This is a genomic window from Planktothrix paucivesiculata PCC 9631 (assembly GCF_900009265.2).
GTDB classification, from domain to species: Bacteria; Cyanobacteriota; Cyanobacteriia; order Cyanobacteriales; family Microcoleaceae; genus Planktothrix; species Planktothrix paucivesiculata.
The window spans coordinates 167,242-224,912 of sequence record NZ_LR734982.1 but is presented as its reverse complement, the minus strand read 5'-3'; the positions used below and the strand labels follow the sequence as shown (position 1 = coordinate 224,912).

General features: G+C 39.7%; 49 protein-coding genes (1 of these 49 running past the window's edge). 27 read left to right on the top strand and 22 right to left on the bottom strand.

Features of this window, described 5'->3' with window-relative positions:
* Positions 1-2,091 carry the 5' portion of an EAL domain-containing protein gene (locus PL9631_RS01025; protein WP_083616180.1) on the bottom strand. Its footprint begins 63 nt before the window's first position, so the window shows 2,091 of its 2,154 coding nt (coding positions 1-2,091); its start codon is at positions 2,089-2,091; the stop codon falls past the left edge of the window.
* 265 nt (positions 2,092-2,356) lie between these two features.
* Here PL9631_RS01025 and PL9631_RS26905 point away from each other — a divergent pair, with 265 nt between their 5' ends.
* Positions 2,357-2,488, top strand: a complete 132-nt coding sequence (locus PL9631_RS26905; protein WP_269321672.1) for a hypothetical protein — start codon at positions 2,357-2,359, stop codon at positions 2,486-2,488.
* A gap of 393 nt (positions 2,489-2,881) precedes the next feature.
* Positions 2,882-6,751 (top strand): PAS domain-containing hybrid sensor histidine kinase/response regulator, encoded by a 3,870-nt coding sequence (locus PL9631_RS01015; RefSeq protein WP_083616179.1) that lies wholly within the window; start codon positions 2,882-2,884, stop codon positions 6,749-6,751.
* A gap of 5 nt (positions 6,752-6,756) precedes the next feature.
* Here the strand turns inward: PL9631_RS01015 and PL9631_RS01010 are convergent, their stop codons facing one another.
* Entirely contained in the window at positions 6,757-7,500 is a 744-nt protein-coding gene (locus PL9631_RS01010; protein ID WP_197046212.1) for a cadmium resistance transporter, read from the bottom strand.
* A gap of 407 nt (positions 7,501-7,907) precedes the next feature.
* Here PL9631_RS01010 and PL9631_RS01005 point away from each other — a divergent pair, with 407 nt between their 5' ends.
* Complete coding sequence (locus PL9631_RS01005; protein WP_231516598.1) at positions 7,908-9,113, top strand: aliphatic sulfonate ABC transporter substrate-binding protein; 1,206 nt, start codon at positions 7,908-7,910, stop codon at positions 9,111-9,113.
* 55 nt (positions 9,114-9,168) lie between these two features.
* Here PL9631_RS01005 and PL9631_RS01000 read toward each other — a convergent pair whose 3' ends face one another.
* Both PL9631_RS01000 and PL9631_RS00995 read right to left on the bottom strand, forming a co-directional pair.
* The gene (locus tag PL9631_RS01000; RefSeq protein ID WP_083616177.1) at positions 9,169-10,065 is read right to left on the bottom strand and encodes a hypothetical protein; all 897 of its coding nucleotides are present in this window, start codon (positions 10,063-10,065) and stop codon (positions 9,169-9,171) included.
* A 102-nt stretch (positions 10,066-10,167) separates the two neighbouring features.
* Complete coding sequence (locus tag PL9631_RS00995) at positions 10,168-13,602, bottom strand: hybrid sensor histidine kinase/response regulator (RefSeq protein WP_083616176.1); 3,435 nt, start codon at positions 13,600-13,602, stop codon at positions 10,168-10,170.
* 335 nt (positions 13,603-13,937) lie between these two features.
* Here PL9631_RS00995 and PL9631_RS00990 point away from each other — a divergent pair, with 335 nt between their 5' ends.
* Genes PL9631_RS00990 through PL9631_RS00980 form a run of 3 tightly spaced genes read left to right on the top strand, consistent with a single transcriptional unit; the run spans position 13,938 to position 16,069 of the window.
* Complete coding sequence (locus PL9631_RS00990) at positions 13,938-15,653, top strand: DUF262 domain-containing protein (protein WP_197046211.1); 1,716 nt, start codon at positions 13,938-13,940, stop codon at positions 15,651-15,653.
* A 37-nt stretch (positions 15,654-15,690) separates the two neighbouring features.
* A complete protein-coding gene (locus PL9631_RS00985) occupies positions 15,691-15,828 on the top strand; it encodes a hypothetical protein (protein WP_156090403.1) in 138 nt (45 codons plus the stop codon).
* 28 nt (positions 15,829-15,856) lie between these two features.
* On the top strand, positions 15,857-16,069 hold the full coding sequence (locus PL9631_RS00980; protein ID WP_083616175.1) for a hypothetical protein: 213 nt from the start codon (positions 15,857-15,859) through the stop codon (positions 16,067-16,069).
* A gap of 13 nt (positions 16,070-16,082) precedes the next feature.
* Here the strand turns inward: PL9631_RS00980 and PL9631_RS00975 are convergent, their stop codons facing one another.
* From PL9631_RS00975 to PL9631_RS00955, 5 genes are all read right to left on the bottom strand, one after another.
* A complete protein-coding gene (locus PL9631_RS00975; protein ID WP_156090402.1) occupies positions 16,083-16,382 on the bottom strand; it encodes a hypothetical protein in 300 nt (99 codons plus the stop codon).
* A gap of 335 nt (positions 16,383-16,717) precedes the next feature.
* On the bottom strand, positions 16,718-17,809 hold the full coding sequence (locus tag PL9631_RS00970; RefSeq protein ID WP_083616174.1) for an ISAs1 family transposase: 1,092 nt from the start codon (positions 17,807-17,809) through the stop codon (positions 16,718-16,720).
* Positions 17,810-17,934: 125 nt separating this feature from the next.
* Positions 17,935-20,910: an L-glutamate gamma-semialdehyde dehydrogenase gene (pruA, locus tag PL9631_RS00965; RefSeq protein ID WP_083616173.1), complete on the bottom strand. Its 2,976-nt coding sequence runs from the start codon at positions 20,908-20,910 to the stop codon at positions 17,935-17,937.
* Positions 20,911-21,216: 306 nt separating this feature from the next.
* Positions 21,217-21,624 carry a barstar family protein gene (locus PL9631_RS00960; RefSeq protein ID WP_083616172.1) on the bottom strand — a complete coding sequence of 136 codons (408 nt, stop codon included), beginning with the start codon at positions 21,622-21,624 and terminating at the stop codon, positions 21,217-21,219.
* Positions 21,621-22,025: a ribonuclease domain-containing protein gene (locus PL9631_RS00955; RefSeq protein WP_083616171.1), complete on the bottom strand. Its 405-nt coding sequence runs from the start codon at positions 22,023-22,025 to the stop codon at positions 21,621-21,623. Before PL9631_RS00955 ends, PL9631_RS00960 begins: the two co-directional genes overlap by 4 nt.
* A 104-nt stretch (positions 22,026-22,129) precedes the next feature.
* Here PL9631_RS00955 and PL9631_RS00950 point away from each other — a divergent pair, with 104 nt between their 5' ends.
* Positions 22,130-23,146: a GUN4 domain-containing protein gene (locus PL9631_RS00950; protein ID WP_083616170.1), complete on the top strand. Its 1,017-nt coding sequence runs from the start codon at positions 22,130-22,132 to the stop codon at positions 23,144-23,146.
* Positions 23,147-23,611: 465 nt separating this feature from the next.
* Here the strand turns inward: PL9631_RS00950 and PL9631_RS00945 are convergent, their stop codons facing one another.
* Positions 23,612-25,255 (bottom strand): IS1634 family transposase, encoded by a 1,644-nt coding sequence (locus PL9631_RS00945; protein ID WP_083616169.1) that lies wholly within the window; start codon positions 25,253-25,255, stop codon positions 23,612-23,614.
* Positions 25,256-25,437: 182 nt separating this feature from the next.
* Positions 25,438-25,620 carry a hypothetical protein gene (locus PL9631_RS00940; protein ID WP_083616168.1) on the bottom strand — a complete coding sequence of 61 codons (183 nt, stop codon included), beginning with the start codon at positions 25,618-25,620 and terminating at the stop codon, positions 25,438-25,440.
* A 288-nt stretch (positions 25,621-25,908) separates the two neighbouring features.
* Between PL9631_RS00940 and PL9631_RS00935 the strand changes: the two genes are divergently transcribed.
* Positions 25,909-26,481, top strand: coding sequence for a hypothetical protein (locus PL9631_RS00935; RefSeq protein ID WP_083616167.1), 573 nt, complete (start codon positions 25,909-25,911; stop codon positions 26,479-26,481).
* 41 nt (positions 26,482-26,522) lie between these two features.
* Here the strand turns inward: PL9631_RS00935 and PL9631_RS00930 are convergent, their stop codons facing one another.
* Positions 26,523-27,605, bottom strand: coding sequence for an IS630 family transposase (locus PL9631_RS00930; protein WP_083616166.1), 1,083 nt, complete (start codon positions 27,603-27,605; stop codon positions 26,523-26,525).
* 82 nt (positions 27,606-27,687) lie between these two features.
* On the opposite strand from PL9631_RS00930, the gene PL9631_RS00925 reads away from it, so the two are divergent.
* From PL9631_RS00925 to PL9631_RS00880, 10 genes are all read left to right on the top strand, one after another.
* Positions 27,688-28,629, top strand: coding sequence for a TIGR03985 family CRISPR-associated protein (locus tag PL9631_RS00925; RefSeq protein WP_083616165.1), 942 nt, complete (start codon positions 27,688-27,690; stop codon positions 28,627-28,629).
* 69 nt (positions 28,630-28,698) lie between these two features.
* A complete protein-coding gene (locus PL9631_RS00920; RefSeq protein WP_083616164.1) occupies positions 28,699-28,947 on the top strand; it encodes a UPF0175 family protein in 249 nt (82 codons plus the stop codon).
* Between the two features lie 660 nt (positions 28,948-29,607).
* The gene (locus tag PL9631_RS00915; RefSeq protein WP_156090401.1) at positions 29,608-29,925 is read left to right on the top strand and encodes a hypothetical protein; all 318 of its coding nucleotides are present in this window, start codon (positions 29,608-29,610) and stop codon (positions 29,923-29,925) included.
* A gap of 15 nt (positions 29,926-29,940) precedes the next feature.
* Positions 29,941-32,256 carry a type III-A CRISPR-associated protein Cas10/Csm1 gene (gene cas10 / locus PL9631_RS00910; protein WP_083616162.1) on the top strand — a complete coding sequence of 772 codons (2,316 nt, stop codon included), beginning with the start codon at positions 29,941-29,943 and terminating at the stop codon, positions 32,254-32,256.
* A 22-nt stretch (positions 32,257-32,278) separates the two neighbouring features.
* The gene (locus PL9631_RS00905; protein ID WP_197046209.1) at positions 32,279-32,836 is read left to right on the top strand and encodes a Uma2 family endonuclease; all 558 of its coding nucleotides are present in this window, start codon (positions 32,279-32,281) and stop codon (positions 32,834-32,836) included.
* 12 nt (positions 32,837-32,848) lie between these two features.
* Entirely contained in the window at positions 32,849-33,310 is a 462-nt protein-coding gene (gene csm2 / locus PL9631_RS00900) for a type III-A CRISPR-associated protein Csm2 (RefSeq protein ID WP_156090400.1), read from the top strand.
* Positions 33,311-33,313: 3 nt separating this feature from the next.
* On the top strand, positions 33,314-34,264 hold the full coding sequence (gene csm3 / locus PL9631_RS00895) for a type III-A CRISPR-associated RAMP protein Csm3 (protein ID WP_083616161.1): 951 nt from the start codon (positions 33,314-33,316) through the stop codon (positions 34,262-34,264).
* 3 nt (positions 34,265-34,267) lie between these two features.
* The gene (csm4, locus tag PL9631_RS00890) at positions 34,268-34,756 is read left to right on the top strand and encodes a type III-A CRISPR-associated RAMP protein Csm4 (protein WP_083616160.1); all 489 of its coding nucleotides are present in this window, start codon (positions 34,268-34,270) and stop codon (positions 34,754-34,756) included.
* Complete coding sequence (locus tag PL9631_RS00885; RefSeq protein WP_331281244.1) at positions 34,757-35,536, top strand: transposase family protein; 780 nt, start codon at positions 34,757-34,759, stop codon at positions 35,534-35,536. It begins immediately after the preceding gene.
* A 518-nt stretch (positions 35,537-36,054) separates the two neighbouring features.
* On the top strand, positions 36,055-36,783 hold the full coding sequence (locus PL9631_RS00880) for a Uma2 family endonuclease (RefSeq protein WP_083616158.1): 729 nt from the start codon (positions 36,055-36,057) through the stop codon (positions 36,781-36,783).
* A gap of 38 nt (positions 36,784-36,821) precedes the next feature.
* Here the strand turns inward: PL9631_RS00880 and PL9631_RS00875 are convergent, their stop codons facing one another.
* Both PL9631_RS00875 and PL9631_RS00870 read right to left on the bottom strand, forming a co-directional pair.
* The gene (locus tag PL9631_RS00875) at positions 36,822-38,630 is read right to left on the bottom strand and encodes a DUF3685 domain-containing protein (RefSeq protein ID WP_083616157.1); all 1,809 of its coding nucleotides are present in this window, start codon (positions 38,628-38,630) and stop codon (positions 36,822-36,824) included.
* Positions 38,631-38,636: 6 nt separating this feature from the next.
* A complete protein-coding gene (locus PL9631_RS00870; protein ID WP_083616156.1) occupies positions 38,637-39,275 on the bottom strand; it encodes a TetR/AcrR family transcriptional regulator in 639 nt (212 codons plus the stop codon).
* A 291-nt stretch (positions 39,276-39,566) separates the two neighbouring features.
* Between PL9631_RS00870 and PL9631_RS00865 the strand changes: the two genes are divergently transcribed.
* From PL9631_RS00865 to devC, 4 genes are all read left to right on the top strand, one after another.
* Positions 39,567-41,069: a vWA domain-containing protein gene (locus tag PL9631_RS00865; RefSeq protein WP_083616382.1), complete on the top strand. Its 1,503-nt coding sequence runs from the start codon at positions 39,567-39,569 to the stop codon at positions 41,067-41,069.
* A 119-nt stretch (positions 41,070-41,188) separates the two neighbouring features.
* Entirely contained in the window at positions 41,189-42,508 is a 1,320-nt protein-coding gene (locus tag PL9631_RS00860) for an ABC exporter membrane fusion protein (RefSeq protein ID WP_083616155.1), read from the top strand.
* Positions 42,509-42,593: 85 nt separating this feature from the next.
* Entirely contained in the window at positions 42,594-43,025 is a 432-nt protein-coding gene (locus PL9631_RS00855) for a hypothetical protein (RefSeq protein WP_156090399.1), read from the top strand.
* Positions 43,026-43,079: 54 nt separating this feature from the next.
* A complete protein-coding gene (gene devC, locus PL9631_RS00850; protein WP_083616153.1) occupies positions 43,080-44,255 on the top strand; it encodes an ABC transporter permease DevC in 1,176 nt (391 codons plus the stop codon).
* A gap of 55 nt (positions 44,256-44,310) precedes the next feature.
* Here devC and PL9631_RS00845 read toward each other — a convergent pair whose 3' ends face one another.
* The 3 genes from PL9631_RS00845 to PL9631_RS00835 form a co-directional block, all read right to left on the bottom strand.
* Positions 44,311-44,730: a PIN domain-containing protein gene (locus tag PL9631_RS00845; protein ID WP_083616152.1), complete on the bottom strand. Its 420-nt coding sequence runs from the start codon at positions 44,728-44,730 to the stop codon at positions 44,311-44,313.
* Positions 44,731-44,732: 2 nt separating this feature from the next.
* Positions 44,733-44,960, bottom strand: coding sequence for a hypothetical protein (locus PL9631_RS00840; RefSeq protein ID WP_079681235.1), 228 nt, complete (start codon positions 44,958-44,960; stop codon positions 44,733-44,735).
* A gap of 63 nt (positions 44,961-45,023) precedes the next feature.
* Positions 45,024-45,629: a GNAT family N-acetyltransferase gene (locus PL9631_RS00835; RefSeq protein WP_083616151.1), complete on the bottom strand. Its 606-nt coding sequence runs from the start codon at positions 45,627-45,629 to the stop codon at positions 45,024-45,026.
* A gap of 15 nt (positions 45,630-45,644) precedes the next feature.
* On the opposite strand from PL9631_RS00835, the gene PL9631_RS00830 reads away from it, so the two are divergent.
* Together PL9631_RS00830 and PL9631_RS00825 are read left to right on the top strand one after the other, a co-directional pair.
* Positions 45,645-46,385, top strand: coding sequence for a DevA family ABC transporter ATP-binding protein (locus PL9631_RS00830; RefSeq protein WP_083616150.1), 741 nt, complete (start codon positions 45,645-45,647; stop codon positions 46,383-46,385).
* A 66-nt stretch (positions 46,386-46,451) separates the two neighbouring features.
* On the top strand, positions 46,452-47,411 hold the full coding sequence (locus PL9631_RS00825; protein WP_083616149.1) for a protochlorophyllide reductase: 960 nt from the start codon (positions 46,452-46,454) through the stop codon (positions 47,409-47,411).
* Between the two features lie 229 nt (positions 47,412-47,640).
* Here the strand turns inward: PL9631_RS00825 and PL9631_RS00820 are convergent, their stop codons facing one another.
* From PL9631_RS00820 to PL9631_RS00800, 5 genes are all read right to left on the bottom strand, one after another.
* Positions 47,641-49,065 carry an ABC transporter substrate-binding protein gene (locus PL9631_RS00820; RefSeq protein WP_083616148.1) on the bottom strand — a complete coding sequence of 475 codons (1,425 nt, stop codon included), beginning with the start codon at positions 49,063-49,065 and terminating at the stop codon, positions 47,641-47,643.
* 94 nt (positions 49,066-49,159) lie between these two features.
* Positions 49,160-50,242 carry a PstS family phosphate ABC transporter substrate-binding protein gene (locus tag PL9631_RS00815; RefSeq protein ID WP_083616147.1) on the bottom strand — a complete coding sequence of 361 codons (1,083 nt, stop codon included), beginning with the start codon at positions 50,240-50,242 and terminating at the stop codon, positions 49,160-49,162.
* Positions 50,243-50,382: 140 nt separating this feature from the next.
* A complete protein-coding gene (locus PL9631_RS00810; RefSeq protein WP_083616146.1) occupies positions 50,383-51,774 on the bottom strand; it encodes a serine/threonine-protein kinase in 1,392 nt (463 codons plus the stop codon).
* A gap of 146 nt (positions 51,775-51,920) precedes the next feature.
* Positions 51,921-52,949 carry a LysR family transcriptional regulator gene (locus tag PL9631_RS00805; RefSeq protein ID WP_083616145.1) on the bottom strand — a complete coding sequence of 343 codons (1,029 nt, stop codon included), beginning with the start codon at positions 52,947-52,949 and terminating at the stop codon, positions 51,921-51,923.
* Positions 52,950-53,044: 95 nt separating this feature from the next.
* Positions 53,045-54,034: a LysR family transcriptional regulator gene (locus PL9631_RS00800; RefSeq protein WP_083616144.1), complete on the bottom strand. Its 990-nt coding sequence runs from the start codon at positions 54,032-54,034 to the stop codon at positions 53,045-53,047.
* Positions 54,035-54,162: 128 nt separating this feature from the next.
* On the opposite strand from PL9631_RS00800, the gene PL9631_RS00795 reads away from it, so the two are divergent.
* The 3 genes from PL9631_RS00795 to PL9631_RS00785 all read left to right on the top strand — a co-directional run bounded on the left by PL9631_RS00795 (position 54,163) and on the right by PL9631_RS00785 (position 57,591).
* Entirely contained in the window at positions 54,163-54,876 is a 714-nt protein-coding gene (locus PL9631_RS00795) for an NnrU family protein (protein WP_083616143.1), read from the top strand.
* 48 nt (positions 54,877-54,924) lie between these two features.
* Positions 54,925-55,296: a thioredoxin family protein gene (locus PL9631_RS00790; RefSeq protein WP_083616142.1), complete on the top strand. Its 372-nt coding sequence runs from the start codon at positions 54,925-54,927 to the stop codon at positions 55,294-55,296.
* Between the two features lie 240 nt (positions 55,297-55,536).
* Positions 55,537-57,591, top strand: a complete 2,055-nt coding sequence (locus PL9631_RS00785) for an NAD(P)H-quinone oxidoreductase subunit 5 (protein WP_083616141.1) — start codon at positions 55,537-55,539, stop codon at positions 57,589-57,591.
* Positions 57,592-57,671: the final 80 nt, after the last annotated feature.

The window sequence follows — 57,671 nt, the reverse complement described above, 5'->3', positions numbered from 1 at the left end:
TCCAATCTCTCGTAACTTTTGTAAGATGGTTTCGTCCTCCACAAACTCAGCTACCGTTTCCAGATTCATGGCGTGGGCAATACGATTAAAACCTTCAACGATCGCTTGAGAAATTAAATTATCATTAATATTCTTAACAAAAGTACCATCAATTTTTAGATAATCCACGGGTAAATTGATCAGATAAGCAAAGGAACTTAACCCACTACCAAAATCATCTAGGGCAAAGCGACAGCCAATCTCTTTGAGTTCCCCCATAAAATATCGGGCTTGGTCGAAGTTAGCGATCGCGGCGGTTTCAGTAATTTCAAAACAAATGGTTTGGGGGGGAATTTGGTAGCGAGGAAATTGTTCAATTAAAAACTCCAAAAACCCATTGTTACAAATACTAGCACCAGAAAGATTAATCGCATATAAACTTTGCTGGATAAAGTTTTGCTGAGATATTTTTTTATAATTCGAGAAAAAAGTTTCAACCACCCAGCAATCGATATCAGTGATCAATCCATAACGCTCGGCCGCAGGAATAAAGGTACTGGGAGGGATTAATTCGCCATTTTCATCCAACATTCTCAGTAAAACCTCATAATGTTCTACTAAGGATTTAGAAGTAATAGAAACAATCTTTTGATAATATAGACAAAAACGATGGGTTTCCAGCGCTCGGCTGATTTTGGCAATCAACTGCCTCTGCGTCCGTTGTTTAATCAGTTCCCCATCATCCTGGTGATAAATATGAATACAGTTGCGCCCTTTAGCTTTGGCTGCATAACAAGCGGCATCCGCCGCCCCCAAAATCTCCATCAAATCTGGATTGGTTTTATTAATAGCAACCACCCCAATACTAACCCCAACAATAAAGGTTTTGCTCTCCCAAATAAACCGAAACTGACGCACTTTGTCTTTCAAAATTTCCGCAATCTGAGCGGCTTGAGAAAGGGGACATTGAGTCAGCAAAAGACCAAATTCATCACCCCCCAAGCGAGCTAACCGATCATTTGCCCGAACTGCCTGTTGTAAAAGTGTCGTAATTTGACGCAGGAGTTCATCGCCGGCAATATGACCCACGGTATCGTTCACCACTTTAAACTGATCTAAATCTAAATAACAGAGAACGTGATGGTGATTACTGTGTTGAACAGAGGCGATCGCCTCCATGAGATACTGCTCAAATCTTCGACGGTTGATGAGGCCCGTCAAGGCATCGTGACTAGCTTCCCAAGAGAGTTGACGGGTGAGATAGCGCGATTCGGTCACATCATGAAAGACAATGATCGCGCCGATAATTTCACCTTGACGATCGCGAATCGGGGCTGCTGAGTCCTCAATCGCATACTCTGTCCCATCCCGAGCTATCAAAACTGTATGGTTCGCTAAACCTACGATTTTCCCTTCTAATAGTGCTTTGGTGATCGGATTGTCTGCGGGTTTTCTCGTAACTTCATTAATAATTATAAAAACCTCAGACAGAGGTAGTCCTTCGGCTTCCTGTGCTTTCCAGCCCGTGAGTTTTTCAGCAACGGGATTAAAATACCTAATATTCTCCTGGGCATCGGTGGTAATCACCGCATCACCAATGGATTGTAAAGTCACCTGAGCCAATTCTTTTTCGGCAAAGAGGACTTCTTTAAGCTGTTGATGTTCTTCTATCTCTTGAATCAAGCGTAAATTCTGTTGTTGCAAGCTTTTTTGAAGCCTTCGGATGGTCAGATGAATGGCGACACGAGCTAATACTTCTTGAACTTGAAATGGCTTAGAAATATAATCCACTCCCCCGGCAGCCAGACCTTGAACTTTATTCGAGGTTTCATTCAGGGCACTCAAAAAAATCACGGGAATATCTGCGGTGCGTCCATCGGATTTTAATTTTCTACATACTTCATAGCCATCGAGATCGGGCAGTTTAATATCAAGTAAGATTAAATCAGTCGATGGAGAGTGGGCGGCTCTGATTGCCATGGCCCCCGTCGTGGCACTGCGAACCTTATAGCCTTCTTCACTCAAGGTATCCCTCAGCAGACGGAGGTTATCGGGTAAATCGTCAACGATTAAAATATCGCCTTGATGGTTGGTAACTAAATCGGTAATCATATTATATCTTTAATTTTATAAAAGTAAGTATAATATAACAATATTTTACTGAATAGGGAAAAAATTCTAATGGGTTTTTCTATATGACTATAGCAATCTTATTTGATGGGTGTTAAAGATTTGTGACTAAGTAAGTATTGATAATTACCTTCTACATAGAAATAAATTCTTTGTTTGGCGATCGCCTTCTATTTTTTGAGCCCAAGCGCAACAACAAGGGGATTGCTATATACTATTTATTAGTAATGATTAAGGGATCAGCAAAATGTCAACCAAAACTTTCGATATTGCTAACTTATCTGATAATTTAACCGATTTGCTATCAGATATTCAAAATCATAACGAGATCGCTTTAACAGGACAACCTCTTAAAGTCCCCCAATTTTGGGGGATTTAGGGGGCAAATATTGCTGCTTGAGAAATAGTCTCTAAAACTGCTGATCAATCCTTCATAACCTTAGCATCCTAAACAGGATACATTTCAAGCCATCTAGCCCCCTAGCCCCCAACATTGGGGGGAAAATAAATAATTAGGACTTTTTAGGGCGATCGCCTACTTTTGACACGCTATATATAGCGTGCTTGCGTAAGTCCTGTACTGCTAAAAAGCGGAGGGTTGCAGGTTTTTGGCAGGGTCAAGTTGAAATTGCTGATGATTTTGATCAAACTCCTGAAGAAGTAATTGCAGCTTTTTATGGGGATAAGTAATGGGGTTTTTATTAGATACTCATATTTTATTTTCTGGGGATTTCAGATAGTTATAATTTCCTAAATATCAAATAAATCTGTTATGAAAAATCGGATTTCTCAAATCGCCGGGCTAGTGGTTATTTCCATCGCGGTAACTGTACTCCTCGGTTGGCAATTTAACCTCTCTCTGCTCAAAAGTGGTTTTCCCGGAATCACCTCAACCATGAAAGTGAATACAGCGATTTGCTTTCTGTCTGCTGGAGTCTGTTTAATATTGTTGTCGCGCCCACGACCCACCCAACTGCATTATCGCGTCTCTCAAGGGTTGGCGGGGGCAATTATGGTCATCGGTTTACTAACACTAAGTGAGTATTTATTTGGTTGGGATTTGAAGATTGATCAATTACTATTTCCAGATATTGTATCCCCCAAAACCCATTATCCCGGACGCATGAGAATCAATACGGCGTTCAATTTTGTCCTGATGGGAGCAGCCCTATTCCTACTCGGGCGAAACCGTCCCCGGAATATTAAGTTGGCTCAGATTTGTAGTAGTGTTGTGGCTTTAATTTGTTTGTTAGCATTATTTGAACACCTATTCCATGTCGATGTTTTGGAACGATTGCTTATCCTCACAACAAGTCAAGCAATCAACACAATCGTGAACTTTTTCCTCCTCCATATCGGAATTTTGTGGCTCCGACCGCAGGAGGGATTCATGCAGATCTTAACCAGTCCCCTAGTCGGTGGGGTCATCCTTCGGCGGTTACTCCCTTGGGCGATTGTCTTTCCCATAGCCCTCAACTGGTTAACATTTCAAGGACAAAAATTAGGCTGGTATAACGCTGAATTTGGCTATAGTTTACGGTCAATCATTATAGTTTCTACCTTATCAATTCTTGTGTGGGTGACGGCTGGATTTTTGAACCAAATTGATCACCAGCGTGAACAAGCTGAGGTAGAACTAAAAAAAATCAACCAAACCTTAGAAAGTCTTGTAGCCGAACGCACAGAATCCTTAGAAAAATCCCAGGCTCGTTTTGCCGGAATTTTAGAAATTGCCAATGATGCGATTATTTCAGTGGATAGCACTCAACAGATTACCCTGTTTAATCAAGGAGCGGAAAAGATTTTTGGCTACAAACTCGAGGAAGTTTTAGGGCAGCCTTTGAGTTTATTACTCCCAGAACAGTTTAGAAATGCCCATGGTCGGCATATCCAAAAATTTGCCCAGTCTTTGGGAAAAGCCAGAAAAATGGGAGAACGAGGTGAAATTTGGGGTCTTCGTCGAGATGGGACACAGTTTTTGGCTGAAGCCTCAATTTCTCGGTTAGAAATCGGAGACGAAACAGTATTTACGGTTATTTTGCGGGATATTAGCGATCGCAAACACATTGAGACGGCTTTACGCAATAGTGAAGAACAATTTCGCCATGCCTTTCAAGATGCCTCCATCGGGATGGCGATCATTTCCCTTGATGGGCATTGGCTGAAAGTCAATCCTGCTCTGTGTAAGATTATTGGTTACTCTCCAGAGGAGTTGTTAACATTAACTTTTCAAGATATTACCCATCCTGACGATTTAGATATCGATCTCAGTTATGCCCGACAGCTATTAGCAGGAACAATTTCAACTTACCAATTAGAAAAACGTTATTTTCATAAGCAAGGACATATTGTTTGGATTCTGCTGAATGGATCGATAATACAAGATGAGCAGGGAAAGCCACTACATTTTATTGCTCAAATCCAAGATATTACAGCCCGAAAAGAAGCTCAAAAGACCCTAGAACTGCAAAGTATTATTATGAATAATATGGCAGGCGGAGTCGCTTTAATCAAATCCTCCGACTTGATAATTGTCTACACTAATCCTAAATTTGATGCCATGTTGGGCTATGCAGAGGGCGAACTTGTCGGTCAACCCGTGGGTGTGATCAATTATGTTGATAGCCAGGTGACACCCGATGCCAGCGTTGAAGATATCGCCACCCAACTTGATCGGGACGGGGAAGCCAAATATGAGGTTTACAACAAGAAAAAAGATGGTACGCTGTTTTGGTGTAGAGTCCATACCTCTCGGTTTGAACATCCTGAATACGGCACGGTTTATGTTGCGGTTCAGCACGACATCACAGAGCTAAAACTGGCGGAGAAAGCCTTACAAACCACCACTAATCGCCTTAACTTTCTTCTCAACTATAGCCCCGTAGTTATTTTTAGCAGTAAACCTGATGGCGACTATGGGGCAACATTTATCAGCGAAAATGTTAAGGATATATTGGGCTATGAAACTAGGGAATTTTTGGAAGATTCTGAATTTTGGATGAATCATTTGCATCCCGATGATGTAGATCCAGTTCTTAATGGACTGACCCATCTATTCGCCGATGGTTTTTATTTTCAAGAATTTCGTCTTCTGCACCAAGATGGGAATTATCGTTGGGTACTCGAACAAGTCAAACTGATTCGAGATCACGCCGGGAGACCTGTGGAAATTTTGGGATATTTAATTGATATTAGCGATCGCAAACAATCGGAGTTAGAACTTCAGCAGGCAAAAGAATCAGCAGAAGCCGCCAACCAAGCTAAGAGTATCTTTCTGGCTAATATGAGTCACGAACTCCGCACCCCCCTCAACTCTATTTTAGGATTCACACAATTAATGAGCTATGAAAGCGCTTTGACTCCTTCCGTCCAAGAACGTTTACAAATTGTCAATCGGAGTGGTAAACATTTGTTAGATTTGATTAACGATATTTTAGATTTATCCAAAATTGAAAGCGGACGGATGACGCTTAATCTTTCTGACTTTGACTTAATCAATTTACTCACTTCCATTGAAGAAATGTTTCAAGTTAAAGTCCAATCTAAAGAATTAAATTTAATTTTTGAGCGAGATCCCAATCTTCCCCAATTTGTGCATACCGATGAGAAAAAACTCTATCAAGTCTTAGTCAATCTCCTCGGTAATGCGATTAAGTTTACTCACCAAGGAAGTATCACCCTCCGAGTAAAAACAGAACAACGGGAAGCAAACTGCTGTCATCTCTATTTTGAGGTAGAGGATACGGGAGTGGGAATTGCACCAACGGAAATTGAGAGTTTATTTCAAGTTTTTGTACAAGCCGAAGCCGGAAATAATTTGAGTCAAGGTACGGGTCTGGGTTTAGCCATCAGTCAAAAACTGATCCAAATTATGGGCAGTAAAATTCAGGTTAAAAGCACTGTGAATCAGGGGAGCACTTTTTCTTTTGGGATTAATGTACAGTTACCTCAAGTACAACCTTTGCCTGGGGAATCAATTCATCAAAGAGTCATTAGTTTAGCTCCTGGACAACCCACTTACCGCATTCTTGTAGTTGAAGATTTAGCAGAAAATCGCCGTTTATTAATTGATATTCTGAGTTCAGTTGGTTTTGAGGTCGCAGAAGCAACCCAGGGTATGGAAGCCCTTTCGCTCTGGGAAAGTTGGTTACCTCACCTGATTTTTATGGATATCCGAATGCCCGTCATGGATGGCTACAGAGCAACTCAATATATTAGAGAACACCGGCAAAACCCCGAACCTATTATTATTGCTTTAACCGCTAGTGTTTTTGAAGAAGATCGAGAGAAAGTGATCATGACGGGCTGTAATGATTTTATCAGCAAGCCCTTTCAGGAAAAGGAAATTTTTGATAAAATAGCTCGATATTTGGGAGTGCAATATATTTATGAAGCCGTAGAACAAAGCCCCAAAAAATTATTAGTTGAAACCCTTTGTGTAGAAGATTTATCCATGATGTCTCCTGAGTGGTTAGAAGAAATGTATCAAGCTGCTTACTATCTCGATACCGAAGTAATGAACGAATTAATCAGACAAATTCCCGAATCTAAAGCCCGTCTATCCCGAGTGCTAACGGATATTATCAATAACTTTAATTCCGATCGAATTATGGAATTAATTCGACCTTTATTAAGACATTAGGATGGCTATATATTGGGTAAAAAAAGACGATAGGATTCACTATCTAACAAAATTCTAAAACCCAGCCACATCAATACAAAGGGGAAAATTTTGCTGGCATAACGGCTAAGTACAACGGCGATACCCGGTTGACGAGTCAGATTATAGGAGAGAAATAGCCAACAGCAAACCACTATATATAAAATCGGGATCATCACCGCTAAATTTTGAATACTGCTACTCGCAAATAAAGGAATATAGATCCCCAGATTATTACCGCCATTGGATATAGTGACGGCCGAAACACTGTAGGTTTGGCGATCGCGAATGACGTCCCAGAGCGATCGCTTTCGAGAATCAAATCCTCGATATTTAGAGTTTATTTTTAGGTTGGCTGACCGATCTTTGGCGGAATCATCTTTATTCAAGTTAATCAAATTATTCAGACCAATGAGTATCGGTAGAATCCCCAATAATCCGATCCAAGCTGAGTCAATTACCAGCCCCACAAAGAAACCAATCAAACTGACACTTAATAACACGGTAAACCCGATCAGTTCACCCACCACAATATGTGGAGGACGAAACGTTCGATTAACTTCACTAAAAAAGCCCGTTAGATAAATATTGTCGTCAAAGGTTGTCGCTAAAGCCACAGCTAGGCCAACTTTAATTGTGGTCATTAACCAATCCATCAGCATCCCTCTTTCAACATTTATATGGTCACCAAAACTAGAGAGCGATCGCTCAAAGTTAGCAATCAAGCCCACAACATCAATCCATTAGCAGATTTGTGTAAGTTATAATAATATATAAATAGCCATTAAAAGGCTAAAATTTGGGTTGTATTTTATTATATAACCTGCGATTTATTGAAACAATAAATTATTTTTATCGAAATGACTTAAACAATTTATTTTTCAGCTTCTTGTCTTTTGACGAAAGCCTGATCATTCGAGCAAAATCAATCGTTTCATTCATTTTTTACCGGATTGGGTCAATTAATGGTTTAATTCTAATCTGCTATTTTCCATTCTTTTCTTCCTGTCCATAAAACATATTTATCAAAGAGGTTATTATGATTAGCTATTCCCTTAATCTTTGGTCTAAACTTACGAGTCCCAATATTTTTCGATCCCTTCCGGTCATCCTGCCCCGAGGGGTAATTTCCCGGTTTGTGGTGAAATTTGGTCTCGGTGTTGCCTCCAGTTTGGTTTTGAGTCTGGCTTTTAATAGTCATTTGATGGCCACACCCGAATCTAGTCCGGTACTCTCGGCCCCCATCAGTCAGGTGAGTCCGGTCAATCCCGCTAATCCCGTCAATCCTCCCAAAAACTCAACTATTAGGTTATTAGAAACCGTGGGATTATTTGTCGGGGGAATCGTATTTTGTATTGTTTTGGATCGTTGGTTTTCTGACCGCTCGGCTCATGCGGGTAGCACACCCCTAGCCCAACAAGCGCGACGACTCAAACAACTCAAAATCGGTTATCCAGAGGGAATGACCAATTTTGAGGTTCTTCGCAGTCAAGCCTTACTGGAAGAACGTTTGCGACCCTTTGGGCTAATTGTGACCTGGACAAGCTTTTTATCCGCATCGGCTCTGATTGAAGCGCTGAGTAACGGGACAATTGATTTTTGCGGCGGCGGGGGTACGGCCAGTATTTTCTCCCAGGCGGCGGATCATGTTTTTGTGCGGGTGGCGAAGGAAAAATATACCGCCCCCAAAGGTCAAGCCATTCTAGTCCCCGAGGATTCGCCAATTCAGACCCTGGCTGACCTCAAGGGTAAAAAAATTGCCTTTGATAAAGGCTCCAGTGCCCACTACATCCTGATACGAGCATTGCGGAAAGTGGGACTGGATTTTAGCGATATTGACCCCATTTATCTCACCCAGCCCCAGGCGTTGCCCCTATTCCGACAGGGTGAAGTAGATGCTTGGGTGGTTTGGGTTCCCTATACACCGACTCAAGCCCGAAGTTCCTACCCAGGACGCTCCATTGCCGACCTAGAGAGCATCTTTGGGGATAGGGCTTCTTTGGAGGTTCCCACCTATTACTATGCGGTTCCAGAGCTAGTCCGAGACTATCCTGACCTCCTAAAAGTGATTTTAGAGGAGGTTAACGAAGCAGGAGCCTGGGCTAAAAAACAGGAATTAGAAGCGGCTCAACGATTGCTAGATCAACACGAAATTGACCCATTTATCCTAGAAACTTTACAGAAACGCAGTGCCGAACGGGCGATTATCCCGATTGATGAACAATCCCTCGACGCCCTACAGCATCAGGCTAATTTGTTTCGGGATCTCGATCTAATTCCCGAGCGGGTAAATGTGAAGGATGGAACCTATAGTTTGCAGACTAAGCAAAATTGGACTTATTAATCCGACGTTGTTGGGCTTTAGCCCTTTCTAAGAGCGCTGAAGCGCAACAACAAACTTAAATTGGGGTAGCTGATAAATTCAAAAGATAATGGGTATTTCCGTCCATGGGGGAGACTCGCAGAAAGTAGGTTCCACTGGGTAATTTATCTAATTTAATCGATTCTGGGGTTAGACCTAAATTAGTGGAACTAGCAACAATTTCATTACTTTGAACCGCTCGATTATTATTCAGGTCATAAATCAAATCCAGGTCTAAATTAGCTTTCATTTGATTCATGATTATACTAACCTGACTATTAAAATTAGGAATAATAAACTCATAAATATCAATGGGGTTAGCGGCATCTATTAAGCCTACAATGGTTCTTTGTCCTAATAATATATCTATATTAATGGTTTGGGTCAGGTCATCTTGAAAAGCCGGAGCAATTCCTAATCTTTGTTCCTTTAATCCTTGCCTCCAAAAATGCTCAAAAAATGTCTGATATTGCCCGGATTGAATATCAGATAATACATCGGGATATCGAGTTTGATAAAAGTTAGTATCAAAATCAATACTGGGATTACGTCCTTCATATTGTCCCTGGAGAAAAAAATGTTCAAACGGGTTTATTTGTCCTTGTAAAAAACCTGATTTAATATCAGGATATCTTTCTAAATAATAGATAGGATCAAATAACGGATTAGGAGAACGGGGTTCAAATTGACCAAAATCAATAAAATGTTTAACAGCCGTAATAAATTCTCCCTCAATTTGGATTGACAATTCCAGATCTCCCTGTTGATAATATTGACTATCAAATAAAGGATTAGGTTCATAACCCAAAAATTGACCCTCCTCGACAAAATGATCAAAAGCGTTCCGAAATTCTTGCCTTTCAATCGTTGGAGCTACATCAGGATATGTGCTCAGATAGAATTGTTCATCAAATAGCGTTTCCAAAGTTAACATCAGCTTAAAATCTCCCTATTATTGACTTAATTATACAAAATCTACCGATTCATTACCCATTACCCATTACCCATTACCCATTACCCATTACCCATTACCTAATTATCTAATAATTCCAATTAAATTGGCAATGGTAAATAGTAATTCATAGGGTTCTACGGGTTTGGCTAAATGGGCGTGAAATCCGGCGGAGAATGCGGCTTGACGATCTTCATCTTTGGCATAGGCTGTAAGTGCTAAAGCAGGTATTTGTCCTCCTTCTTCCGGGGGTAATAGACGAATTTGACGCATTAGTGAATAACCGTCTTGCTCTGACAGTCCAATATCACTAACTAAAATATGAAATGGAGATGTGGTACTATTGGCGTTGAAGATATTAATGGCTTGTTCTGCACTCCCAACGGTCACCACCTCTGACCCACAATTCTCTAAAATATGAGCGACTAAATCCCGAGCATCCAGTTCATCATCAACGACTAAAATTTTAACCCCTTTGAGTTTTAAACAACTTTCAAACATCAAATCCTGATCACTAAAACCTCCTTGAAGATTCTGATAATCCTTTGACATTTTGGGTGTCATTAGGGGTAATTTTACGGTAAATACTGTCCCGTGTCCTAACCCGGGACTATTGACGGTTACGGTTCCTCCATGGATTTCAACTAAATGGCGAACAATGGTTAATCCTAATCCTAATCCGCCCTGTTTCCTAGTAATTGAACCATCGGCTTGACGAAATCTTTCAAACACAAAGGGTAAAAACTCCTTGCTAATCCCTTGTCCGTTATCAATAACTTGAATTTCTGCATAATCTATGGCTTCAGAATTGCTATCAGTTCCCAAGGAATTTTGATCCTGACACTTATAAATTCTCACCTGAATTTCTCCCCCTTCTGAACTGAATTTTATCGCATTGGTTAATAGATTCCATATCACTTGTTGCAAACGGTTGCTATCCCCTAAAACCATCCCAATATTAGGCTCGCAGGAAATATTAATTTTAATATCTTTCGCCTCAGTTATGGAGCGTACCGTTTCAATTGCAGATTCAATCACCGGCATTAAAGCAGTGGGATTAGGGTTATAATTTAGTTTTCCACTAATAATTCGAGAGACATCTAATAAATCTTCTATCAGTTGGGATAAAGCTCGGCTATTCCGATTAATTGTTTCTGTCGCCCGATTAAATGTTTCTTTGTCTAAATCTCGGGATATTAACAGTTGTGTCCATCCTAAAATAGCATTCAAAGGAGTCCGCAATTCATGGGAAAGTGTGGCTAAAAATTCATCTTTGAGGCGGTTAACTTCTGTTAACTCCTCCGCCCGGGTACGCAGTTGAGCTTCTAATTGTTTACGAGTGGTAATATCGCGCAGGGCTGTTACTTGAACTTGACGTCCTTTATAAATTTGATCACGCCCGATGATTTCTACATCAAAGATTGTACCATCTTTTCTTAATCCCATTGCTTCCAATGGAGCTTCTAAGTTGTTTCTGATATTTTGTATAATTAAATCCTGACTCTCGGGGGTGACAAAATCCAGCAAAGAAGATCCCATCATTTCCCCTAAAGGGTAATCAAACATAATAGACGCTCCTTGGTTAGCCTCAAGAATTATGCCATTTTCATGAATAATAATGCCATCAAAGGTGGTTTCAATTAAGGTTCTAAACCGAGCTTCACTCTCTTGTAATTCTTCCTCGGCGTGTTTGCGTTCTGTGATATCTTCGTAGATAAATACGGCTTCGCGAATTTCACCCATTTCATCCCGCACCGGATAAATATAAGCCTCAACCCAGCGTTGAGCATACCCATAACTCGACAGTCCTGGGAAGCTTTGATGAGGATCATATAAAATCGGAGGAATAGCCACGGCTTCCCCTGCTAAACCCTTTTGTATATAGGGAATTACCCCCTTTTCAATCAGTTGTTGATCAGCTAAAAGATTGTAGTCTTTAATCGTTTCTGCTTTAATTCCCCATAGCTCCTCCCAGGCTCGATTCACTCGCTGAACTGAACCATCTAATGATAGGATTGAAATACTCAGGGGAGATTGTTCAACCATTGTCCGGTATTGTACTTCTGAGCGACGCAATAGGGTTTCGGCTCGATGACTTTCTGTGCGATCAATGGCGACACCCCCAACTAATGGCTCTCCCTGATCAACCCAAATTGGAAATTGATAGATGAGAAATTCTCCGATTTGGCTGCCACGTCGAGGCAGAGATTCAATCACTTCTAAAACCAAGTTTTGCGAAGCCACGATCGAAGTATGAGTCAAGAATTTAGAGGCTATATCTGGAGGAAAAATATCAAATATAGTTGTTTCTGAAGCGTCTTGGGAAACTGGAAAGGTTTGGGTATAACTTCTACTGAAATATAACATTCGACCTTGGCGATCGCAAATCCAAGCGACGGCCGGGTTATAGTCCATAAAAGCCTGAAATCGGGCTTCACTATCTTGCAAAGCTTTTTCTGATTTTCGCAGTTCCGTGGCGGTTTTTTCCGCAATATGTCGGGCTTTAATTTGCGATCGCATTAATCCAAATAAGATAATACCAACACAACTTCCTACTAAGGCAATATAGGGAGCAATCAGACGTTGGGAATTAAAATCAAGTTCAGGACGGGAAGTATAAACAATCGTCCAAGTTTGTCCGGCAATCGAGAGCATTTTTCGGCGCTCAAATTGGGGCTTAAAACCTAATAGACGATCGGGATTAGAAGTATACAATAGAGAAGATGGAGTAATCGCTAAACCATCATAAATTTCAAAATCGATAAAAGATTCTCGGTGATTTCCGAACAGCCCTTTCATCAAGTCACCCATCCGAAACGGACTATAGATAAATCCCAGCAATTTCTCCCTGCGTTCTGTGACCGTTGGGGGAGTAGAATTACCTCGATAAATGGGAAAATAGATCAGAAAACCCGCTTGTTGTTCGCCATCGATTTCTTGTCGGAGTTTAACCTTCCCCGATGCCGCGGCCACCCCTGCATCCCGGGCGTGTTCCATGGCGCGGTGACGCGCGGGTTCGGTAAACATATCAAAACCAATGGCGGCTTGATTGCGTTTATCTAGGGGTTCTAGGTAGATAATGGCATGATATTCCGGTCGAGGATAATCAGGATTGATCGCCAAGTTAGGAATACCTTCAGCTTTCATCTGGGCAATTAATTGATCTTTTTCCGAGGGTCGAACCCGAATCGTAAACCCTATTCCCTGAATCCCAGGATATTCGCCCCGCAGTTGTAACTGTTCCATATAGGCGCGGAATTTTTCTCGATCCACGGTATCATGACTGGCAAATAAACCGCTTCCGGCGCGGAGCAAGGCAATATAGGTTTTAACCCGATCTCGAATCAGGTTTTCCGTCTGTTGGGCGGAGGCATTAAATTGCAACTTATCCTGACTACGGGCTGTTGATTCTACATAATAGGTGGCGATCGCCGTTAGCACCAAAGTACCCAACAGAACCAAATAGGGGACAATCTGCCGATTCGGAGATAGGAATTTATACAGCCATTTGCGCTTCATAGAGCTATCATGGAAAGTCTGGGGATTAGAACTGCGGGTGAACAGTTAATGTCCTGGTTTTTTGGGGTTATTACTACTCATGGTTTTTTGCACATCATATCACGGAAAATTGGATTGGAAAGTTACCAGAAAGCAATTCTGCTCAGATTTACGCTTGTATTGTAATATGGAATTTAGTGATCGCTGCTTGTAGTAGCACTTTAGTGGGGCAAGGCTGACAATTCTCATTGTAAGCAGCAAATATAACAGTTCTAAAGATTATGGTAAAATCTTAAAGATTAACTGTTTTACCCAAAACAGAAAAACATAAAAACATCTTGAATTAAACCAACAACATGAAAGCTACAGAAACAACTCTTAGGAATCTATTAGAAGGTACTAAACAATTCCAAATTCCCCTTTTTCAAAGACCCTACTCTTGGACTACAGAAAACTGGGAAAATCTTTGGGAAGATCTGATGAAACTTTATACTAATGAAGTAGAAGGTTCATATTTTGTGGGGGCTATTGTTACTCAGGCAATACTTGGAACAGCAGATGGTATATCTCCTTTTCTAGTTATTGATGGGCAACAACGCTTAATTACTCTCACTGTTTTATTAGCTGCTATTCGTCAGTATTTGTTAAAAGATAAAACTCCAACAATTAAGGATAAAAATCAAAAACTTGCTGGAGAGTTGTATGATAAAATTTTAACCAATCAATATAAAGAAGGTGAAGATTTTTACAAGGTATTACCAACTCAAGGAGATCAGGAAACTTATCAAAGCATTGTCACAGCCACAAAAGAGAAAGAAATGAAAAAAGAAGGCATGATATACCAATGTTATAATTTTTTCAAAGAGAAACTTAAAAAACCCCATCAAGAAGAAGGAGGTTTGGCACTAGATTTAGCAAAATTCAAGACTGTTATTTTAGAACGTTTAATTCTAGTTAATATTACTTCCGATGAGCAAGATAATCCGTATCTGATTTTTGAAAGCTTAAATTATAAGGGAGAAGAACTAACTCAAGCTGACTTAGTGCGTAACTATATTTTCATGAAATTGCCCCGTCAGAAACGAGAAGAAATATATCAGGATAAATGGTTGCATCTTGAAAATCAATTCAAGGCTAATGTACCTCCAAAAGAATATGCGCGTGAATTAACAACTGCATTTTGGTTTTATTTGCGTAAAGATGGAGAAGCAGTAAATGAGAAAGAAGTTTATAAAGTCATCAAAAATCGTTTTGATAATGCGCCTAATGAAATTGAATCTAAGTTAGAAGAAATTATACAATTTATTAAATACTATCAGCGATTAAAATTTTATCATAGAGAATCAGAAGGTAAGCTACGTTATAGGTTCGAGCGGTTAATGCGTTTGGACTTCACAACTTGCCATATTTTCCTGCTTAACGTTTATGACGAGTTTGATAAGGATAAACTTTCTCTTGAACAGTTTGAAACTATTTTGGGTTACTTAGAGTCTTATTTTGTGCGTCGTTGGTTTGCTGATGTTTCTACAAAAAGCTTGGGTAAGGTATTCAATAATTTATACAAAGAAGTTCAAGCAGCAAACTCCGATGACTTGGTAAAGGGACTACAGACAGTTCTGTGCGGATATGAAAAAGAGAAAATTTGGCCCTCAGATGAGGATTTTCGTAAAAAAATTATTACTAAGTCTTTGTATAGTTCAAAGAATTCTGATCGAATTAAATTAATTCTGGAAAGTTTAAATTTTACGCTTAGTAAAGAAAAAGTAGATCCTGACAATCTAACGATTGAACATATTATGCCTCAAACATTAACCCCTCAATGGGAAAAGATGCTAGGTAACAATTCTAGCCAAGTAAAAAAAGAATTATTACATACTTTGGGAAATCTTACGCTAACAGGATACAATTCTGAACTTGGAAACAAACCCTTTGATGAAAAGAAAACGAAATATCGGGACTCTAATGTTTCCCTTAATAAATATTTTGAAGAGATAGTAGCTTGGAACGCTGATGAAATTAAAGCTCGTGCTGACAAATTAGCTGATATAGCAATTAAAGTTTGGCCTCGATAGGTTTATATTCTCCTTGCCAACTTTCCCTAATATTCCCATGAAAATTGCAATCACTTATCTAATTAAGTTAAAGCAGAGAAGAGCGATCGCTATTTTAAAAATGGCGATCGCTTTTCTGACTGGTTCATGTGTTGGAATGCGATCGCCGATCATACAATTTACTAAGATGCTATAATTAACTTAGATTAATCAATAAGAGCACTATGACAACCAAAGAAGTAATTCTACAGGAATTAGAACAAATTCCTGCTTCTCAACTGGATGAGGTCTTAGAGTTCATTCGCTCTCTTAAGGAAACCGTTAAACCGACAGAAAAACCTTATAAACCCATTTGGGAAGTAGCAGATGATATTATTAAAGATATTCCAGAAGAAGTTTTAAGTCAATTGCCAAAAGACGGGAGGGAAAGGCACTAATACAACTTTACCTTTAATCATAAAACGGCTTTCCATCAGTAATGGTGTAAATATCTTCTTCAGGGTTTTTTAGAAAGTCAAAGGCGGGATTGTTGGCAACTGCATGAAGCCATTCTTGAGTATTAGGTTCACTATAATTCTGTAAATCTTCTCGATCTTTCCCCATTCCCACGCAAGGATCATCTTTAATAGAAATAGAAGACTGTTGAATTAATAGTTGCTGATTTGCTAATTGTTTTTCTAGGTTTTGTCTTTCTTCAGGTGTTAATGAAGAAATGATTTGAACTAAAGAATCGATGAGTTTATGGTTCATATTCTTTCAACTCCTCAATAATCTTATTTTAATTATAGCGCGATCGCCCTTTAACTTAAAAAGAGCGATCGCCTTATCTTCTTCCCTCCTCTTGATAAGCAGGGGGTTTTCATTTTCCCAAATGCGATCGCTATCTTCAAAAAAAATTATCAATTTTTCCGATCAAATTCTCTCTAATTTTCATCAGATAAGTGGGAAATATTAAGAATGAACAATTTTCATATTTATTAACAGCAAAAGATAGCCATTGTCTTGATTAATAAGACTTTATGACTATTTATTATTAAATATTTTGAATGTTTTTTTAGAAAAATAGTTTTAAAAACTTAATTAATTCAGGCGATCGCTAAAATCTTTTCCCAATTATTTCCCAACCATGACTGTCCCTCTTTTATTGAGCTAAAACCCAAACTTCTGTATATATTCAAAATTAATGTTACTAATAACGAGAATTTTCCGGCTACGTCTATGCCTTTTATTCTTGATTTATCTTCATTAAAATTCACATCTTTGACCCAATGTACTTGATTTTCAATTAACCAATGTGCTTTAATTTTTTCTGCAAATGTTTTCGCACTTAATTTCTGACTACTAATATAATATAAAGTCTCATTATATTCTTGATCACCCCGAAAACCCGTTCTTTCTACCTGAATAAAACTTTGAAGATGAGGATAATTTTTATGGTTGACATTTTGGCTATCAAATACTGATACTTTTCTGCTAATATTTCGCCCATGACTGACATCTTTTTCTTCATATACCGTTAAAGGTTTTTCGATTTCTGCTAAAATCTTGATCCGATTGTGCAATTTAATTTGATTCCCTTTTACCGTAATTAAATAATTATTTTTGCTCTCAATTATTGCCTGAGTTGTTTCCTTACTACAATGGAGAGCATCGAGGGTAAATACTTTATTTAATAACCCGCATTTTTCTATCATAGACAGAACTTTAGCGTTTTCAGAACTTTGTTTACTTTCAAAACTTTCCGATTTAATTACTAACTTTGTTTCTTGACTAAACCAAGATACCATAATTAACATATTTTGTTTCTGATTTTCATAGTTAGTCAGGGTGTTTTTTAAAGATTTTCCATCGATCGCAATCCAATCAACGCCTTCTTGTTGCCAATAATATTCCTGGACTATTGACTGAAAAACCAACTGAATTTCTATTGAATTTATTCCGAGCATTACTCGTCTTATGGTACTATAAGACGGCAATTTTTTAGTGTTAGTTTCTAATAATTTAATTAGCTTATTTTCTTCATTTTTTCTAAAATTATCTATTTGCTTATAAGTAACATTGCCAGTTAGCAGTGCTAAAACAATGATAGTCAACACTACCCATAATTCATGTCTTTTACCACGATTTTTCCGAAAATCCTTGACTAACTTCAGTTGTTCGATTATACTGTTTAACATAGTTTTTTAAAATCAAATAAAAGTGATCTTTCTTTGATTTTACCAAAAAAAGATCACTTTTATTTTCTTTTTTACCCCCGACAATGAAAACACCCTGGCTTGATAAGGGGAGGGTTAGGGTGGGGTTATTCCATCCCTTCAATTGGTGCAAAACCCTGACGTTGAATATTTTCAGTAATGTGACGGGGTTCTAAGAATTGTAATAGATAATCTGGGCCCCCCGCCTTAGAACCGACACCGGAAAGTTTGAAACCACCGAAGGGTTGACGGGAAACAATAGCCCCCGTAATGCCTCGGTTAATATACAAATTTCCCACTTCAAATTCCGCTTTAGCCTTGCTAATATGGGAGGGAGTTCGGGAATATAAACCCCCGGTTAAAGCAAAATTAGTCCCATTGGCAATATCTAAAGCCTCCTCAAAATTTTGCGCTTTAATTACCGATAAAACAGGCCCAAAAATTTCCTCTTGGGCGATTTTTGCCGTCGGTAAAACATTAATAAAAACCGTAGGCCCGACAAAATAACCGGTTTCCGGTGCAGCCACTTGGATCGCTAATTCTGCTTCTTGTTTGCCAATCTCAATATACTCCTGAATCTTCTGTTGAGCATTGGCATCAATCACTGGCCCGACTTGCGTACTCAGTAACGCCGCATCCCCCACATTTAAAGACCTTACTGCCTCCGTTAAACGGTTAACAAACGCCTGATAAACGGGTTCCAAGACCACCACCCGGGAACAGGCCGAACATTTTTGACCCGTATACCCAAAGGCAGAATAGACCACCCCCGCCACCGCTTGGTCAAGGTCGGCACTTTCATCAACAATAACGGCATTTTTGCCCCCCATTTCGGCAACCACCCGCTTCAGGTGTTTCTGTCCAGGTTTCAGCAGTGCCGCTTCAGCATAAATCCGGCACCCCACCTCCTGGGAACCCGTGAAGGTAATCATGTGAACATCCGGGTGTTGTACCATGTAGGAACCCACCGTTGAGCCTTTTCCTGGCACAAATTGGAACACACCCGGTGGCACACCTGCATCAACTAATACTTCCGTAATTTTAGCACCGATCACCGATGACACTTCCGCAGGCTTGAGTAACGTGCAGTTACCCGTTACCAAAGATGCTACCGTCATGCCCACAGGTATCGCCAGGGGGAAATTCCAGGGGGAAATAATCAGAGAAATGCCGCGGGGTTGATAGTTATAACGGTTGGTTTCTCCGGCGGTGTCATACTGGTAGCCCTGATCTAACCGTTCCATTTCATCGGCATAATAGCGACAAAAATCAATCGCTTCCGATACCTCTGCATCGCACTGATGCAAGGGTTTTCCCACTTCATAGACCATCCAAGCACTAAACTCCGCTCGCCGTTGTTCAAACAGGTCGGCGGCTTTGCGTAGCACACCTGCCCGTTCCCGCACGGGGGTATGCCGCCAGGCAGGGAACGCAGCTTTGGCGGCTTGAATGGCGGTTTCCGCTTGGTCAATGGTAATTAACCCGACTTTCCCAACAATTTCCGAGGGGTTGGAGGGGTTTACCGAGTCCACCATTTGGGCGGTATTCACATATTGACCATTAATTAACGGGTTATAGTTTTGTCCCAATTGGTTATAGACAATTTCTAAGGCCCGCACCCCTTTATCCCGTAAAGCAGCATTAGAAAAATTGGTATCGGCTGAATTAGGAAATACGGGTTTCCAAGTCTCAAAAATATTACTATTCTGGTTATCTTTTGGGGGAGATAATAACTCCTCAACTGGGCGATTCTCGGAACTTTGGCGCACAAAAGAACTATTAGCCGTATTCTCTAATAACCGTCGAATTAAATAGGACATTCCAGGTAGTAAATCCCCATAGGGGCAATACATTCTCACCCGATATCCTTTCTGAACTAAAGCTTTAGCCAGTTGGTCACCCATACCATATAAAACCTGCATTTCAAAGGCACGACTAGGCACATTTAAGGTTTCGGCGATCGCGATCGCTCTAGCCTGAGAACGGACATTATGGCTACCAATAGCTGAATAAATATATTGATGATTTTCTAACATCAATTTAGTCAATCGTTCAAAATTAGCATCCGTCGCCGCCTTATCATTATAGACAGGTTGGGGCCAGTCATTCTGCATAGATTTAATCGTTTCCTGATCCCAATAGGCCCCTTTTACCAGTCGAACACTCACCGGATATCCCCGCAATTTCACCCATTCAATAATCCCTTCTAAATCCTTTTGAGATTCTCGTAAATAGGCTTGTACTGTCATCCCAATATCTGTCCGGTTGCGGAATTCTGATTCCATCAACAGATTTTTTAAAATACTGAAGGTTAAATCTTTATAGGCGTATTGTTCCATATCAAAATGCACCGCTGCCCCCAATTCCTGCGCCCGACGTAATAAAATACGGATGCGTTCACCGACTTTTTCTTCACTTCCTTGAGCATCTAAAGGATCAAATTGGGAATAAAATGCGGTTAATTTAACCGAAACTTGAACTTTAGGAATCGGGTTACCATCGGCTTGATCAATTTGGGGAATATTCTGCCATTTTTTAGCAGCCTCACTGAGTTTTTCCATCAATTCTAAATAATTATTTAGATAAGACTGCGCCTCAGTTTCCGTAATAACAGCTTCCCCTAATAAATCAACAGTAAACGCCATTTTATCTTTGCGTAACTGTTCTAAAGTTTTAATCACTTTAGGAATATTTTCCCCAGCAATATATTTTTGAGCTAGGGTTTCTACCGCCGGAGCTACGGTAGTCGCCGCCAGTTGTCCGGGTACGGAGTCGGGGTTGGCAAAGTTGAGTAATTTTTTCAACATATCGGGAAGTTCGACTTCTGCTGTTGTCAAATATTCCTGAAGGTGGGCGGCAATTTCGGATTTACTCCGTAATGCGGGTAAACAGTCAATAAAATGAAATAATTGTACCCGTAAACCTGGGTTTGCCATTGTCCAGTCGAGGAGCTTATCATCTAAGCGCATTTGGTCTTGTAACTGTCCGAACAATGAGCGTTTTTTTTCTTGGGTCGCCACCAGTAATTGTTTAGCAATTTCTAGGGTTTTGGGTTCGTAGGTGTCAGGGTATTGTGCAACCACGGTTGAATGTCTCCAGTTAAGATACAGCATGACGAATGAGGGGAAATGTCAGGAAGTTCTGACAATTATTTCCCCTCATTTGTGTTTAGGTTCATTTCTTCTATTGTACGTCTAAAGGGGTGACTGGATTAAAAGGTGTTAAAGTTGAGGTTTTATTAACAGTATTTCTTCTTAGATTATTACCCTCGTTGCCCTCGTTCCCAGGTTCCACCTAGGAATGCAAATAGGAGGCTCTGCCTCCGGTTCAAACAGCAGGCGGAGCCTGCAAAATAGCATTGCTAGGTGGAACCTAGCAACGAGGAGAATTCAAGGACTGATTAATAATACATAAAACCGTTTATTTCTCTTAATCCAATAGGCGATCGCTTCTGAAAAAATATCGTTTAATATTTGCCAATCATTGGGATGATCCTGGGAAAAATTTTGCCATTGATCATAAACTAGCAAATAAGATGAAGCATCACACCAACTGAGATCGGTAATACAATCTTGCCAAGCATCCCAATTATAGCCAAAATATTCCGGTAAATTGACTACGGTGCTGGCGGTGTTTAGAAAATCAGCTTTATTGTTAATTGAAGTTCCGTCAAAATAAAATAAATGACAGTCATATTCTTGACAGAGTTGAGATAAGTCCTCGGGCGAAATATCTAAGGGAAACTGATAAATCTTGGGCTGACTTTTGCCCTGGATCAGATCTAATATTTGATTCATTGTCTTAAAACCCTAAAAAAACTTTGATAGTGGTCACTGGTGTAATAAATTTCCCCCTGACTCCCGACGACAAAACGCCTTGCCCCCCGATGTCCTATCCCGGGAGTGGGTATGGTATATTCTCGATAATAGCCATTGGATTGATTGGGTAATAATCTTTCTCGATTAAAGAAAGTTGATCCATCTTTTTCCGGGTAGGGAAAAGGCCCGCCCTGATCAATTAATTTTAAAGTATTTCGGGCTTCCGGTGGCAGTTGACTCAAATTAACCGTCGGAACTTGAGCAACGATCAGGGTTTCCGTTGCAGAAACGGGAGAAAGGTGAAAATGAGAGGTAATCGTAACGGTAAAACAGACTAAACAAGTCAGGAAAAAGATCAATCCTTTTCTCAAAAAAGACATAATTTTTGACTCAATACGTCCTAAATATTACTAAAATAATATCATGATTTTGGCAATTTATAGCATTGATTTCAGCTAGTCTCCCTGATACAATCACCCTCAATATGTTACAAAAATCTTCAACTTGGCGATTATGGATGGTATTGATAGGCTTTTGGAGTTTTCAGGCTTGTCAGTTTGGGGTTCAACCGCCTAAACCTGATCCGGTCTTTGATTTAACCTCCAATGCCAATATAAACTATCAACCCCTGAAACAGTTGTTAACTGAAAATCGCTGGAAAGAAGCCGATCAAGAAACCTTTCAGATTTTACTTAAATTGAGTAACCGACAAGCAGAAGGTTGGTTGGGAAAAAAGGATGTGGAAGGTTTAGCCTGTGAGGATTTGCAAACCATTAATCGCTTGTGGAATTATTACAGTGACGGTCGTTTTGGGTTTAGCCAACAGGAAAAAATTTGGACATCTCTCGGGGGGATAATCGGTGAGTATACCCCCGAGATAGCTGAGAAATTTGGCGATCGCGTCCGTTGGCGTAAAGGCGGCCAGTGGCTAAAATATGAACAACTGAATTTTTCGCCCCGCGCCCCCCAAGGACATTTACCCGCCACCACGGGTAACGGCGTGAGTGGGGGAGTGTGGAATGGGGTGGCTTCCATCACCCATCGGGTTAAATACTGTGGGGTGATTGATGCGTTAGCGACGGGTGAATGGATTAAAGCGGACATGAAAACCCTGGAACTCTTTGAAGCCTATCGAATTCCGATGGAAAATCGCCCTCATATTCCGGCACCCTTGGTAATTTCTGAGATTCCCTGTTCAGAACTCCAGGGGGTTGATCGGCTTTGGGTAAAATACTCCGGTGGGCGGTTTGGTTTGAGTGTTCAGGGCAAGATTCTCAAAGCCACGGGCCATTCTTCGGAGAAACTCGAAGACCGTTACAAAACCTTTGAACAGGCGGTGGGCTGGCCCCTTGCGCCTCGGGATATGAGCTATGAAAAAGGCGATCCTAAAACCATTCCAGTGGGACATTTTCCCTATCGTTTAGGTCACAGTTATGATACCTTTGGTTCAGGTTTTAACCGGACTTGGCGATTATCTATTAACCCCGATTGTGGGTTTTAGATCAGAGGGAATACTTCGGCTTCGCTCAGTAACAAGGGAACAGGGAATAGAAATTATAGCGCTACGCATTACAGTTAGGACACTTTTGAGTTCTGAAACCCTTTCACTGCTTACTGTTCCCTGTTCCCTGTTCCCTAGCGCTATAGTTAGAATTTTTAGCCAGCGAGGACGCTGGCACTGCTCTTAAACCCACATTCCGCAGATGGGGGCTAAATTTTCCACTAATTCTAAAAAATTGAAAACCCTTACAGTTCTTCGTTGAACTTCCGAGGCTTTACTATCAGATTTTATAGCTAATTTACCGCTATTTAACTAAACATAAATAATTGCTATTTTTTCATAGAAATAGAATCCTCTTTTTTTAACATATTTGTATTTTATAACCAAGTTCGTTCCAGCCAAGAGTTCTCATCTTGACTCATAACTTAGATTTGTTTACAACTATTTTCCCCTTTCTCTCAATCTTTATCCCCCGGAAATCATTAAATAGTATTCACAGCAAGATTTCCCTAAATGCTGCAATATTTCTTGACGCTCTTGGGTTAAGTTACTCACTTGTTTCTCTCCATTTATCCTGACTAAATGCACTGCTTGGAACATTTGAAATATCCACCGCATCGTCGGTTTATTCGTTAATTTTTTGACCTGATTTCTCACCCCTTCTTGGGCTGTTTCTAGTTGTTTTCTCAATTTTCTTTGGGCTAGGTTATACACTAACAAACACAATCCCATTATCATCGCTATTACTTCTACTCTCTCTGGTTTTTTCACGAATACACTCGCTGTAAAAAACAATGGATCTTTTAAAAATCTAAATCCTCTCTCGTTACTTTGCTGCGCTTTATATTCGGCTAATATCTTCTCATTACTCACCTCTTTCTTGTCTAATATATTTGTCGCTAATATAAATCTTCCTGCTTTGATTTTTTCCGCTTCTATCACTGATTCCCTAGGTTCTATTTCCCCTGTAACTTGATAAACTATTGTCTTTTCTTTATTCCCTTTTTCGGTTTTACCCGGGCTTTTATTACTGGCTTTTTCTGTGCATTTTATTTCTTTTATTTCGTGATATTTCCACGATTCTGATAATATTTTTATCCCTATCTCTGCATCTGCTATGCAGGCATACTCTTGTTTCGATAGCTTACGCAGCGATGCTTTGGCGTTTTCTAACTGTTTTTCTACTTGCTCTGATATTTTTTTGATAGCCGATTGCTTCCGGGCTTCACTTTCTACCACTAGCCATCTTTGTTTTATATTCGCGTACTCACTTGATTTCGTTGCTATTCTATATCCTATTATTTGGCTTTCTTCCCATTCTTCCTCTTCTATCTCCACTATCTTATTTTGTGCTTCTTTTATACTTAATGGTACTCTTGTTATCCATTTCATTCCTGCCATTGCTCCTATATTCTCTGCTGTGTATAAGGCACTGTCTGCTACACATATTCCTTCAAATGTCCATTGCTTTTTAAATTCTTTTAGCCTTTCTACAAATACGCTTTTATCATCGGCGTTTCCGTCATCTATTTTTAGATACAATGGCACATCTCCGTCTGCGCTTACCACCATATCTATTATAAATTGTTTCAGATCTGGTCTTTTATCTCTTGAGTATCCATGCACTATTTTTATCGCTTTCATTTCTTCTTCTATTTCCTGATTTTCTTCTTCTTTACTTTTGTATTCTCCCTCTACTGATATCGAACTGCTATCTAGGTGTACGCTCTCCCTTTCTACTTGGAATTTTTGGGCTGCTTTTAGGGCTATTGCTGTGAATAATTTTGTTGTTCCCACTTGATAATATTTATCTAATGCTCTCCCTATTCGGTCATCATTTAGTTGCTCTGCTGTTACTCCTTCTCCTATTAAATGTTCTGTTGCCTTCCCTATAAAAAAGTTATCGAATAGGTACAATGGCGCGCTCAAAAATCCTAATCCATTCAAAATCATTGCTTTCATTACCTGTCCTGGGCTTACGGCTTCTTTTGCTCTTAATCCGACTTTTTTATTGACTTCTTCTACTAATTCCATCTCATCTATTACGCCTGCCACTATTCCTAAATGGTCTAAATTCACGATTTCTATCGCTTCTAGGGGGTTTTTCATATTTTTATTTGTTCAGCTATTTTCATTATCATTCTACATTAAAAATAGCCCAAATGATTGCCATGTAATGATTTGGGCTTTTATTTATTACAATTTAATTGGCAATTCAATTGGCTTAAATATCTGCGGAATGTGGGCTTAAATCTTGGGAATACAGTTAATATCCCAGGTAGAAATTAGGGTTAATTCGGAGGAACAATCGGGTCATCCTCCCCCGGTTTAATAACTTTAGCCAGAATAATTGATGAAGGAGAAGAATCAGCTATTTTAACAATAGAACTACCCGCGAAGTTTGTGATTATTCCAGAATATTCAGGCAGTAAAACACTCCCATTGACAACAGAAGATAACAAAAAAGTTAACATAAGTTAAGAGTCTCCATTGAAGTTGCAAAAACACAAAAAATGTGCAGGACAAATGCTTCTGTTACTTTTGTCAGCTATGCCTAAACAGTACGCAGCAGAAATTAATTAAAAATCCAGTAGTATTATTCCTAAAAATTTTCCGTTGGCAACACGGAAGACAAGATTAGAAATTCAGTTAAAGATGTGTGGTTGTTGGGTAGCAGGTCGAAAAGGTCAGAATTAACTCATGGATCACCTTGAGTTCAATCAGTCTATTATCAGTGTATGTTGAATTGAACCCTTCTACAAATGTTGATCTCCTGGGACTATCCCCCAACCGCAGAACTATTACAATACTTGGCCGGGGGACGACTGGCCGTTCGGTTCCATCGGGCCGTAAGATTATGGGTTCTATTGCATCGCTTATATGGCATAGAGTCCCGTTGGATTAGCCATTTACCCCAACCTTTTACCTATCCTGACCTGCGAAACCGCTTGTTTTCGGAAAAACACCCCAAAAGCGATCGCCTCAACGCTCGGGATATTCTCGCGGGGTGTACTGATGATGGCTGTATTTGTCATGATTCGGTGATAAATTTACTCCAGGATCACTTTTCTCCTGAAACCTGGGGGGAATGGCAACAACAGTTAAAAACCCTGACCGGATGGTCAGATACAGAACTCCACCAACAGTTACAGGGTCATCCCTTCGCCACCGTCCATCGGAGTCTCCGCGATGATCTGAAATTCTTGATAAATCTGGGATGGTTGGAAAAGGGAGCAGGGGGAGCAGGGGGCACTTCGACAGGCTCAGTGGCCGCAGGAGGAGCAGGGAGAGTGTGCTCGCTTGCTAGATATAAACCATCAACTATTAGTTGCTAAGTAGGTGGTCATAAATAAAGTCAATAATAGAAAAAGATTGTTTAGGATAATTCTTGAGAGTTACTCAGGGAATTAAATCGCAAGCGATCGCAGGTACAATCATTTCTTTCGTTTCTATCTTCAATGGCTTGAATCACAGCTTGGCTCAAATCATATTCATCTTCAAACATTCTTCCCGCCAGTTCATGAGTTTTTAATTGATGCCATTCTGGTTCGATTTCATTCAATTCAGGGCTATAAGCAGACAGGAAGAAAAATTCTAATTTTTTGTCTTGCCACTCCCTTTCTTTTTCTTGTATTTTTTGACTTTTATGGACACTGTAGTTATCTTGAATCAGTACGGTAATTTGTCGAGTATTTTGAAAATGCTTTTCAGCTTTTTCCGCTTGCCAATCTATAAATTTTATGTAATTCTCACTTGTAATTCCTGACAAACTTAAACCGTACTCAAAACTTTTTCCTTTTTCTAATACTCCAATTACATTCAATCTTTTTCCTCGCTTTTTCGTCTGGTTTATTTGTTTCTGCTTCCCCTTTTTTACATAGGTGTAACTCACAGGACTCCATAAACAAAAACCTGCCTCATCTAAATATTTTAATCTGACCAAACCCTCTTCTTCATAACGCTTTAACGTCTCCAAATCTCTTTTCTTGCTCGCTGTTTTTTCGGGATTCTGTTTTTTCTTTAAACTGGCTTTTGTTCTTTTCCAGCGCCAGTCTTTTTTTTTTAAGATTTTTCTAATTCTTTCTGCGCTTAGTGCGATCGCTCTCTCTCGCAGAAGTTTTTCCGACAGTTGACGGCTATTATAAGTTCTTTCATCTGACTCTATACAAGTTTCTAAATATTCTATATCTTCTTCTTTCCACCTCCGTTTTCTTCCCGAACGAGGAGCATCAAATAATCCTTCTTTTTCTTGATTTATCCATCGAGTTATTGTTTTTCTTACCATGGCTTCTGAACACCTTAAAGTCTGGGCTATTTTTGAGACCATCCATCCTCCATCACTAAACATTAATATATCTATTCTCTGCCTTGTTCTTTTCGGAACTTTCTCTTGCTGATACAGAGTTAGTAGCTCTTGTTTTTCTTCTTCTGTTAGTTGAATTCTTAACCTCAGTGGCATGACTATTCCTCTGATATTTCTTCATTTCTTATTTTAACTCTATTTATGACCACCTACTTACTATGGGGGAAATTCTCCAAAGTTGCCTATTCCCTCAATAACTAATACGCTGAATTTTTCGGGACTATCTAAAACCCAACTTTGGGGACTATTACGGGTATTAGAATCCGTGGCTTTTGTGCAGCCTAATTTAGAAGTTGTGGTACAATCTTTATGGGAAGCATTAGTAGAAGATGGGGTTAAACCGATTCACCGGAAAGAACCCGAACCCCAACAACGAATTTTTATTCATTTTGATTATATTTTATCCGATGAAAACCAGGATCAAGTTGACAGTTATCAAGAACAAATTGAACTGTTATGGCGCAATCCTATTGGTGGAGTAATTAATTTTAAAACTTGGATACCCGCCCACGACAAAAAAGTGGAGGTGACGGTTTATCCGGTGTGTTTGCATTATGTTCGCCGAGCAAAATATCTCAGTGCTTTTGGGTTTGACCCGGAAGGAAAGTTGGGCTGGCATAATTATCGGTTGGATAGAATAGCTTCAAAATATCTTAGGGTTTTGTCTTGGGGCGATCGCCATATTCCCCCAGAACTTAACAACCTCTGGTTAACAGAAAATCTGCCTACTTCTGATGAAATACAAACAGAATTAGATGCGGCTTGGGGGTTTAATTTCTATTTACCCAGTCAATTATTAATTATGCGATTTAACCCGACTTTCGACCGTTGGTATGTGGATAATACGGATAGACACCCCACTTTTAAGCCGATTTCCTATACAGATTTACCTAAATTAATTCGCCGTCATATTCCGAATTTAGAGGAACAAAAGGCGGTATTAGAGATTATTCGCCAACGTTCTCCCCAGGATTGCTATTATCAAGGATGGATACGGGTGGGGGATATTAATGTGTTAATGCGGTTACGAGAATGGCGAGGAAATGGTGAAGTGATTGCTCCTTTTTCCATTCGTCAACGGTTACATCAAGAGGCGTTAGATGAGTTATCAAATTATTAGAATATGGGATATTTTAGAAAAAATTGCTATAGTGGTTTCAGAGTTTAAATTCTCTAGGGAGGTGTTTCCATCGCTATTATAATCTCCGATGAAATTATCCAAGCCTCTCAACTGACCCCAAAGGAGTTTTGTCAAGAAATTGCACTCTATTTATTTGAGACGGGTCACTTAACAGTAGGTTATGCCAGTCAACTAGCGGATATGCCTACTGATGTTTTTCGTCAACTTCTGAAGCAGCGCCATATTCCTCTTTATTCCTATGATGTGGAAGATTTTGAACTGGATTTGAAAAACTTGCAGGAGTTGGGGCGATTGTGATTATATAACTATTTGGTCATTCAACGAATTTACAGGGTTTCCGTCCCCTTGCGGGGAAAAGATAGAAAACTACTCTCAAGCTACACCTCAGACTTTGACGGCATCACAATCGACACTATCAAGTTTCCGTCCCCTTGCGGGGAAAAGATAGAAAACTACCATAATCACTTCAGACCGTAAGCATGAGCAAATAATTGACATCATCAAGTTTCCGTCCCCTTGCGGGGAAAAGGTAGAAACTAACCCTACCCTTATGGAAACCTTACGCTATTTAGTTTTCAAAGTGCGTTTGCGCGAGAGCACGGATACAGGGCTGGTATAAAAACTAAAATAGGTTGTTTTTAACTGCCCGAACCTGTAAATTTCTCGATATTCAAGACCATAACCGAAATTCCCTAACGAGTCAACCCCCAAATCCATAAAAATCTCAAAAAATCTTCATCCCTGACGTCGTAACGCTTTCTAGCTTCTTGCGACAACAAAGGAGAACAACCCACAAAACATTACAATCCCATAAAACCCAATAAAATAGAACGCTTTGCCCGATTTGTCATAGCCACAAATTCCAAAACCAGGGAGGTTATTGAAACGTTTAAAGCCCAAAATCGAGGCGGGTTAACGGAGCGTTTTTATCCATATCATGCCCAGGGTATCCTACAATTGCGACGTCACAAATCGTTAATTATTGTGGATGTTGGCGGCATGGTGCAACCGCAGAAGTATCCTATATTAGAGGCTTGTAGCCACTATTTGATTATTAGTTCTAAACTAGAAGCGGTCAACCCATGGCATGAATTCTGTGGTCAAAGAGGAAATTTAACTCCTGTGGCGGTGATTTCTAGTGTGTTAACTAATACGGAGGAGGTGCATCAAATTCAACCCTATATTGAGATCACCAGTGGCGCTTGGGTAATGGGTCAAGCTCCTGCTATTCCAGAAGTTTTGTTAAATAAAGTTAAAGCCTTAATTCACAATTAATCAGAAGGATATCAGATGAATAATCCGGGTGATAATTTATCATTAAAAGCTGCACTAGGAGTGATGCAGCAAGCTGTTCTCGAATTACTGAAATGGTCTAATTTTAGTTTAAATAGTGAGTTTAAAACAGATTTAAAGAATGAGGCAATTAATAATGCTAAAAAACTATTTTCTTGGACAGAAACTAGCGAAATTAAACCCCTACGCCTATTATTTGATGCAGTAAAACTGGATCATGAACAAGATAATATGTATTACGCCCAACCCCAAGTTATTAAAAATCAAGATCCAATTATTCCTTATCCAGTCAATCAAGAACCCACAAAAGATGAGTTACAGACTCTAAAAAATCAAATTAATCAAGAAATACAAGACCTTAATTTAACTCAATCTGACTGGAATAACTTATCATTATTAACCCTAATTGTTGAGAAATACGGATCATTTATCAGTTTTGTTTATTCTGATGTCGCCCTAATTGATCTGGCGCGTTCAACGGCGGCGGTCGCTGCGGCGTTAGTAGAAGATTATGAAGCTCAAAACCTCTATTTAATCGCGGGTGATTTATCAGGGATTCAAAATTTTATATATACAATTTCTTCCGATGGGGCGTTAAAATCTCTACGGGCTAGAAGTTTTTATTTAGAATTAGTCACAGAAGAAATTGTTCAACAACTGTTAATTAAATTAGATTTACCTAAAACTAGCGTAATTTATGCGGGAGGCGGAAATCTCTATATTCTGTCATCGGGAGATGAAGAAAAAGCTAAAAAGGCTGTTCAGGAAATAGGCGATCGCTTAAATAAATGGCTCAGAAAAAATTTTCAAGGGAAGGTATTTTTGGCTTTAGATTATGTTGAGTTACCAACAGCAAATGTAAGTCAAAAATCTCTCTCGGAAGCGTGGGAAAAAGTTCCTCAAAAGTTAGGAAAACTCAAACATCGGAAATTTGAAACAGAAATTAGTGACTTTCTAGCCATAAAACCCAGTTATGAACCCTGTAGAGTTTGTCATCGAGATGATACAGAAAATTTAGAACCCCTTTCTGATCCAGATTCGGTTTTAGCTTGTCCAACTTGTCGAAAAATGTTTGCTTTGGGAGAAGAATTACTCAAAGTTAATCTGATTATTCGCTCTCCAGAAAAAGAATTAACGGGATCACACCATCCTCCGATTGATTTTGACTGGGAGGAAACCCCAATTTACTATCATGTTTTTCGTCAGTGGAAACAGATTACCACTCAACAATCTGATACGGTATTATTAGTTAATGATTGGGATTTAGAACACTACCGTTTTCGATGCTTTAAAAATCCATCTCCTCTGTTTTTAGGACAATATGCTCAAAAAAGTTACGAAGAACAAAATCAAACAATTCGTGCTAATGAATTAGCGGATATTGCTGAAGGAATTAAACGAGTGGGTTATCTGCGAATGGATGTTGATAAACTCGGTCAAATTTTCGCCAAAGGGTTAGGAGAACATCAAAATTTACCCAGACTAGCGGGGTTATCTCGACAAATGACCTACTTTTTTAAAGTATATCTGAATAGTTTGGCGGAAAATCGAGAGGATAATTTATTTAAACCTTTGGGAAATTCAGTTAAGTCTTTAAGTCAAAGCGATCGCAAAAATTTAGTATTCATTTATGCGGGAGGAGATGATCTATTTATTAGTGGTGCTTGGAATGAAGTTGTAGAATTTAGTTTTGATGTTTATCAATCCTTTCGCCACTATACAGGTCAACATCCAGATATTACTATTTCCGGTGGAATTAGTTTAGCGGGGGCAAAATTTCCCCTCTATCAAGCCGCTTCAGGATCAGGAAGTGCTGAAGAAAAAGCCAAAGGAAATGGACGGGATAGTTTAGGGTTATTTAATACAGCATTAAAGTGGGAAGAATGGTTAGGTAAAGAAAATATAAAAGTTTCACAATTACAAACAATTGATGCTACAATAAAAAAATATTTGCAAACGGTTTCTCTCCCTGATCTGTTTGGAGTTCTCCCCTTTGTGCAAAAACTTCAAACCCTAGAATTAGAAGTGAATACCTCCAGAAATTTTGTCCGTAACTTATTAACAACGGCTCAACTCCAAGAGCAGAAAATTAAAGAATTCCAAGAAAAAACTAAAGCAAAAGGAGATGAAGATTCCCTGAATGATATTCGATACTATTTGCACTTACCCAAAATCGCCTATACTTTAGCAAGATTGCCGGATAAGGTTCGCAATAATGAAGGATTTAGACCTGTAATGACTTCATTAAAAAATCCTTATAATGCTCCTTATTTTCGAGCGATAGCTACTTGGATTGAATACTTAAATCGTTAATCAAATTCTTAGGATTTATGATATGATGACAATAACAACTCCCCCAAAACTTTCATTTGAAAACTATCTAAATTATGATGATGGGACAGATAACCGTTATGAGTTAGAAGACGGAGAATTAATTCTAATGAATCCCCCAACATTTGATCATGCGTTGATTATCCGCTTCTTAACAAATGCCTTGGAAGCAGAAATTAATCGAGTTAATTTGCCTTGGATAACGTTGCATAGTATAGGAGTCAGAACATCTATTAATCGCTCTCGCATCCCAGATATTTCTGTTATAAATAGAGAGCAAATCACCCACCGGGATATATCGGCTATTGTCGAATCAGCAATTATAGCAGTAGAAATTGTTAGTCCCGAATCCAAAATCAGGGACTACCGCTATAAAAGATCAGAATATAGCGTTGTCGGGATTCCTGAATATTGGATTGTTGATCCAAATGAACAAAAAATCACCATTTTGCAGTTAGTAGAGGGACTGTATGAGGAACAAACTTATCAAGGAAATCAGAGAATTATTTCTCTGACCTTCCCCGAACTCAATTTAACCCCGGAACAGATTTTTAACCTATAATTTGAGTTAACTATGCCCATTGATAAAGACATTGAAAATCACATCAAATCTCTGAAATTTCTCAAAGACTATTCAATTAGAGATTTAGTCAAACACGCTCAAGAATTCGGCCCTTATCTAAAGGAGCAGAGATTGGAAACGAACCAAGTTCGCAAATTTTTAGATGCCATTAATCGACTGAAAGTTAAAATTACTCAAAATGCTGATCAAAGTGATCAAAATAGTGAGGAAAATAACAAAAAAGTGTTGAGCAAAGAAGAAAGTAACAAAAAAGTTTTCAGTAAAATTGAGCCGGAAATTGTCTTGTTAAAACCCAAACTTGCCTATGCTGCCGCCCGACAACAAGCCGCTAAACCGCTTAGTAGTATCATGTCTATTGCTATTGACAAAGTACATAGTTTAGAAGACTTTGAACGACTTGTTCAATTCATTGAATCAACCATTGCCTACCATAAAGCTGAAGGAGGAAGATAAATCATGACTGTAATTGATAGACCCCAAAAAAACTTACTCGGAAAAATTATTATTACCAGTACCTTGGTCGTTGAAACCGGATTACATATTGGCGGTGGCGGTGAAAATTTAGATATTGGGGGATTAGATAAACCCGTCATTCGTGACCCCATGACCCAGCGCCCCTATCTCCCCGGTTCTTCAATTAAAGGAAAACTGCGGGCGATATTAGAACGGTGGTTAAAAAAACCCTTAAATCGTTCAGGTGGAAGCGGAACCTATCGTTATGAAAGCGATGATTTAGAAGACGGATATACAGAGATTTCCCCAGGTAAATTTGTTCGCTATCAAGGGGCGAGAACCTGTGAATTAAGTCGAGTATTTGGGTCAACAGGAGGATCAAGCTGTTATCTCAAAGCTGATATTATTAGGTCAGAAGGATTAGATGATAAAGGCAATCCTCAAACCATTAATGGTGAAAACCATATCAAAACAAAAGGACGAAATCAACCAGCACGATTAATTGTTAGAGACTGTCATTTAACAGAAGAATCGGCTAAACAACTAGAAAAAATTGACACGGGTTTGTATATGACCGAGTGGAAATTTGAAAATGGAATAGATCGAGTTACGGCGGCGGCAAATCCTCGTCAATTAGAACGAGTTCCCGCAGGTTCTAAGTTCAAATTTGAAATAGTATATACCGTTGAAGATGAAACTCAAGCCGCAGAAGATTTAGAGAATTTAGCGATCGCCCTTGCTATTTTAGAAGACGATGCACTCGGCGGTCATGGTTCCAGAGGTTACGGAAAAATCCGCTTTGAAAACTTCAAGATTGAGTATCGGGATATTGAACGTTATCGACAAATTGCCAGTGGCGGTGGAAAATTCCTACCCGTAGCGATTAAAGATATCGGAGAATTATTAAGTCGTTTTAGTGATATTAAAGCCCTGTTATCTGAAAAAAAATCATAAATTATGAGTAATTGGAAATTAATCAGACTCAATTTCGGACAAACGCCTGCCCATTTTGGTGAAGTGGGAATCGGACTAGAAGAAAGCCGAGAACGAGTCCGATCCGATACTTTATTTAGTGCTTTAATCAGTAGCTATGCTCGTTTGTTTGGCAAAGAAAACGTAGAAAAACTATTAAGCAACTTTCAACAATCACCTTGTTTTCGTCTTAGTTCTACCTTTATCTATCGTTATCAGAAAGAAAAGTATATCTACTATCTTCCTAAACCTTTAGCTTTCCCCAAAGAATATCCCAGAGGAAAGGATGATTTAGAGTTTACCAAAACCTATAAAAAACTCTCCTATTTGCCCTTAGAAGTTTGGCAACGATGGTATCAAGGGGAAGGATTTACAGACAGCGATCGCCTAGAACTCATTAGACATCTCCGAAATAAAAATGGGGAGGGATACTTGATGGTAAAATTAGATTTTACCCCAAGGAGAGATGACTAAATTAAGAGGCTATCTGGACAAGAATCCCCAGCAAACAAAAAGGCTATTGTCGATGAACAAATCTTACTAACTCTAATTTATCTGCATCAGATGCCCACATTTCAAATGTTAGGGTTACAGTTTGAAGTGAGTGAATCAACAGCGAATGATATTTTCCATAACTGGATAAAAATCTTCAGAGAATTACTGCCAGCCAGTTTAGTTGAGCAAGTAAAAAAAAACGAGAGTGATTGGGAGTGGGTAGAAGAAATTCTGCTGGAATTTGAGTTAATAGTAGATAGCTATGAACAGCCCATGCAAAGACCAATAGACAACGAAGAGCAGAAAAAATATTACTCAGGAAAGAAAAAAACACATACGTTTAAAAATCAAGTCATTGTCATGCCGAGCGGGAAAGAAATAGTGGATGTAGCTGTGGGTTATACCGGAGCAACAAGCGATCTGAAATTGTGGAGAGAAAGAAGGGAGGAATTGGGGAATCATCAAAAATACAGGGGGGATAAAGCTTATGTAGGGGAAACAGCAATTAATACACCACATAAGAAACCGAGGAATCAAGAAATATCCCTTGAACATCGAGAAGAAAATCGGTTAAAAGCCAAACAAAGGATTGTAGTCGAACATTTAATAAGACTGATAAAAATTTATCGAGTTGCTTCCGAAAGATTTCGGTTAAAGAGCCAAAATTATGAAGCAGTAATCTTGACAGTATGTGGACTAATAAGATGGCGAATAGGAGCGATTGTATTATCATCTAAGAATTGCCCAGAATACTTTTGAAAAATGATTGAATATCAGAAATAAAATTCATTAATTATTATTAATGTAACTGAAAAAGCCTATGAATCCGTTACTTTAGGAGAACCCGGCACAGGAGTGCTAGAGGCTCAAAAAGTAGCGATAGAGGGCATTTGAGGATTTTCGGAGATGTCTAATAAAGAAAGTGAGAAGATGTTTATAGAGAATTAGACTAATCAGAATCTTCCCAGTTTCTGCGGTTATTATATTCCCAAAAAACACTTTCAACAACAGACATATTATTACGAGTGCGTGTAGGCGAGAACCATCTAAACTTAGTGGCGTTGAGCGATGACTTTTGAAGTTATAAAGTTTTACCCTTTCTAGCATTTGATTATGAACATTTTTGTATACAGTTTGATGATGGATTTTATCAGTTAGTTCAAATAATTGCAACCTACCATTAAATATGATAAAATCAAAATAATATTGTAAGGTGTGTAAGATTAGCCCACGCATTAACTCAAAAGTTTTAATCATCTATCAACAACAGGAGGGTTATGGTTGGAATAGAAGCAAGGAAAAAAACCGATATTATTTACCCTGATAGCGATGGAAAACCTATGTCAGATAATACCAAACAATTTCGCTGGATTACGGTGATTTATCATAATTTAGAATGGTTATTTGCCAATGATCCTAATGTGTTTGTGGCGGGTGATTTACTTTGGTATGCTGTTGAAGGGAATAATAAAATTCGTCAAGCACCCGATGTGATGGTGGTATTTGGTGTTCCTAAAGGCGATCGCGGATCTTATATGCAGTGGAAAGAAAATCACATTTCTCCCCAAGTCGTCTTTGAAATTCTTTCCCCGGGAAATACCTTAACGGAAATGAATAAAAAGCAGGTTTTTTATCACCGTTATGGTGTGGAAGAATACTATATTTATGATCCCGATAAAAATGATTTAACAGGTTGGTTACGCGGTGAAGATGGTTTAGAAGTAATTGAAACCATGGAAAATTGGGTGAGTCCCCGTTTGGGAATTCGTTTTAATTGTTCTGGGGAAGAATTACAACTGTATCGTCCCGACGGTCAACCTTTTGTTAGTTATTTAGATATTTCTCAACAACTCAATACCGCGTTACAGGAGGTTGAACAAACCCAGCAGCGTTTACAAGCAGTTGAACAACAAGCAGAACAGGAACGTCAACGAGCAGAACAAGAGCGCCAACGGGCTGAAAGGTTAGCAGAACAGTTGCGATCGCTCGGAATCAACCCAGAATAAAAATAGGAAATATATTGTTTAAATACAAAGACAGCCGATCATTTTTTCCCTGTCCGATTATCTTGAAAAGATGTACCAATCCCCTGTAAAATCCCTTTCCCAACTAAACCTAATCCTCGACCGACAACATTAGTTAAAACATAAATAATCGCACTTCCGACAAAGGAAATCGCGGCCCGCAGAGGAGGAGCAACCGCATCGCGAGTTTCTAATATTAATGTCACCGTTAATGGAATTCCTGATAGTTTTTCTAACTCATCTCGGCGGGGGGAATAAATCACTTGTTTTTGAATTCCTCTTTCTCCTAAAACTAATAGCAAATAGGAACTTTCAAAAATAGCCTTGGGTTCGGCGACATATTGATCAAGACGGTATCGCCAGGATAAACTATTTCTAAATCTCTCAATTTCACGGGTTGATAATAAACGTCGATCATAAAATTTAAGTTTTATTTCTTCATAATCTGAAAAATAATTGAGTAAAGGTTGAATAATCGCATTGGCAACTTGAATTAACAAATTTTGTAATAACGCTTCTGCACGTTCCATGGCGTCTAAACCTCCCGCCGGACACGATAAATTATCAATAGTTAAGGGTCTACAAAATAATAAATGCTCAAATAAATCCTTAACCAGAGGAATTTTATTTAAAATATTGTTTTGAATCAAATCAGCATCTTTTAATATAATTGTCACAATTTCGATATTTTGATTATTCTTAGTCACAGTATAATATTTTCCAAAAAAATCCATAGTTGCTGATTGCCAAAAGTCTGTAATCAAACTCGGCACTTTTTCAGCTAGTTGTTCATATTGCAGGTCAGATAAGATTAATTCATCTAATAATATTTCTAATTCTTTTAACAAGATATACAACAATTCTCGTTTTTTAGATAAGCGTAAAATATCAATTTCCAAAGGCATTCCGGTTAAATTAATTAATCCTGATTGCAATTTTATTACTGTTTTATCAAATAAAACTGATTTTAAATTATTAGCTACAATTCCTGAACTTTTATGATTAGCAGGGTCAGAATTGATCACTAAGGCACTACTTTGATAGTTTTTCAGAGGTTCATAATTATCCGCATTAAAGTTATCACTAGAAACCTGGGCAGATGCCTCAAGACTGGGTGCGGTTTGATCCGATGAAAGTTGACTTACAATCCAACGGGCTGTTAGGAGTTCGCGCCGCTTTCCCGTTAGAATTAACTTATTAATAATAGTGATAGTATCCTGTTGATTAAATTCTTCTATATTCTGTTTAATTTCTTGGTTAACTTCACTGATCGCTTGTTCAATTTGTCTCAGTCCTGGTTGAACTAAAAACCCTTGAATTTTACCCAATAATGATCCAGTTTTTCGAGATACTATTCCCATAACTGGTTCTCGATTTAATGCAGCTAAAGATTCTAACCAATAGCGTTCTCCCGCGACTAATTGATTAATAATAATTACTAATTCTCTAACTGGAATCCCCTTATTGCAATAACCATCTACCCCAATTTTTTGGGCTAATAGTAATAAATTTGGTTGTTTAACCGTTGTTAATAATAGGATCGGAATTTTAGGATATTTAGTTTTTAACTGTTGGCAAAAATCCAAAATAGGATGATTTTTAACCGCCGGATTTTCCTTAATTTTTAACCCTAATTCCAAAATAATTAAATCAACAGGATTCTGCTCCTCTGAATTAATCTCAGTTTCTAAAACCCTGAATGCACCTTCTAAATTCTCAACCTCTGCAACCACTTCCAAATCGGAAAACGGCTCTAATGCACTCAGTAACCCCATGCGAAAAATAGGGTCATCATCAATGATCAAAAGTCGCACAGCAGATGAGGTCATAAAACACTAAATATCACGTTTCGGGTGGTGTTCCACTAAATCCACCAAAGTATCAATAATTCGATCCCGTTCCATCGGGACAATTTCCTTGCCTTGCAAAATCTCTTGCATTAAGACATAATGGGCCAGGGTTCCAATGATCACCCGTGCCATCGCTTCGGGATCACGAATAGCAATATAGCACTGAGTTGTTAGGTATTCTGTTAAAACTTCAATTCCCGGTTTTCCCAAATGATGCACAAAGGTTTTAGCTAACTCGGGAAATCGCCCCGACTCCCCAATCACCAGACGCACAAAAGCTAAATGTTGCTGATCATCCAAGGAATGATCTAAAATTGTGTTAGCTATTTGTCGCACCACCACCGCCGGTTCAGCTTCCATCAATTCGGCGTTGTGGGACTCCACCATAATTTGATATTTTTTTTGGGCTAACCGCCGGACTAGGGCAATAAATAACCCCTCTTTGTCCCCAAAATGGTTATAAACCGTCGCCTTCGACACTCCCGCCGATGCAGCAACCCGATCCATACTGGTTCCCGCATACCCATGGACTAAAAATTCTTGCAGCGCCCCTTCAAAAATTTGTTCTGCTTTCTCGCAAATACTATCCAAAGGGGAGATTTCGGTCTGTTCTACTGCGTTCATAAAAAATACAGGGGAGATTTGTAAATGAGTGTGTTTTGAAACCACCAGAGGAAAATCGACTCAGGCCCATATATTCAATAGAAATTCCTCCTCTAATTCCCTACATTCTAACAATTTTAGCCGATAATCTCCCCTTGGCAATAATGGGAAGGTTTTTTCTGGAATTTATGGCTGGGTTGATGTAGCAATCTTGAGTATGTAGAGATGTGCCACGGCGCGTCTGGGATAACGGTTATTAGTGTAAAAGTTAATCGTTAAATGTTAATTTGTTATTATACAAAAAATAAAATTATGAGCAATTTTTTTGGACAACTTCGACAAAAACTGAGCAAACCTGTACTATTTGGTTTATATGGTGCTATGGGTTGTTTAGGTGCTGCCACATTATTGGGTGAACCGCTATTACAATTAACAAAAATTTCCCCCAAAGTCGATCAATCTCCCTTAGCAATTGTGCTATTAATTGATACTTCTGGCAGTATGAATGAAGACGGCAAACTCCGAGAAGTCAAAACCGCGGCTCAAGCCTTTGTCCAACGGCAGGATTTATCGGAAAATCGTTTAGCTGTATTTGGCTTTGGGAGTAACGTTCAAGCTGCTGCTAGTTTAACTGATAATAAACCTACTTTAGAAGAAGCGATCGCCCAAATTGCCGACGGGGGTGGGACAAATATGGATCAGGCCCTCCTCGCTGCGACTCAAGAACTCCAGTCAACCTCACAACGGCGCAATATTCTTTTATTTACCGATGGACAACCCGGATATGCCGGGGCTAACCTGAATCGGGAAAAGGCAAAAACCTTAGATGCTATGAAAATAGCCGCCTCCGAGAATATTAACTTAGTAGCCGTTGCTACAGGAGATGCCGATACCAATTTTCTCGCTCAACTAACGGGCGACCCTGACCGGGTTTTTTATGTGAACTCCGGTGACTTCGATCAAGCCTTCCGACAAGCCGAAAAAGCCATATATGGCAGTCAATTGGTGGAATCTGGCCCCACGGGAAATTATGGGGTTATTTACTCCCTTCTACGCATGGGCGGATGGACAGCCCTTTTAGCCATTGGCACATCCCTAGCCTTAATTGCCGGCCAAAACTATTACCTCCGTCGTCGTCTCCTGACTCCCCAACAGGTGGGTATAGGTGTTGTCGGGGGTTTAATGGCGGGACTGGTGGCCGGAGGCGTGGGTCAACTATTGTTTATTCCCGTTGCTGGTATTCCGATTCTGGCCATTGGTGGCAGAATTATCGGTTGGGCAATTTTAGGCTCGGTGGTCGGTGGGGGAATGTCTTTCTTTGTTCCGAACTTGCAATGGGGGCGGGCGGTGCAGGGTGGGACAATAGGTGGAACAGCCGGAGCTATTGGATTTCTGATTATTTCTGCCCTATCGGGTGATTTAGTTGGCCGATTAATTGGGGCGGCAATTATTGGATTTTTTATCGGTTTAATGATTGCTTTAATTGAACAATTCAGTCGTGAATCTTGGTTAATTGTTTATTGGACACCGAACGAACAAACTAAGATCAATTTAGGAGCAGAACCGATTTTATTAGGCAGTTCAGAAAATAACCATATTTACCTGAGAAAAAGTCAAGGCTATCCCCCCATTACTGCCAAAATCTACACCGAAGGAGAAAAAATTATTATGGAATTTGACGAGGAAATGAAGGAAAGAGGGATGAAAATTCTCAAACAAGAACTCCATGATGGGGAGCAACGAAAGTTAGGAGATGTCACCCTAGAAGTTAGAACTACTAACAGCAATATTACTAAACAATTAGCAGATTCGTGAACTCTCACACCCCGTTGTTGGGCTTTAGCCCCTCTTGGAGCGCTGAAGCGCAACAACGGGATTATTATGATATACTAAACTAAACAGTTTAGTCTGAAGATTGGGCGGGAGGAAAAATTATGGTACGCCAAACAACAGTCGGTAAACTTTCATCCCCGAAATTACCCCATGCGGGGATTTTGGTTGCTGCAACTACCCTGGCTATAAGTGGTTTAACGGCCTATACCTTCTGGCGGTATCGTCCCACTCCCGCCGAACCCGTAGCCTTGCCCGAAACCCTTGTCCCGGAGGTAAAAACCGTTACGGCGTTAGGTTGGTTAGAACCCCAGGGAGAAATTATTAAACTATCCGCCCCCCAGTCCAACCAAGGGAGTCGGGTCGATCAACTTTTGGTGAAAGAGGGAGACTTGGTAGAGGGGGGACAAGCGATCGCTATTTTGGATAGTCGAGATCGGCTACAAGCGGCCCTAGAACAAGCTAAAACCGAAGTAGAAGTCGCCCAAGCCCGTTTAGAGCAAGTTCAAGCCGGGGCGAAACAGGGGGATATTCAAGCCCAAAAAGCCCGATTTCAGGGCAACCAAGCGGAGTTAGAGGGGCAAATTATCACCCAAAAGGCCACCATTGCCACCCTAGAAGCCCAACTGCGGGGAGAACGCAGCGCCCAAAAAGCTACCCTAGACCGCATTCAAGCGGAACTGAACAACGCCGAAACTAACTGTCAACGCTACGACAATTTATATCAGGATGGGGCCGTATCCGCCCAAGATCGCGATAGTCAATGTTTGCAGGCCGAAACCAGTCGCAAACGCCTACAGGAAGCCCAAGCCAACCTCAACGAAACTATTAGCAGCCGCGCTGAACAAATTCGAGAAGCCCAAGCTAACCTTAGCCGCACCATCGCCACCGTAGACCTACAAATTGCTGAGGCGGAAGCTACTTTAACGGCGGTGAGCGAAGTTCGTCCCGTCGATGTCCAGTTAGCTAAAAGTGAGTTAGCCAAGGCTGAATCCTCTGTTAAACAAGCCGAAGCTAATTTAGAACAGGCCTATGTGCGATCACCTGTAGAGACTAGCCATGGCGCGTCTTTCCGAGTAATTGAGGTGAATACCCACGCCGGAGAACTAATTTCTTCAGAAGGTATTATCGAATTGGGACAAACGGAACAAATGTATGCCGTTGCTGAAGTTTATGATAGCGATATTCCCAAAATACATTCGGGACAAACTGCAACTATTACTGCTGATGCGTTACCTGAACCCTTAAAAGGTACAGTTGAAGAAGTTGGATTAAGAGTCAAAAAACAAAGTGCTTTAGATATTGATCCGACCACAAATATTGATGCTAGAGTTATCGAAGTTAGAGTTAAACTAGATGAAACTTCTAGCAAAAAAGCCGAGAGTTTAACTAATTTACAGGTTAAAGTTAAAATTCAAAATTGAGGCGTTAAAGATTAATTATCCAGCCTTGCGAATGTTGGGAGGTTTATAGTAAACTCAAAGTGTTTTATTAGCCCAGTACAATAATATGAAAAAGTTCCACCCCTTACTAACGGTTGTGATGACTTCAATGGCGATCACAAGCGGGATGCCAGCAAATGCCCAAAACCCAGTTCGGAGTTTACAGGATTTAGATCCCTACCCGAATCAGGTCTTAACTTCTTCTTATAGTACCTCTAACTATGATGCAACTGGGACGGTTAAATGTTCGGCAAATCAGGCAATTTTTGATAAAGAATGTGAATTTGGTGTATTGCGGGGTGATTCGGGATCGGCTTCTGTGAGCGTCAACAAAGCAACCAATAAACGTCAGGAACGGATTTTGAATTTTGACAAGAATGGCGTTACTACTCCCCAAGACGGTAAGTTAACCTGGGAGAAAATAGAAGGAAATTGGTGGATCGGAATTGATAATCGGGAGTTCTATCTAATTCCTGAAATCGTTATTTTTGGAGATTAATTAGTTATTAATTATCAGTTATCAGTTATTAGTCAACTCTCAACATCCTAAATTATGATTGGATTTATACAAAGATTAATAAATAGAACACCGTTGGGATGGTTGCAATTAAGTCATGATAAAGCCCGGATGTTAGTGGCATTATCAGGAATTGCCTTTGCTGATGTTTTAATTTTTATGCAATTAGGATTTCAAACAGCATTATATGATAGTAATACCAGATTGCATAATCATTTAGATGCGGATATTTTTATTATTAGTCCCCAAGCCAGAAATTTAGTTAATTTATCAACCTTACCCCGGCGGCGTTTATATCAAGCAATGGATGTTCCGGGGGTGAAATCCGCCGAACCTTTATATGTTAATTTTTCTGACTGGAAAAACCCCAAAACTGGGAAAAAAACAGCCATTTTAGTCATCGGATTTGATCCGCGTCAGTCCGTTTTTAATTTACCCGAAGTTCAACAAAATTTAGACGTGATTAAACTCCCTGACCAGGTTTTATTTGATCGTTCTTCGAGAGGAGATTATCAAGAAGTTATTGCTAAAGTTGATCAGGGTAAAATTGTTAGTACGGAATTAGAAAAACGCACGCTCAAAATTGCAGGATTATTTAAAGTTGGGGCTTCCTTTGCGGCGGATGGAACATTAATAACTAGCGATCGCAATTTTTTACGATTATTTCCCCGAAGAAAACCAGGGGGAATTAGTGCTGGACTGGTTAAAGTTGAACCGGGTTATGATGTCCAAAAAGTCGCAACAGACCTACAAAATTATTTACCCAAAGATGTAAAAGTTTTAACTAATGAACAATTTTTAGCCTTTGAAAAGGATTATTGGTCGAAAAATACAGCTATTGGATTTGTGTTTAGTTTAGGGACAGCCATGGGGTTTGTTGTTGGGGTGATTATTGTTTATCAAGTTCTGGCGACAGATGTTGCTGACCATACACCAGAATATGCTACTTTCAAAGCCATGGGATTTAGAAATGCTTATTTATTAGGGATTGTTTTTGAAGAAGCAATTATTTTAGCAATATTAGGTTTTATCCCTGGTGCTACGATTTCTGTAGGCTTATATCGGTTAACCCGACAAGCCACAAATTTACCGTTATATATGACCTTATTTCGAGCAATTCAAGTGTTAGTATTAACGATTATTATGTGTATGTTATCTGGTGCGATCGCCACTCGTAAATTACAAGCCGCCGATCCTGCCGATATCTTTTGATTCTTACTTATAAGTGTCTGGTTGCGAATGAGGAGTAAAAAAACGGGGTTGATATTTATTTGAGTTCAAAAAATTGTTCAAATCCTTTATTTTTTAAGCCTAGTTTTAATTTTTTATCTCCAGTCCATAATAATCCATTCAATTGCAGTGTTAATGCTACATGAGGGGTATCACTCACATCAACACCTTGGCATAGTTCGTAAGCTATTCTACGATATTCTAAAGTAATTAAATCTTCTTTATAGAGATGAAGGTGTTTTAGCAAAATATAATAGATTTGAATAATTTCTTCTTCGGTTAAATGACTAAGTTGAATAATTTTTTCCTTGCGCTTAAATAGTTCTACAAATACAAGTTCGCAAACAAAAAACGCATACTCTGAAGTTAGCAATAATTCACTGAAACGAGAATTTTCCCTAAGCAATGCAGAAAACAATATATTGGTATCAACAATAATCGGCTTTTGAGTTAACATAATTAACTAACCCAAGACTTGGACGTTAAGGTATCCCAAACTTCTTGATTAACTTCTTGACTCAGGTTAGTTATTTGTTCTGCTGTCAGTTGACTACGATTACGAATTGATTCTAACTCAAGATATTCTAAAAATTGAGTTAATAACTCCAAATTTACCATCTCTCGATTAAATTTAATAATAATATCTTGATTTTCCAGACTAATACTGTATAGACTTTGATTTGACATCAGTTTGATTCCAGCTAGACTTGATAATATCTATTATAGATTATAAAGTCAGCTATGGAAAAGTTATCGGAAAAACCTGGTTTCTGGAGGAATTTCCGATCTACCCCGACTATATTTAACAGCTAAACGTTCTTCAAAATTAAAATAGGGGAGTTGATGTTCACTAAATCTAAACTGTTTTTCTAAGGTTAATCCTAGCTTTTCCATAACTCGAATTGAACCTTGATTAGCTACTAATGCCCAAGCAATAACTCGTTTTACTCCCCATTCTAAAAACCCTTTATCTACTAAAATCTGACAGGCTTCCGTTGCGTATCCTTTTCCCCAACTGTTATAAATCAACCGATATCCTAACGCAATTTCATTGGGTTGTACCAGATTTAACGCCCTGGCAAAAGGGTGATCAATGGCGGGGAAAAAATGTACCCAACCGATTAACTCTCCGGTGGCTTTTTCAACAATAGCCCATACCCCAAAATATGAATATCTGCTATAATATTCCATAAATCTCGGTAATGTTTCAGTCTGAATAAATTCTTTAGGTGTGCAATGTCCACCATTAATATACTTCATCACCCTAGGATCGTTATCTAAATCCCACAAAAAATCAGTATCCAGTTCAGTAAACTGCCGTAAAATTAACCGTTTCGTTTCTAAAAAAATATCCATTTTTAGGTTAACTCCATGCAAACTCAAACTCAAGATATCCAAGATTCCACAAAAACCAATACAGCCATCGCAATTCAAAATTTAGACCATTATTTTGGTCATGGTCAATTACAAAAACAGGTGTTATTTGATATTAACTTAGAAATTACCATTGGTGAAATTGTGATTATGACTGGCCCATCGGGTTCGGGAAAAACCACATTATTAACCTTAATTGGGGCGTTACGTTCTGTGCAGTCGGGAAGTTTAAATATATTAGGAAGAGAATTCCTAGGTGCGCGTTCAGGAGAGTTAGTTAAAGCCAGACGAAATACAGGTTATATTTTCCAAGCTCATAATTTACACAAAAGTTTAACAGCCTTACAAAATGTGCAAATGGGGTTAGAAGTTCAGGATAAATTTTCTCGTTCAGAAATACAACAAAAAGCAACTGCTATGTTAGATAAAGTCGGGTTAACAGATCGATTAAATTATTATCCTGATAATCTGTCTGGAGGACAAAAACAACGAGTTGCGATCGCCCGGGCCTTAGTCAGTCATCCCCCCATTGTTTTAGCCGATGAACCCACCGCCGCCCTGGATAGTCACTCGGGGAGAGATGTGGTTAACTTAATGCAAACCTTAGCCAAAGAACAGGGTTGTACGATCTTAATTGTTACCCATGATAACCGAATTTTAGATGTTGCCGATCGGATCATTCACATGGAAGATGGCGCATTAGTGACTAATTCCGAACTGATACCCAACCATAAATAGTGACTCAGGGTGTTAAAACATGAGATCCTAGAAAGAGTCAACAATAGTAAATTGAGTTAAAATTTCATGGCTAATCAAGCAACAGTTGTGATTACGGGAGCGTCTTCGGGCGTTGGTTTGCAAGCCGCTAGAGCCTTAGCCGAAAAGGGTTGGTATGTGGTGATGGCCTGTCGGGATTTAGTCAAGGCGGAACAGGCGGCTCAATCCCTGGGAATGTCTAAGGATAGCTATACAGTTCTTCCCATCGACCTAGGCTCCTTAGCCAGTGTAAAACAGTTTGTGGCTAATTTCCGGTCTCTGGGTCGCTCGTTAGATGCCTTGGTCTGCAATGCGGCGATTTATATGCCTTTAATTAAGGAGCCCCTATGGAGTCCAGAGGGCTATGAGTTAACGGTGGCGACCAATCATTTAAGCCATTTCTACCTCTGCAATGTGATGTTAGAGGATATGAAGCGCTCCTCCTATCCCGATCGCAGAATGGTGATTTTAGGGACTGTCACCCACAACCCCGATGAGTTAGGAGGTAAAATTCCTCCCCGTCCAGATTTAGGCAATCTCGAAGGATTTGAACAAGGGTTTAAAGATCCGATTACGATGATTAATGGTAAAGAATTTGAACCAGTTAAAGCCTATAAAGATAGTAAGGTTTGTAATGTTTTAACGATGCGAGAATTACATCGCCGTTACCATGATTCGACGGGGATTACTTTTACTTCTCTCTATCCGGGTTGTGTGGCAACAACGGCTTTATTCCGCAATCATTATCCCCTATTCCAAAAGATTTTTCCCCTATTTCAAAAATATATTACTGGGGGATTTGTTACTGAGGAGTTATCGGGCGATCGCGTTGCTATGGTGGTAGCCGATCCTGAATATAAACAGTCGGGAATGTATTGGAGTTGGGGAAATCGTCAGAAGAAAAATCGCCAGTCTTTTGTGCAGAAGGTGTCTCCCCAAGCCAGCGATGATGAAAAAGGGAAAAAAATGTGGGATTTAAGTGCTAGGTTGGTGGGATTAGCTTACTAATCAAATCAGGGAGTAGGGACAATACTTTTGGCTTTTTCAATAAGTTATTGTACAAATCCCCTACTTTTAAGTGTGGGGATTTCCCTGCTCCGGTATTCCGTATAATTATATTAATCATCTATCTTCTAACGGTTATCAATCTATTCAGTTTTTTACAGTAGAACAAACCTTAACTCTGGGTGCTTTTCCTGAATTTAATTTGAGTGTAAATCAACTGTTTTAATTGCGGTTAAGGAACTGGAACAAAATCATAACCCAATTCTGCACGATTTCCCGGTTCAATGGTGACTAATTGTAAGGGTTGATTGCGATCGCCCGAGGGTAAAAACCGAATCACCCCCGTTGCTCCTTGGGGCGTAAAATCCGGGGCGGAAAGTGCTTGTTGAACCCCGGTTCGGGTCGAATTTTTACTAATAGCAGCAACCAAGGCTTTTGTAGCATCATAGGAGGTGGCGGTGCGCCAATTCACAGTTGCTCCCCAGAGTTGATTTGCTGTTTGAGCAAAAGCCGAATTAGGATTAGCTAAAATATGCCAAGGAATGGCAATTACCATCCCCACAGCATCGCTTCCCACCTTCAAGGTTTCCGGTCGATATAGACTATCTCCGCCCAGTAAAGGTAACTGTCTCCGATTAATTCTCACCACTTGTAACGCCTGTTCAATAGTAGAAGAATCGGGGGTTAAAACAATTACTTCGGCTCCCTGTTGGCGAGCTTGTTCTAAAGATTGAACTGGGTTAAAATCGGGTTTTGCAATATCAAAAACGCTGACTACTTCCCCCCCGTCTCCACTTAAAGCCGTGGTAAATTCGGTTTGTAGGGATGTGCTATATTGGTTAGCACTATTAAAGAATATAACCGCTTTTTTTAGGTTTAAAGTATTTAGTAAATATCGAGATAAGCTACTTCCAGCAAAGCGATCGCTCGGAACTGTTCTAAAAATAAAGTTTCCCGCATTAAAAATATTTGTTGATGTACTTGTAGGGGAAATTAAAACTAATTGTCCGGCTTCATAAATCGGTGCGGCGGCTTGGGTGGTATCACTGCCAAAATGACCAATTACCCCTAAAACTTCTGAATTAGCGACTAACTTTTGAGCCACTTCTTTAGCCACTTCAGGACTATTATCATCATTGACAATCATCACATTTAATGATTTTCCGGCAATTCCTCCCCCTTGGTTAACTTCCATTTGAGCTTGAGCAACTCCTCTTAAAATCTCCTGGGCGGTATTAACGGAAGTTCCAATTGGAATAGATACTGCTATAGTATAAAAGGGCTGATTATTTTGTAGAATCTGAGCATTATTTCGATAAACTAAGGCTTCAGGATCGTTTTTATTTTGTTGTAATGCTGCATTAAATTGTTGAACCGCATTCTGATATTGACGGGAAGCTAAAGCCTCAACTCCTGACTGTTTGAGAGCTAAATCTCGTGAAGCAATTAAAACTTTTTCCCCTTGACTCATGCGAGTTTCTATCGACCCAACCGCAATATTAGATGAGGACGTTGGGGGTAAAGTTGCAGAGGGGTTATTTGAATTTAATAGGGGTTTAGGAGAAAATCCGAAAAATAAAAAATAACCCGCCCCTAATAAGCCCCCCGTAATCAGGAGTGCTAAAAATAAGATTAGAGATTCATTTTTTTGTGACATCGGATTATCAATTGATGCTTAACTTCTATTGTAACATTTTTTTCTGGGATCAACCTTTAGGTTAACAGATAGAAACATACCCAGCGCGGAAAACTTAACGGATTCTAATAAATCCCAGCTTTTCAATTAAATCCTGACCTTGAGAGGTTAATAAAAGTTGAGTGTAGGCGTCTCCAGCTTGTTGTTCAGTTTGATTATTTTGCTTAACAATAATAAATAAACGTCGGGTGAGAGGATAGGCTCCATTTTTAAACACAACAGGATCAATTTGATTCCTTTGTTGAGGGCAATTTTCAGGGGGAATTAAGGGGTTTTTATAGGGTTGAATTAAAGCTCCAGAGGTTAAACCTATGGCTATGGGTTTAATCGTACATTGGGCGACCACTTCTGGGGCGGAAGCATAATAGATTCCCCCAGGATTATTAGCGATCGCTCTTAGGGCTTCTGTGGTGGTAGGAATAAATTTTATCGTCTCTGCAAAACTTTCTCCTCCTAATACATTCGTAATAAAAAATTCTGTTGTTCCTCCAGCTTCTTTAGTCCGAGAATAGGCAACAATGGGAACATTTTCGCCTCCGAGTTGACTCCAATTAGTGATTTTACCTGTATAAATTTGTTTTAATTCATTAATGGTTAATCCTTGAATATTTAAGTTGGGATTAACTGCAACTACAATCCCATCAATAGCAATAGGAACTTCGATTAAATTTAAGCCCCTTTGTCTGGCTTGTTGATATTCTGATTCCTCTAAGGATCGGGAAGATTCAGCGAAAGTAATTTGATTATCAATTAACATTTTAATCCCACTTCCTGAACCTGGGGATTGACTAGGATTTTGAAAATATCGTAATTGAAATTGAGGCAAAACATTTTGAATTTCTGGATTAATTCCTTGACGAATAGGTGCAAAAGTGGTACTCCCGCCATAGGTAAAGACTCCATTCGGAACATTAGGAACTTCAGCAAAGGTTTTAAAATTATTCGTTGGGGTTTGAGGGACAGAGGTGGGTGGAATTGGGGCGGGTTTAGGTGGAATTGAACTAGAGGGAGAGGGATTAGAATTTAAGACTGTGGGCAATTTCATATTGCGAGTAAACCACCAAATTCCACCACCAATTAATCCTCCGGTAATCAGCAAGGCTAGGATTAAAGTTGTAGTGTCATTTTTTTGAGCCATAACTTTTAAGGGTTTTTCATGTTCAGGAAAATTTTAGCATTTTTGTAGGATTGTCGGGGCAAATATTGATATAATATTACTTAAGGAATAGAATAAAAGAAACAAACCATCTCGAATCATTCCTTGAATAATTGCTTAGTTTATAAAATTCGTTTAAGTAGGAGATAAATTAAGCGGAATAAAGTAGTTACAGCTACGCTAAATACAGCCACAATTAAAGGTACTATAGTTAACATTATATAAAAGTCTAAATTTAATAAGATAAAGTATAAAACTCCTATAGAAATTAAGGGGATAATGATAAAATCTAATCCAGCTTCGATCCGACGATGATACAGGGAAAATATTAATCCCGTGACCGTGACTAAACCGATAATTAATAAAACAATAAGGTTAAAATTAAATACTTTAAATATAGCAAATCCTAAGCTGGCGAAAACCCCAACTTCAAACCCCACAAAGGCGGCATTGGATAACAATTCCAAGGTAGAAAAAGAACGAGTTGTTGTTAAAGGTTGAACGGGAGTTACAGGAGGAGAAATAGCAGGAGAAGGAATTGGAGGAGGTTGGGGAATAGATGGAATTTGGGGAGTGTTTAAGGCGGTTAAAACTTGAGTAGCTGAACCAAAGCGATCGCTGGGAGTAGATAATAACATTTTATCTAAAATATTAGCTAATTCATCGGAAACCCTAACAAATTGTTTCCAGTTCCATTGATTACTATAACTATCAAATAAATCTTGAGGATCTTTTGCTGTTAATAATACAATACAAGTCACCGCCAACGCATATAAATCCGTGGAAGGAAACACGGTATGACCTCGCATTTGTTCAGGAGGTGCAAACCCTAAAGAATAAATTCCGGTCGATGTTCCTGCGGGACTTTGGGTTACTTGTTTAACCGCCCCAAAATCTAATAAATGTAAAACACCTTGGCGATCACGCATAATATTAGAGGGTTTAATATCGCGGTGAATCACATCATGATCATGAACAAATTCTAAAATTTTCAGCACTTCCTGGAGAACTTCCCTAACTTCTACTTCTGAAAATTCTCCTTTTGAATTTAGTTCAGCTTCTAAATTCTGCCCATTAATATACTCTTGAACAATATAAAAAAAACATTCTGGTTTTGAGGTTTGCCATCCAGGAGCTTCTAAGGGAAAATAGGCAAATAAATCAGGAATTTGGAGATGTTTATTGCCTAATTGTTCCAAAACATGAGCTTCTCTTTCAAATAAAACCTGGGCCGTTGCTAATTGTTGAGCGTTTAAATCCGATGAGGGTTTAAATTGTTTAACCACACAGGATTTCAGAGCCGGAGAACGCCGATCTTTGGCTAAATAGGCCGTACCAAATCCCCCTTGTCCTAATAATAGTTCGGGGAGATAACGACCATCTAAAATTAAAGGCATTCCGCAGGTGGTACAGAATTTTTGCTGTACGGTTTTGAGGGTCATTTGATCATCTAAATCGGTAAAATTATTGCGATCAGCCCCCACACAGCCCGGACGAGTACAGTAAATTTTCATAGTGTTACTGCTGATAAAAAATTAAAAACGGAGGTTGTAACATTTTAATACTGATATGAAACAGTCAGAAGTATTATCCGGTGTTCCCTGTTCCGGTGTTCCCTATTCCCCGTTCCCTTTTGATCAAGACAACTCAAATAAGATTGCTATAGGTCTTGAGTTTCTTCAAAATCCGTAGGAGAAATAAACGTCTCAATATTAATCGGTTTTTTAGATGTAGTTGAGGAAAAATTATGGGTGTTTAATGTCCAGTTTTGGGCTGTAAACAAGGGTAAGATATCTCGACTAAACGCCTCAGATGCCTTGGACTGATAGCGATGATGGTTAACAATAACCGAAAGCATTCTTTTAACTACCACATCTTCAATTAATATGCGGTGCAAAACCTTCATTTCTAATTCTTTTTCAATGGCTGAAATCGAAACAAAAGCAGCACCTAATCCAGCTTGTACGGTATTTTTAATTGCTTCAATAGAATTTAACTCCATTTCGACTTTTAGACAGCGTGGATCGATCTCTGCTCGGGTTAAAACTTGATCAATGACTTTGCGAATAGTAGACTGAGAATCTAAGGCCACAAATTCCAATTGATATAAGTCTTCTTTTTGAATTTTGTCTAATTTGGCAAAGGGATGGGAAGGGGGAATAATTAAGGCTAATTCATCTTCAATATAGGGTTGAATTGTTAAAGCATCTTGTAATTCCGGTGGTACTTCCCCCCCAACAATTGCTAAATCAATTTGTCCATTTGCCACACTCCAAGCCGTGCGTCGAGTCGAATGAACGTGCAGTTGTACCGCCACATCGGGATATTTTTCGCGAAATAAACCAATCATCCGGGGGAGTAAATAGGTTCCCGTGGTTTGGGATGCCCCGACAATTAAGGTTCCCCCTTGTAGATTTTGTAAATCCTCAATAGCGCGGCAGGTTTCCTGACATAAACTTAGGATTTTTTCGCCATAATTTAATAAAAGATGTCCTGCTTCTGTTAATTTAGCTCTACGTCCTCCCCGGTCAAATAAAGGAACACTTAACTGTCGTTCTAAATTTTGGACTTGTAAACTAATAGCGGGCTGGGAAACATATAAACTATCCGCCGCCCGTTTAAAACTTCCCTCAGCCGCGATCGCTTTGAGAATGCGTAATTGATCTAAGGTAAAAGGAACATCTGTCATTGTGAGAGTGGGTAAATAGTTGAGCAAAAATAGAATCAAAAATCAGATTATTTTAGCTAATTTTAATCCAAAAGGTTGAAAAAATTATGATAAAATTAATCTGATAAAGGTAAAGCCGTGTATTCCGTTGGGTATTGGATATCAATGCTATGTTTGTTAAAATCGGGACTAGCAAATTTGGGTAAAATTTCATTAGTAAATGCCTCGGCGGCTTTGGATCGATAGCGATTCGGATTATAAATCACCGATAACGTCCGTTTGACAATCACCTGATCAATTTTAACCCTTTTGATTACCCCCATCTGCAACTCTTTTTCAATGGCAGATGTGGAAACAAAGGCAACTCCTAACCCGGACTGAACTGCATTTTTAATCGCTTCAATCGAACTGAGTTCCATTTCTAATTGCAGGTTGTTCGTATCAATTTCACACCGGGTTAAAACCTGATCAATAACTTTCCGAATCGTTGATTGAGCATCCAAACTAATAAATTTTAACGAGTATAAATCCTCTTTTAAAATCGTTTCTCGCTGGGCAAATTCATGGGAAGTAGGAACAATTAACGCCAGTTCATCCTCCGCATAGGGAACAATTTCTAAAGCGGACATCAATTCAGGGGCAATTTCTCCCCCGACAATGGCTAAGTCAATTTGTCCATTTACCACGCTCCAAGCGGTGCGCCGGGTGGAATGAACGTGCAACTGGACTGAAACATCGGGGTATTTTTCTCGAAATAAGCCAATCATCCGGGGTAACATATAGGTTCCGGTGGTTTGAGAGGCCCCAATAATTAAAGTTCCCCCCCGCAGATTTTGTAAATCTTCGATGGCCCGACAGGTTTCTTGACATAGGGACAAAATCTTTTCCCCATAACTCAGGAGTAGATGACCAGCTTCGGTCAGTTGGGCGCGACGTCCTCCCCGGTCAAACAGTGGCACGTTTAACTGTCGCTCGAGGTTTTGCACCTGGAGACTAACGGCAGGTTGGGAGACATAAAGACTATCAGCAGCGCGTTTAAAGCTACCCTCAGCCGCGATCGCTTTGAGGATGCGTAACTGATCTAAAGTGAATGGAAGGTCAGACATATTCCTCAACCTCGGTAAAATAAGGAAGCGTGATGACTTTTTAGGATGGGGGATCAAGTTCTTTCAGCATACTGCAACGATGAAGGGTAATTGAAATTAACTTTATTATTAATGGAGAAAAGGTCAAAATGTCTGAGTATTGGCTAACGTCTAGCCATTTTGTGATGTTGGGGTTAATTTTGGGATTTGCGATCGCCCATAGTGGTTTAGCAGCCCTGCGACCCTGGGGAGAATCAAAAATTGGGGCGCGGGCTTATCGAGTTTTATTTGCTTTAGTGAGTATCCCCTTTGCCACGGTTCTAATTATCTACTTTTTTAATCATCGTTACGATGGATTACAACTTTGGATGGTACAGGATAGAGTTGTGGTTAAACCGATAGTTTGGATCTTATCAGCAATTTCATTTATTTTTCTCTATCCAGCCACCTTTAATTTATTAGAAATTGCCGCCATTCAAAAGCCGGAAGTCCATCTCTATGAAACTGGAATTATCCGTATTACCAGACATCCACAAATGGTGGGTCAAGTAATTTGGTGTGTGGGTCATAGCCTGTGGTTAGGGACAAGTTTCACCCTGTTAACTTCCCTGGGGCTGATCTTGCATCACTTATTTGCCGTGTGGCATGGTGATCGGCGTTTGTTGGCCCGTTATGGCAAATCCTTTGAAACCGTGAGATCTCGTACCTCTGTGATTCCATTTTTAGCGATCGCCCAAGGTCGCCAAACCCTTGAATTAAAAGAGTTTTTCCGATGGTCTTATTTAGGAGTCGGTATTTTTATCCTGTTACTCTGGCAAATTCATCCCTTATTAATGCGTGCAACAGGTAACGTAGACTGGTAGCATGATCCCAAGGATATAAAAACAGTGATTAATAAAATTTGAGAGATGATGCTATTGTCGATCAATGAGCAGATGTTTACTCAAGAAGTTCTGGAATCTTCTTCTCCGGTTTTAGTACATTTTTGGGCGCCTTGGTGTGGAATTTGTAAGCTGATTATGCCTCAACTGAGTCAATTCCAGCAGGACTGGCGAGGCACAATCAAGCTAGTGACCGTAAATGCCGATCAAAGTTTAAAGTTAGCGAGTACCTACCGCCTCCAAACTTTACCGACATTGATGATTTTTGATCAAGGTCAGGTTGTCTATCGACTCGAACATTTCCAAGGTCGAGAAGATTTACGTCGCCGTCTTGATGGCTTCATGACAAATTATCTAAACAATCATCAGTTATCAGTCATCACTAATCAGTTATCAGTGTAGAGACGTGCCACGGCGCGTCTGGATCAGTTATCAGTTATCAGTGAGCCAGACCTGCCACAGCGTTGTTTAGGCATTTTATCCCAAAAGTGAAAAACCAGGGACAGCCGAAGCCAAAAAACCGATTTACAAGTTTTGGCTTTGCGAAGATTTCAGGAATTTTTACCCATAAGGTTCATACTCTGTGTCAAAATTATCAACAGTTTTGGCAAGTTCATTAAGAACTATAAAGTTGACATAGTTATGGAACCTCTCTATCAATACGCCTGGTTAATTCCTGTGTTGCCCCTATTAGGTGCAACCCTGGTTGGGGTCGGGCTAATTTCTTTCAACACCGCCACTAACAATTTGAGACAAGTTTGTTCAACCTTCCTGGTCTCAACTTTAGGGGCATCAATGGTCTTATCTTTTGCCCTGCTTTGGAGTCAACTCAACGGTCATGCTCCCTACACCTATATTATTGACTGGGCAGCGGCCGGAGACTTTAGACTAACGATGGGTTATACCATTGACCATCTGGCAACTGTGATGCTGGCTATTGTGGCTACCGTTGCCTTCCTGGTCATGATCTACACCGATGGTTATATGGCCCATGACCCCGGATATGTACGCTTTTATGCCTATCTGAGTTTATTTAGTTCTTCAATGTTAGGGCTGGTAATTTGCCCAAACTTGATTCAGGTTTATATTTTCTGGGAACTGGTGGGGATGTGTTCCTACCTGTTAATTGGGTTCTGGTACGACCGCAAACCCGCCGCCGATGCCTGTCAAAAAGCCTTTGTTACCAACCGAGTTGGGGACTTTGGTTTACTCTTAGGAATATTAGGTATCTATTGGGCCACCAATACCTTTGATTTTGAATTAATGGGGGAACGCCTCGAACAAGCGGTAGAAACGGGTTCCCTCAGTGTCGTTTTAGCAACCCTTTTAGGGGTGTTAGTATTCTTGGGCCCCGTTGCTAAGTCGGCCCAATTCCCCCTGCACGTTTGGCTTCCCGACGCCATGGAAGGCCCGACCCCGATTTCTGCCTTAATTCACGCTGCCACGATGGTCGCCGCCGGGGTGTTTTTGGTCGCCCGGATGTACCCCGTATTTGAAGGGTTGCCGGTCGTGATGAATATTATTGCCTTTACCGGATGCTTTACTGCATTCTTGGGGGCCACTATCGCCCTAACCCAAAATGACATTAAAAAAGGGTTAGCCTATTCGACTATTTCCCAATTGGGTTACATGGTGATGGCCATGGGTGTCGGGGCTTACAGTGCCGGACTATTCCACCTAATGACCCACGCCTATTTTAAAGCCATGTTATTCCTGTGTTCGGGTTCGGTAATTCACGGGATGGAGTCTGTTGTTGGCCATGAACCCGTTCTAGCTCAAGATATGCGTCTGATGGGCGGGTTACGCAAATATATGCCCGTTACCTCCGCCTGTTTTCTGGTGGGGACTTTAGCGATTTGCGGTATTCCTCCCTTTGCGGGTTTTTGGTCAAAGGATGAAATTCTCAGTAATGCCTTTGCCGCCAACCCCGTCTTATGGTTAGTCGGTTGGTTAACGGCTGGAATGACTGCCTTTTATATGTTCCGAATGTATTTCATGACCTTTGAAGGTAAATTCCGAGGGAATGACACCACCATTCAACAAAATCTGTTAACGGAAGCAAATGGCCCTCAATTTGCCTTTGGCCCTGGGGCGATGAATCCCGACGAGTTAGCCCACGGCGACGATCATGGCCATAGCCACGATCCCCATGAGTCCCCGATTTCCATGATTCTACCGTTAATGGTATTAGCGGTTCCTTCTGTCTTTATTGGGTTGGTAGGAACTCCGTTTAATAATATTTTTGAAGTGTTTATCCACGCCCCCGGCGAAAGTTTGAAACAGGTTCAGGAACATTTGGCGGAATTTGAATTAACGGAATTTTTGATTATGGCTGGAAGTTCCGTTGGTATTGCTTTAATTGGAATTAGTATTGCCTATTTGATGTATTTAGCTGGCAAAATTAATCCCGCCGCGATCGCTGCAAAATATCCAGCCCTGTACAATTTTTCCAAAAACAAATGGTATCTGGATGATATTAACGAGGTGCTATTTGTTCGGGGTAGTCGTCGATTAGCACGACAAGTTATGGAAGTTGATTATCGCGTTGTAGATGGGGCAGTTAACCTCACCGGGTTAGTCACCTTAGTCACCGGAGAAGGCTTAAAATACCTCGAAAATGGTCGCGCCCAATTCTATGCCCTGATTGTATTTGTAGCCGTTCTTGGCTTCGTTGTCTTCTCAGGAATTACTGGGTAATAGGGAATTACGAATTACGAATTACGAATTACGAATTACGAATTACGAATAGGTAATGGGTAATAGGTAATGGGTAATGG

What these genes read in the sequence shown, in the direction of transcription:
- PL9631_RS26905 (WP_269321672.1), top strand. Translation starts at nt 2,357, where the DNA reads ATGTCAACCAAAACTTTCGATATTGCTAACTTATCTGATAATTTAACC.
- PL9631_RS01015 (WP_083616179.1), top strand. Translation starts at nt 2,882, where the DNA reads ATGAAAAATCGGATTTCTCAAATCGCCGGGCTAGTGGTTATTTCCATC.
- PL9631_RS01000 (WP_083616177.1), bottom strand. Translation starts at nt 10,065, where the DNA reads ATGTTAACTTTGGAAACGCTATTTGATGAACAATTCTATCTGAGCACA.
- PL9631_RS00995 (WP_083616176.1), bottom strand. Translation starts at nt 13,602, where the DNA reads ATGAAGCGCAAATGGCTGTATAAATTCCTATCTCCGAATCGGCAGATT.
- PL9631_RS00990 (WP_197046211.1), top strand. Translation starts at nt 13,938, where the DNA reads ATGAAAGCTACAGAAACAACTCTTAGGAATCTATTAGAAGGTACTAAA.
- PL9631_RS00985 (WP_156090403.1), top strand. Translation starts at nt 15,691, where the DNA reads ATGAAAATTGCAATCACTTATCTAATTAAGTTAAAGCAGAGAAGAGCG.
- PL9631_RS00980 (WP_083616175.1), top strand. Translation starts at nt 15,857, where the DNA reads ATGACAACCAAAGAAGTAATTCTACAGGAATTAGAACAAATTCCTGCT.
- PL9631_RS00975 (WP_156090402.1), bottom strand. Translation starts at nt 16,382, where the DNA reads ATGAACCATAAACTCATCGATTCTTTAGTTCAAATCATTTCTTCATTA.
- PL9631_RS00970 (WP_083616174.1), bottom strand. Translation starts at nt 17,809, where the DNA reads ATGTTAAACAGTATAATCGAACAACTGAAGTTAGTCAAGGATTTTCGG.
- PL9631_RS00960 (WP_083616172.1), bottom strand. Translation starts at nt 21,624, where the DNA reads ATGAATCAAATATTAGATCTGATCCAGGGCAAAAGTCAGCCCAAGATT.
- PL9631_RS00955 (WP_083616171.1), bottom strand. Translation starts at nt 22,025, where the DNA reads ATGTCTTTTTTGAGAAAAGGATTGATCTTTTTCCTGACTTGTTTAGTC.
- PL9631_RS00950 (WP_083616170.1), top strand. Translation starts at nt 22,130, where the DNA reads ATGTTACAAAAATCTTCAACTTGGCGATTATGGATGGTATTGATAGGC.
- PL9631_RS00945 (WP_083616169.1), bottom strand. Translation starts at nt 25,255, where the DNA reads ATGAAAAACCCCCTAGAAGCGATAGAAATCGTGAATTTAGACCATTTA.
- PL9631_RS00940 (WP_083616168.1), bottom strand. Translation starts at nt 25,620, where the DNA reads ATGTTAACTTTTTTGTTATCTTCTGTTGTCAATGGGAGTGTTTTACTG.
- PL9631_RS00935 (WP_083616167.1), top strand. Translation starts at nt 25,909, where the DNA reads ATGTTGATCTCCTGGGACTATCCCCCAACCGCAGAACTATTACAATAC.
- PL9631_RS00930 (WP_083616166.1), bottom strand. Translation starts at nt 27,605, where the DNA reads ATGCCACTGAGGTTAAGAATTCAACTAACAGAAGAAGAAAAACAAGAG.
- cas10 (WP_083616162.1), top strand. Translation starts at nt 29,941, where the DNA reads ATGAATAATCCGGGTGATAATTTATCATTAAAAGCTGCACTAGGAGTG.
- PL9631_RS00905 (WP_197046209.1), top strand. Translation starts at nt 32,279, where the DNA reads ATGATGACAATAACAACTCCCCCAAAACTTTCATTTGAAAACTATCTA.
- csm2 (WP_156090400.1), top strand. Translation starts at nt 32,849, where the DNA reads ATGCCCATTGATAAAGACATTGAAAATCACATCAAATCTCTGAAATTT.
- csm3 (WP_083616161.1), top strand. Translation starts at nt 33,314, where the DNA reads ATGACTGTAATTGATAGACCCCAAAAAAACTTACTCGGAAAAATTATT.
- csm4 (WP_083616160.1), top strand. Translation starts at nt 34,268, where the DNA reads ATGAGTAATTGGAAATTAATCAGACTCAATTTCGGACAAACGCCTGCC.
- PL9631_RS00880 (WP_083616158.1), top strand. Translation starts at nt 36,055, where the DNA reads ATGGTTGGAATAGAAGCAAGGAAAAAAACCGATATTATTTACCCTGAT.
- PL9631_RS00875 (WP_083616157.1), bottom strand. Translation starts at nt 38,630, where the DNA reads ATGACCTCATCTGCTGTGCGACTTTTGATCATTGATGATGACCCTATT.
- PL9631_RS00870 (WP_083616156.1), bottom strand. Translation starts at nt 39,275, where the DNA reads ATGAACGCAGTAGAACAGACCGAAATCTCCCCTTTGGATAGTATTTGC.
- PL9631_RS00865 (WP_083616382.1), top strand. Translation starts at nt 39,567, where the DNA reads ATGAGCAATTTTTTTGGACAACTTCGACAAAAACTGAGCAAACCTGTA.
- PL9631_RS00860 (WP_083616155.1), top strand. Translation starts at nt 41,189, where the DNA reads ATGGTACGCCAAACAACAGTCGGTAAACTTTCATCCCCGAAATTACCC.
- PL9631_RS00855 (WP_156090399.1), top strand. Translation starts at nt 42,594, where the DNA reads ATGAAAAAGTTCCACCCCTTACTAACGGTTGTGATGACTTCAATGGCG.
- devC (WP_083616153.1), top strand. Translation starts at nt 43,080, where the DNA reads ATGATTGGATTTATACAAAGATTAATAAATAGAACACCGTTGGGATGG.
- PL9631_RS00845 (WP_083616152.1), bottom strand. Translation starts at nt 44,730, where the DNA reads ATGTTAACTCAAAAGCCGATTATTGTTGATACCAATATATTGTTTTCT.
- PL9631_RS00840 (WP_079681235.1), bottom strand. Translation starts at nt 44,960, where the DNA reads ATGTCAAATCAAAGTCTATACAGTATTAGTCTGGAAAATCAAGATATT.
- PL9631_RS00835 (WP_083616151.1), bottom strand. Translation starts at nt 45,629, where the DNA reads ATGGATATTTTTTTAGAAACGAAACGGTTAATTTTACGGCAGTTTACT.
- PL9631_RS00830 (WP_083616150.1), top strand. Translation starts at nt 45,645, where the DNA reads ATGCAAACTCAAACTCAAGATATCCAAGATTCCACAAAAACCAATACA.
- PL9631_RS00825 (WP_083616149.1), top strand. Translation starts at nt 46,452, where the DNA reads ATGGCTAATCAAGCAACAGTTGTGATTACGGGAGCGTCTTCGGGCGTT.
- PL9631_RS00820 (WP_083616148.1), bottom strand. Translation starts at nt 49,065, where the DNA reads ATGTCACAAAAAAATGAATCTCTAATCTTATTTTTAGCACTCCTGATT.
- PL9631_RS00815 (WP_083616147.1), bottom strand. Translation starts at nt 50,242, where the DNA reads ATGGCTCAAAAAAATGACACTACAACTTTAATCCTAGCCTTGCTGATT.
- PL9631_RS00810 (WP_083616146.1), bottom strand. Translation starts at nt 51,774, where the DNA reads ATGAAAATTTACTGTACTCGTCCGGGCTGTGTGGGGGCTGATCGCAAT.
- PL9631_RS00805 (WP_083616145.1), bottom strand. Translation starts at nt 52,949, where the DNA reads ATGACAGATGTTCCTTTTACCTTAGATCAATTACGCATTCTCAAAGCG.
- PL9631_RS00800 (WP_083616144.1), bottom strand. Translation starts at nt 54,034, where the DNA reads ATGTCTGACCTTCCATTCACTTTAGATCAGTTACGCATCCTCAAAGCG.
- PL9631_RS00795 (WP_083616143.1), top strand. Translation starts at nt 54,163, where the DNA reads ATGTCTGAGTATTGGCTAACGTCTAGCCATTTTGTGATGTTGGGGTTA.
- PL9631_RS00790 (WP_083616142.1), top strand. Translation starts at nt 54,925, where the DNA reads ATGCTATTGTCGATCAATGAGCAGATGTTTACTCAAGAAGTTCTGGAA.
- PL9631_RS00785 (WP_083616141.1), top strand. Translation starts at nt 55,537, where the DNA reads ATGGAACCTCTCTATCAATACGCCTGGTTAATTCCTGTGTTGCCCCTA.